The sequence below is a fragment of the Streptomyces sp. NPDC005566 genome, assembly GCF_040605575.1.
GTDB lineage: Bacteria > Actinomycetota > Actinomycetes > Streptomycetales > Streptomycetaceae > Streptomyces.
Window position 1 is genome coordinate 110,981 of the sequence record NZ_JBEXDB010000007.1, and the last position, 57,671, is coordinate 168,651.

The 57,671-nt window shown below is 69.1% G+C and carries 48 protein-coding genes and 1 pseudogene (1 of these 49 cut by a window edge); 29 read left to right on the plus strand and 20 right to left on the minus strand.

Features of this window, described 5'->3' with window-relative positions; genetic code table 11:
- Positions 1-202: 202 nt before the first annotated feature.
- Both ABZS61_RS13110 and ABZS61_RS13115 read left to right on the plus strand, forming a co-directional pair.
- Positions 203-874 carry a DUF1707 domain-containing protein gene (locus ABZS61_RS13110; protein ID WP_356419392.1) on the plus strand — a complete coding sequence of 224 codons (672 nt, stop codon included), beginning with the start codon at positions 203-205 and terminating at the stop codon, positions 872-874.
- Between the two features lie 158 nt (positions 875-1,032).
- Complete coding sequence (locus ABZS61_RS13115; protein WP_356418777.1) at positions 1,033-1,401, plus strand: WhiB family transcriptional regulator; 369 nt, start codon at positions 1,033-1,035, stop codon at positions 1,399-1,401.
- A 59-nt stretch (positions 1,402-1,460) separates the two neighbouring features.
- Here the strand turns inward: ABZS61_RS13115 and glpX are convergent, their stop codons facing one another.
- On the minus strand, positions 1,461-2,492 hold the full coding sequence (gene glpX, locus ABZS61_RS13120; protein ID WP_329207811.1) for a class II fructose-bisphosphatase: 1,032 nt from the start codon (positions 2,490-2,492) through the stop codon (positions 1,461-1,463).
- 144 nt (positions 2,493-2,636) lie between these two features.
- On the opposite strand from glpX, the gene ABZS61_RS13125 reads away from it, so the two are divergent.
- Entirely contained in the window at positions 2,637-3,158 is a 522-nt protein-coding gene (locus ABZS61_RS13125; RefSeq protein WP_356418781.1) for a DUF4245 domain-containing protein, read from the plus strand.
- A gap of 87 nt (positions 3,159-3,245) precedes the next feature.
- On the opposite strand, the gene ABZS61_RS13130 is transcribed toward ABZS61_RS13125, so the two are convergent.
- From ABZS61_RS13130 to ABZS61_RS13145, 4 genes are all read right to left on the minus strand, one after another.
- A complete protein-coding gene (locus ABZS61_RS13130; protein WP_356418784.1) occupies positions 3,246-3,836 on the minus strand; it encodes a malonic semialdehyde reductase in 591 nt (196 codons plus the stop codon).
- A 224-nt stretch (positions 3,837-4,060) separates the two neighbouring features.
- Positions 4,061-4,315 (minus strand): exodeoxyribonuclease VII small subunit, encoded by a 255-nt coding sequence (locus tag ABZS61_RS13135; RefSeq protein ID WP_356418786.1) that lies wholly within the window; start codon positions 4,313-4,315, stop codon positions 4,061-4,063.
- Positions 4,316-4,438: 123 nt separating this feature from the next.
- Positions 4,439-5,650, minus strand: a complete 1,212-nt coding sequence (gene xseA, locus ABZS61_RS13140) for an exodeoxyribonuclease VII large subunit (protein ID WP_356418789.1) — start codon at positions 5,648-5,650, stop codon at positions 4,439-4,441.
- A gap of 87 nt (positions 5,651-5,737) precedes the next feature.
- A complete protein-coding gene (locus ABZS61_RS13145; RefSeq protein WP_356418792.1) occupies positions 5,738-7,081 on the minus strand; it encodes an APC family permease in 1,344 nt (447 codons plus the stop codon).
- A gap of 86 nt (positions 7,082-7,167) precedes the next feature.
- Here ABZS61_RS13145 and ABZS61_RS13150 point away from each other — a divergent pair, with 86 nt between their 5' ends.
- Complete coding sequence (locus ABZS61_RS13150) at positions 7,168-8,157, plus strand: 4-hydroxy-3-methylbut-2-enyl diphosphate reductase (protein WP_356418795.1); 990 nt, start codon at positions 7,168-7,170, stop codon at positions 8,155-8,157.
- Positions 8,158-8,232: 75 nt separating this feature from the next.
- Positions 8,233-8,970, plus strand: a complete 738-nt coding sequence (gene ppgK / locus ABZS61_RS13155) for a polyphosphate--glucose phosphotransferase (RefSeq protein ID WP_356418798.1) — start codon at positions 8,233-8,235, stop codon at positions 8,968-8,970.
- Positions 8,971-8,976: 6 nt separating this feature from the next.
- Here ppgK and ABZS61_RS13160 read toward each other — a convergent pair whose 3' ends face one another.
- Positions 8,977-9,576: a DUF6542 domain-containing protein gene (locus tag ABZS61_RS13160; RefSeq protein WP_356418801.1), complete on the minus strand. Its 600-nt coding sequence runs from the start codon at positions 9,574-9,576 to the stop codon at positions 8,977-8,979.
- Between the two features lie 240 nt (positions 9,577-9,816).
- On the opposite strand from ABZS61_RS13160, the gene ychF reads away from it, so the two are divergent.
- From ychF to ABZS61_RS13180, 4 genes are all read left to right on the plus strand, one after another.
- A complete protein-coding gene (gene ychF, locus ABZS61_RS13165) occupies positions 9,817-10,905 on the plus strand; it encodes a redox-regulated ATPase YchF (protein WP_356418803.1) in 1,089 nt (362 codons plus the stop codon).
- Positions 10,906-11,139: 234 nt separating this feature from the next.
- Complete coding sequence (locus ABZS61_RS13170; protein ID WP_356418807.1) at positions 11,140-12,822, plus strand: LuxR C-terminal-related transcriptional regulator; 1,683 nt, start codon at positions 11,140-11,142, stop codon at positions 12,820-12,822.
- A 128-nt stretch (positions 12,823-12,950) separates the two neighbouring features.
- On the plus strand, positions 12,951-14,345 hold the full coding sequence (locus ABZS61_RS13175) for an FAD-binding oxidoreductase (protein WP_356418810.1): 1,395 nt from the start codon (positions 12,951-12,953) through the stop codon (positions 14,343-14,345).
- Positions 14,346-14,974: 629 nt separating this feature from the next.
- Positions 14,975-15,457, plus strand: a complete 483-nt coding sequence (locus ABZS61_RS13180; RefSeq protein ID WP_356418813.1) for a cupin domain-containing protein — start codon at positions 14,975-14,977, stop codon at positions 15,455-15,457.
- Between the two features lie 77 nt (positions 15,458-15,534).
- On the opposite strand, the gene ABZS61_RS13185 is transcribed toward ABZS61_RS13180, so the two are convergent.
- Positions 15,535-16,635 carry a threonine synthase gene (locus ABZS61_RS13185; RefSeq protein ID WP_356418816.1) on the minus strand — a complete coding sequence of 367 codons (1,101 nt, stop codon included), beginning with the start codon at positions 16,633-16,635 and terminating at the stop codon, positions 15,535-15,537.
- Positions 16,636-16,904: 269 nt separating this feature from the next.
- Here ABZS61_RS13185 and ABZS61_RS13190 point away from each other — a divergent pair, with 269 nt between their 5' ends.
- Positions 16,905-18,488, plus strand: a complete 1,584-nt coding sequence (locus ABZS61_RS13190) for a S8 family serine peptidase (RefSeq protein ID WP_356418819.1) — start codon at positions 16,905-16,907, stop codon at positions 18,486-18,488.
- A 106-nt stretch (positions 18,489-18,594) separates the two neighbouring features.
- Here ABZS61_RS13190 and ABZS61_RS13195 read toward each other — a convergent pair whose 3' ends face one another.
- Complete coding sequence (locus ABZS61_RS13195) at positions 18,595-19,971, minus strand: glycoside hydrolase family 18 protein (RefSeq protein ID WP_356418822.1); 1,377 nt, start codon at positions 19,969-19,971, stop codon at positions 18,595-18,597.
- Between the two features lie 230 nt (positions 19,972-20,201).
- Here ABZS61_RS13195 and ABZS61_RS13200 point away from each other — a divergent pair, with 230 nt between their 5' ends.
- From ABZS61_RS13200 to ABZS61_RS13225, 6 genes and pseudogenes are all read left to right on the plus strand, one after another.
- Positions 20,202-20,954, plus strand: coding sequence for a GntR family transcriptional regulator (locus tag ABZS61_RS13200; protein ID WP_356418823.1), 753 nt, complete (start codon positions 20,202-20,204; stop codon positions 20,952-20,954).
- 191 nt (positions 20,955-21,145) lie between these two features.
- A pseudogene (locus tag ABZS61_RS13205) lies at positions 21,146-21,397 on the plus strand (hypothetical protein); the annotation flags it as partial.
- Between the two features lie 182 nt (positions 21,398-21,579).
- Positions 21,580-21,780 (plus strand): SPOR domain-containing protein, encoded by a 201-nt coding sequence (locus tag ABZS61_RS13210; RefSeq protein WP_356418825.1) that lies wholly within the window; start codon positions 21,580-21,582, stop codon positions 21,778-21,780.
- A 383-nt stretch (positions 21,781-22,163) separates the two neighbouring features.
- A complete protein-coding gene (locus tag ABZS61_RS13215) occupies positions 22,164-22,565 on the plus strand; it encodes an NUDIX domain-containing protein (RefSeq protein ID WP_356418828.1) in 402 nt (133 codons plus the stop codon).
- A 122-nt stretch (positions 22,566-22,687) separates the two neighbouring features.
- On the plus strand, positions 22,688-23,125 hold the full coding sequence (locus ABZS61_RS13220; RefSeq protein ID WP_356418831.1) for an ATP-binding protein: 438 nt from the start codon (positions 22,688-22,690) through the stop codon (positions 23,123-23,125).
- Positions 23,126-23,318: 193 nt separating this feature from the next.
- The gene (locus ABZS61_RS13225) at positions 23,319-25,907 is read left to right on the plus strand and encodes a SpoIIE family protein phosphatase (protein WP_356419395.1); all 2,589 of its coding nucleotides are present in this window, start codon (positions 23,319-23,321) and stop codon (positions 25,905-25,907) included.
- Between the two features lie 45 nt (positions 25,908-25,952).
- Here ABZS61_RS13225 and ABZS61_RS13230 read toward each other — a convergent pair whose 3' ends face one another.
- Positions 25,953-26,666 carry a PspA/IM30 family protein gene (locus ABZS61_RS13230; protein WP_356418834.1) on the minus strand — a complete coding sequence of 238 codons (714 nt, stop codon included), beginning with the start codon at positions 26,664-26,666 and terminating at the stop codon, positions 25,953-25,955.
- A gap of 80 nt (positions 26,667-26,746) precedes the next feature.
- Complete coding sequence (locus ABZS61_RS13235; RefSeq protein WP_356419398.1) at positions 26,747-28,870, minus strand: TPM domain-containing protein; 2,124 nt, start codon at positions 28,868-28,870, stop codon at positions 26,747-26,749.
- A gap of 316 nt (positions 28,871-29,186) precedes the next feature.
- Between ABZS61_RS13235 and ABZS61_RS13240 the strand changes: the two genes are divergently transcribed.
- Positions 29,187-30,236 carry a hypothetical protein gene (locus ABZS61_RS13240; protein WP_356418837.1) on the plus strand — a complete coding sequence of 350 codons (1,050 nt, stop codon included), beginning with the start codon at positions 29,187-29,189 and terminating at the stop codon, positions 30,234-30,236.
- A 21-nt stretch (positions 30,237-30,257) separates the two neighbouring features.
- On the opposite strand, the gene ABZS61_RS13245 is transcribed toward ABZS61_RS13240, so the two are convergent.
- From ABZS61_RS13245 to ABZS61_RS13265, 5 genes are all read right to left on the minus strand, one after another.
- A complete protein-coding gene (locus ABZS61_RS13245) occupies positions 30,258-31,772 on the minus strand; it encodes a glucoamylase family protein (protein WP_356418839.1) in 1,515 nt (504 codons plus the stop codon).
- A 168-nt stretch (positions 31,773-31,940) separates the two neighbouring features.
- Positions 31,941-33,143 carry a family 1 glycosylhydrolase gene (locus tag ABZS61_RS13250; RefSeq protein ID WP_356418842.1) on the minus strand — a complete coding sequence of 401 codons (1,203 nt, stop codon included), beginning with the start codon at positions 33,141-33,143 and terminating at the stop codon, positions 31,941-31,943.
- A gap of 87 nt (positions 33,144-33,230) precedes the next feature.
- Positions 33,231-34,106 (minus strand): carbohydrate ABC transporter permease, encoded by an 876-nt coding sequence (locus tag ABZS61_RS13255; protein ID WP_356418845.1) that lies wholly within the window; start codon positions 34,104-34,106, stop codon positions 33,231-33,233.
- Positions 34,103-35,110 carry a sugar ABC transporter permease gene (locus ABZS61_RS13260; protein WP_356418848.1) on the minus strand — a complete coding sequence of 336 codons (1,008 nt, stop codon included), beginning with the start codon at positions 35,108-35,110 and terminating at the stop codon, positions 34,103-34,105. The genes ABZS61_RS13255 and ABZS61_RS13260 overlap by 4 nt, the downstream gene beginning before the upstream one ends.
- Before the next feature lie 5 nt (positions 35,111-35,115).
- Positions 35,116-36,357, minus strand: coding sequence for a sugar ABC transporter substrate-binding protein (locus ABZS61_RS13265; RefSeq protein ID WP_356418851.1), 1,242 nt, complete (start codon positions 36,355-36,357; stop codon positions 35,116-35,118).
- A gap of 276 nt (positions 36,358-36,633) precedes the next feature.
- Between ABZS61_RS13265 and ABZS61_RS13270 the strand changes: the two genes are divergently transcribed.
- Positions 36,634-37,614, plus strand: a complete 981-nt coding sequence (locus tag ABZS61_RS13270) for an acetylxylan esterase (protein ID WP_356418854.1) — start codon at positions 36,634-36,636, stop codon at positions 37,612-37,614.
- Between the two features lie 219 nt (positions 37,615-37,833).
- On the opposite strand, the gene ABZS61_RS13275 is transcribed toward ABZS61_RS13270, so the two are convergent.
- Positions 37,834-38,889, minus strand: coding sequence for a LacI family DNA-binding transcriptional regulator (locus tag ABZS61_RS13275; RefSeq protein ID WP_356418857.1), 1,056 nt, complete (start codon positions 38,887-38,889; stop codon positions 37,834-37,836).
- Between the two features lie 256 nt (positions 38,890-39,145).
- Between ABZS61_RS13275 and ABZS61_RS13280 the strand changes: the two genes are divergently transcribed.
- Positions 39,146-39,616, plus strand: a complete 471-nt coding sequence (locus ABZS61_RS13280; RefSeq protein ID WP_356418860.1) for a MarR family transcriptional regulator — start codon at positions 39,146-39,148, stop codon at positions 39,614-39,616.
- A 234-nt stretch (positions 39,617-39,850) separates the two neighbouring features.
- Positions 39,851-40,402, plus strand: a complete 552-nt coding sequence (locus ABZS61_RS13285; protein WP_356418863.1) for an isochorismatase family protein — start codon at positions 39,851-39,853, stop codon at positions 40,400-40,402.
- A 147-nt stretch (positions 40,403-40,549) separates the two neighbouring features.
- Here the strand turns inward: ABZS61_RS13285 and ABZS61_RS13290 are convergent, their stop codons facing one another.
- The 4 genes from ABZS61_RS13290 to ABZS61_RS13305 form a co-directional block, all read right to left on the minus strand.
- Positions 40,550-41,323, minus strand: a complete 774-nt coding sequence (locus ABZS61_RS13290; protein ID WP_356418865.1) for a succinate dehydrogenase/fumarate reductase iron-sulfur subunit — start codon at positions 41,321-41,323, stop codon at positions 40,550-40,552.
- Positions 41,320-43,233, minus strand: a complete 1,914-nt coding sequence (locus tag ABZS61_RS13295) for a fumarate reductase/succinate dehydrogenase flavoprotein subunit (RefSeq protein ID WP_356418868.1) — start codon at positions 43,231-43,233, stop codon at positions 41,320-41,322. The genes ABZS61_RS13290 and ABZS61_RS13295 overlap by 4 nt, the downstream gene beginning before the upstream one ends.
- Positions 43,234-44,016: a hypothetical protein gene (locus ABZS61_RS13300; RefSeq protein WP_356419400.1), complete on the minus strand. Its 783-nt coding sequence runs from the start codon at positions 44,014-44,016 to the stop codon at positions 43,234-43,236.
- A 90-nt stretch (positions 44,017-44,106) separates the two neighbouring features.
- Positions 44,107-44,358: a hypothetical protein gene (locus ABZS61_RS13305; RefSeq protein WP_356418870.1), complete on the minus strand. Its 252-nt coding sequence runs from the start codon at positions 44,356-44,358 to the stop codon at positions 44,107-44,109.
- Positions 44,359-44,644: 286 nt separating this feature from the next.
- Between ABZS61_RS13305 and ABZS61_RS13310 the strand changes: the two genes are divergently transcribed.
- The 9 genes from ABZS61_RS13310 to ABZS61_RS13350 all read left to right on the plus strand — a co-directional run.
- On the plus strand, positions 44,645-47,044 hold the full coding sequence (locus ABZS61_RS13310) for an ABC transporter family substrate-binding protein (RefSeq protein ID WP_356418873.1): 2,400 nt from the start codon (positions 44,645-44,647) through the stop codon (positions 47,042-47,044).
- A 323-nt stretch (positions 47,045-47,367) separates the two neighbouring features.
- On the plus strand, positions 47,368-49,242 hold the full coding sequence (gene typA / locus ABZS61_RS13315; RefSeq protein WP_356418876.1) for a translational GTPase TypA: 1,875 nt from the start codon (positions 47,368-47,370) through the stop codon (positions 49,240-49,242).
- 443 nt (positions 49,243-49,685) lie between these two features.
- Positions 49,686-51,314 carry an ABC transporter substrate-binding protein gene (locus tag ABZS61_RS13320; protein ID WP_356418879.1) on the plus strand — a complete coding sequence of 543 codons (1,629 nt, stop codon included), beginning with the start codon at positions 49,686-49,688 and terminating at the stop codon, positions 51,312-51,314.
- A 119-nt stretch (positions 51,315-51,433) separates the two neighbouring features.
- Positions 51,434-52,363, plus strand: a complete 930-nt coding sequence (locus ABZS61_RS13325) for an ABC transporter permease (RefSeq protein ID WP_356418882.1) — start codon at positions 51,434-51,436, stop codon at positions 52,361-52,363.
- The gene (locus ABZS61_RS13330) at positions 52,356-53,297 is read left to right on the plus strand and encodes an ABC transporter permease (protein ID WP_356418885.1); all 942 of its coding nucleotides are present in this window, start codon (positions 52,356-52,358) and stop codon (positions 53,295-53,297) included. Before ABZS61_RS13325 ends, ABZS61_RS13330 begins: the two co-directional genes overlap by 8 nt.
- Positions 53,298-53,308: 11 nt before the next feature.
- On the plus strand, positions 53,309-54,367 hold the full coding sequence (locus ABZS61_RS13335; RefSeq protein WP_356418888.1) for an ABC transporter ATP-binding protein: 1,059 nt from the start codon (positions 53,309-53,311) through the stop codon (positions 54,365-54,367).
- Entirely contained in the window at positions 54,360-55,502 is a 1,143-nt protein-coding gene (locus ABZS61_RS13340; protein WP_356418891.1) for a dipeptide ABC transporter ATP-binding protein, read from the plus strand. The genes ABZS61_RS13335 and ABZS61_RS13340 overlap by 8 nt, the downstream gene beginning before the upstream one ends.
- A 162-nt stretch (positions 55,503-55,664) precedes the next feature.
- Positions 55,665-57,299 carry an ABC transporter substrate-binding protein gene (locus ABZS61_RS13345; protein ID WP_356418894.1) on the plus strand — a complete coding sequence of 545 codons (1,635 nt, stop codon included), beginning with the start codon at positions 55,665-55,667 and terminating at the stop codon, positions 57,297-57,299.
- Between the two features lie 88 nt (positions 57,300-57,387).
- Positions 57,388-57,671, plus strand: partial view of an ABC transporter permease gene (locus ABZS61_RS13350; RefSeq protein WP_356418897.1) — the 5' end (the start) only. It continues 640 nt past the right edge of the window; 284 of the gene's 924 nt are visible here — the first part of the coding sequence; its start codon is at positions 57,388-57,390; its stop codon lies off the right edge, out of view.

Below are 57,671 nucleotides of genomic sequence, written 5' to 3' on the forward strand. Positions count from 1 at the left end.
GCGCATCAACCAGGGTATGACCCCGCGCGGGCGGCAAGCCTGTGAGGTAGGGCTCACCCGGATCCGGGCCGTGCCTTTCGTCCGGATCGCGACCGGCCGGTGGCTCGATCCGTCGCCGGACCGGGGCCGAACGGGGCCGGATCCCATGGAACTGCCGCAGGAGTACTGGTCGCGATCTATCGCGTTTGGGTACGCTGGGCCGGTGGACCTCGAAAAGCAGCCCCAGCAGCCCGTCGCTCCGGCCGGTCCCGCGCCCGCCGGTATCCGCGCATCCGATGCGGACCGCGACCGGATCGCGGACATCCTGCGGGAGGCCATGGCCGAGGGCCGGCTGACCGCCGAGGAGCACGCCGAGCGGGTCGACCTGGTCTACCGCGCCAAGACCGAGGGCGAACTCGAACCACTGGTCCAGGACTTGCCCGCGAGCGGGGCCACCGGCCGGCCGGCCGCCTCTCCGTACGGGTACGGCCCGGAGGGGCCGACCGGGCCCGCCGAGAACCTGGTGGCGGTCTTCAGCAGCTCCACCCGGAAGGGCCGTTGGCGCGTCGGCGGCCGCACGAACGCCTTCTCGCTCTTCGGCAGTGTCGAGATCGATCTGACCGAGGCCCTTTTCGGCCAGCGTCTGACCGTGATCAATGCGACGTCCATCTTCGGCAGCGTCGAGATCAGGGTGCCCGAGAACATCTCGCTGCGCGGCAGCGGTACGGGCATTTTCGGCAATTTCGAAGTCGACACACTGGAATCGACAGACCCGGAAGCCCCGGTGGTCGTAGTCAACGGCTATTCCGTCTTCGGGAGCGTCGAGGCAAAGCCCAAGCGTGGCAAGCTTATTGCCAACCTCCACGACCAGCTGCGCAAACACCTCGGCCACTGAGACCGGGTGGCCGGTACGGCTCGAATTCCGGCCAAAAGGCGGGTGAGCGGAATTGGGTGGGCCCGAAGGCGGTGCCACTCAGTGCATAGGCGTGCGCACAGCGGGTAGGGCTTGCTGCATCGTCTCTCGCTCGCGAAGCCCGTCGTCAGGAGTGGACCGTGCTGCAACTGCCGCATCAGCCCCTGCAGGTCGCCGCCGTGCCGTCCCAGCGCAGTCCTGCGCGGGAGGACCAGGCAGGCCCCTGGCATGCGGAGGCGGTGTGCCGCCGGGATGAAGCCGGGCTGTTCTTCGCCCCGTCGAAGGAGCCGACTGCTGCCCGGCTGTCACGCGAGGAGGCCGCGAAGCAGGTCTGCGCGCGGTGCCCGGTGATGGTGGCCTGCCGCGAACACGCGCTGATACAGCCCGAGCCCTACGGGGTGTGGGGCGGCCTCACGGCCGCCGAACGCCGCGTGGTGCTCGCCCGTCGGCGCAGGCGCGACATCGAGCTGAAGACGGCGGCCCCCACGGAGCACCTCGCAGCCGGCTGAGACGTACGCACCGGGGGAGGGGCTGCCCACCGGCAGCCCCTCCCCTTGTCCGCACGGTCCTACTTGGCGCGGTCGAAGTCGATCGCGCTGTAGGCGCGCAGCTTCGAGAGCCGGTGCGTCGAGTCGATCTTCCGGATCGTGCCCGACTTGGAGCGCATCACGAGAGATTCCGTGGTCGCCGTCTCCGCGCGGTACCGCACACCGCGCAGCAGCTCACCGTCGGTGATCCCGGTGGCGACGAAGAACACGTTGTCCCCGCTGACGAGGTCGTCCGTCGACAGCACCCGGTCCAGGTCGTGCCCGGCGTCCAGCGCACGCTGACGCTCGGCCTCGTCCTTGGGCCAGAGCTTGCCCTGGATGACACCGCCGAGGCACTTTATGGCGCAGGCCGAGATGATGCCCTCGGGGGTTCCGCCGATGCCCATGAGCAGGTCGACGCCGGTTCCCTCGCGGGCGGCCATGATGGAGCCGGCCACATCGCCGTCGGAGATGAACTTGATCCGGGCGCCCGTCTCCCGGATCTCCTTGACGATGCCCTCGTGCCGGGGGCGGTCCAGGATGACGACGGTGACGTCCTCGGGAGTGGAGTTCTTGGCCTTCGCGACGCGTCGGATGTTCACCGACACGGGCGCGTTGATGTCCACGAAGTCGGCCGCCTCGGGGCCGGTCACCAGCTTGTCCATGTAGAAGACGGCGGACGGGTCGAACATCGCGCCGCGGTCGGCGGCCGCCAGCACGGCGATGGCGTTCGGCATGCCCTTGGCGTTGAGCGTGGTGCCGTCGATCGGGTCGACGGCGATGTCGACCTCGGCGCCGGTACCGTCGCCGACCCGCTCGCCGTTGAACAGCATGGGGGCCTCGTCCTTCTCGCCCTCACCGATGACGACGATGCCGTTCATCGACACGGTGGAGACGAGGGTTCGCATGGCCTTCACAGCGGCGCCGTCGGCGCCGATCTTGTCGCCGCGGCCGACCCAGCGCCCGGCGGCCATGGCGGCGGCCTCGGTGACCCGGACCAGCTCCAGGGCCAGGTTGCGGTCGGGGGCCTCCGGAGAGACCTCGAGCTGGGACGGCAGATGATGCTCGGACATCGGAGCGCACCTTTCTGTACGACGACGACCGGAAAAGAGGGTGCTGTGACTCTATCGGTAGGTCGATAAAATGAGCAGAGGGGGTCACGTATGAGCGGAAGCCCCATGGCCGGGCGTCCGGGAGGCCATGCCACCATTGAGTCCGTGGCAAGCAAGCGAGGCAAGCAGACCGTCCGGGACATGTTCCTGTCGATGATGGTCATCACCGCACTGGCGGGCGTCATCTACATCTTCGTCCCGCACGACGACAAGGCCGATCCGGTCCGCGCCGTGGACTACCGGGTCGAGCTCGCGACGGCGAGGCGCGCGGCACCGTACCCGGTGGCCGCCCCGGCCGGGCTGTCGAAGGAGTGGAAGCCGACCTCCGTCTCGTACGAGGGGCAGGAGGGCGCCGGCTGGCACCTGGGCTTCCTCGACCCGGACGGAAAGTACGTCGCGGTGGAGCAGTCCACCTCCCCGGCGAAGAAGTACGTCCCCGAGGTCAGCCAGGACGCCAAGAACACCGGGCGTACGCGCGAGGTGGCCGGTGCGGCGTGGCAGCACTGGGAGGGCCCGAAGTACGACGCCCTCGTGCTGCACGCCGAGGGCGTGACGACCGTGGTCACGGGCTCGGCCTCGACGGAACGGCTGACGGAGATGGCGGCGGCGCTGAAGACGGCTCCCTGACCCACGTTCGCCCATACGTCGTTCCCGCATACGTCGAAGACCCCCGCGGCGCCGAGCGCTGCGGGGGTCTTCGGTGTTTCCGGAGCCTCAGACGGTCGTGACGACCTCGTCGTAGGACAGGCGCGGCAGCCGCGGGAGCGGGGCGTCCCCGCCCGGCTTGCCGATGTTGACGACCATGAGCACCTGGTGGTCGCCGTCGAGGAACTCCTTCTCGATGCCCGCGGCGTCGTAGCCGGTCATCGGGCCGGCGGCCAGCCCGGCGGCACGGACGCCGATGATGAAGTAGGCGGCCTGCAGGGCGGAGTTGAGCGCGGCGGACTTCTCGCGGACCGGACGCTCGGAGAAGAACATCTCCTTGGCCTGCGGGAAGTGCGGCAGGAGTGCCGGGAGCTCCTCGTGGAACTCGTTGTCCGCGACGAGGATCGCGACCAGCGGCGCGGCGGCGGTCTTCGGCCGGTTGCCCTCTGCCATGTGCTGGACGAGCCGCTCGCGGCCCTCTGCCGAGCGGACCAGGATGACGCGCAGCGGCGACTGGTTGAAGGCGGTGGGGCCGTACTTGACCAGGTCGTAGATCGCCTGGACCTGCTCCTCGGTCACCGGCTCGTCGGTGAACGCGTTGGCGGTGCGGGCCTCGCGGAAGAGGAGGTCCTGGGCGGCGGGGTCAAGGACGAGGGACATCTGGGGGGTTACCTTCCGGACGGCTACGGGGTCACGCGGTCATGGGGATCGCGTGGGCACGCGGATTGCGCGGGCGTTCGGCTCACGCATGTCGCGTGGGTCGCGCAAAGCGATGTGATCACCGTAACCGAGATATTGATTAACATTCAACTAAATCGGTCCCAGGGTGATCGACCGCACAGCGCACCGCCCCGCTCAGGCACATCCGGCGCCGCCGCCGGGACTCAGTCCGTGCGCTCGCCCTCCGCAGATGCCTCCGGGGCGGCCAGCGCCGCGTCCAGCCGGGCCCGCGCGCCCTCCAGCCAGCGCCGGCACACCTTCGCCAGCTCCTCGCCGCGCTCCCACAGGGCCAGCGACTCCTCCAGCGTCGTGCCGCCCGCCTCCAGGCGGCGCACGACCTCGATGAGCTCGTCCCGCGCCTGTTCGTACCCGAGCGTGCCGGTCGCCGCAGCGGCCGTCGTCGTCCCGTCGTCCGTCATGCGTTCACCCTATGCGGGAGCTGTGACATCAAGGGCCCGGCCACCGGCCCGTCACCCGGCCACCGGCCCGTCACCCGGCCACCGCCCGTCACCCGGAGGCCGCCCGTCACTCGCCTCCGGCCGTCACTCGGCCACCCGCACCGTGAACTCGCCCTCCGACACCCGTGCCCGCAGCTCCTCGCCCGGCGCCCCGGCGTCCGACGGGGAGCGCACCACATGTCCGTCCGGCCGCTGCAGCACCGCGTACCCCCGCTCCAGCGTCGCCGCGGGTGACAGCGCGACCACCCGCGCCCGGGTGTGCGCGAGCTCCGAGTCGGCCCGGTCCAGCAGATGGCCCAGCACCCGGCGGCTCCTCCCGGCCAGCGCGTCGATCTCCGCCGCCCGCTCGTCCACCATCCGCTGCGGGCGCTCCATGGCGGACCGGCCCAGCGCGTGCGCCAGCCCCCGCTCCTCCCGGTCGAGCAACCCCCGTACGGTCCGCAGCGCCCGGTCCCGGAGCTGCTGCACCCGGTCGAGCTCCTCGCCCACGTCGGGGACGACCTTCTTGGCAGCGTCGGTCGGTGTCGACGCCCGCAGATCCGCGACCAGGTCGAGCAGGGGCGAATCCGGCTCGTGCCCGATGGCCGACACCACCGGCGTACGGCATGCGGCCACCGCGCGGATGAGCTGCTCGTCGGAGAACGGCAGGAGGTCCTCCACGCTGCCGCCGCCGCGCGCGACGACGATCACGTCGACCTCGGCCAGCTCGTCGAGCTCCTTCACGGCCTGGACGACCTGGTTCACCGCGTGCACCCCCTGGACGGCGGTGTTGCGCACCTCGAAGCGCACCGCGGGCCAGCGGCGCCGCGCGTTCTCCAGGACATCGCGCTCGGCAGCCGACGCCCTCCCGCAGACGAGGCCGATCAGCTGCGGAAGGAACGGCAGGGGCTTCTTGCGGTCCAGTGCGAAGAGGCCCTCGGCGGCCAGCGACTTCTTCAGCTGCTCCAGCCGGACCAGCAGCTCGCCGATGCCCACCGGTCGTATCTCCGTGGCCCGCAGGGACAGCTGGCCCCGGGGCGCGTACCACTCGGGCTTGGCGAGGACGACGACCCGCGCGCCCTCCGTCACCACATCGGCGATCCGGTCGAACACCTGGCGGAAGCACGTCACACTCACCGAGATGTCGTGCGACGGGTCACGCAGTGTCAGAAAGACGACACCGGCGCCCGGACGCCGCGACAGCTGCGTGATCTGCCCCTCGACCCAGACCGCACCGAGCCGGTCGATCCACCCCCCGATGAGCCGTGACACGTCGCCGACGGGCAGCGGAGCTTCCGGGGACGTAGTGAGAGCCATGCGGCGAGCGTATCGGCAGGGACGGACATCGACGGGTGAACCGGCCCGCCCCGGCCCTCAGGGCGCCGCCCTCCCCACCGCGCCCCCTCAGACCGCCCGCCGCCCCCACTGGGCCCCGAGCACCACCAGACCGATGCCCAGCCAGCACAGCCCCACCAGCTGGGCGCTCGTCGTCGCCTCAAGGATGACCGCGACCAGCGCACCGGCGCCCACCACCGGCAGCAGCACATGGCGCCACCAGTTCGGCGGGCCCTCCATCCGGCGTACGGCGAACCAGCCCACCACCGACGCGTGCAGCAGCACGAACGCCGTGAGGGCGCCCACGTTCACGACCGACACCAGATGGTCGAGCCCGTCGTCGCGCCGGGCCGCCCACACCGCCGCCACCAGCGTCACGACCGCGGCGCCGGTGATCGCGACGCGCGGTACCCCGGACCCGCCGTCGACCCGGGCGAGGAACGACGGCAGGCGGTGCTCCCGGGCCATGGCGAACACCAGCCGCCCGGCCGCGGCCTGCCCGGCCAGCGCCGCGAACGCCGCCCCGACGGCCTTGCTCACGGCCACCAGGTCGTGCAGCCACGTCCCGACCGAGGCGTCCACCGCGTCGTAGAACGCCGACCCCTGCATCACCGGGTTCGCCGCCAGTTCCGCCGAGCTCACGGGCTCCAGCAGCGCCGCCAGGTACGACTGGACCACGAACAGCACCCCGGCGAGGACGAGACAGAACAGCACGGCCCGCGCCACCTTCGCCGAACCCCCCGTCACCTCCTCGGCGAACGAGGCGATCGCGTCGAAGCCCAGATACGACAGCACCGCGACGGACACCGCCCCCAGTACCGCCGTCATCGAGAAGCCGGAGTCCCCGGTGAACGGCGTCAGCCAGCCTCGCTGTGCCCCGTCCCTGGCCAGCACCACCACCGCGGACACCACGAACACCAGCAGCACCACGATTTCCATGGCGAGCACCGCGAAGCCCACCCGGGCGGCCGCCCGTACGCCCCACAGGTTGAGCAGCGTGGTGACGGCCACCGCGATCGCCGTCCACACCCACCGCGACACCTCCGGCACCAGCGCGTTCATCGCGATCCCGGAGAAGAGGTAGGCGACCGCCGGAATGAGCAGGTAGTCGAGCATCGCCATCCAGCCCGCGATGAAACCCGGCCCTTCCCCGAGCCCCTTGCGGGCGTACGCGAAGACCGAACCCGCCAGCGGGGCCACGCGCACCATCTGGGCGTAACTGAAGGCGGTGAAGGCCATCACGACGGTCGCCACGACATAGACCAGCGCGACAGCGCCGTCGGACCTCGCGTCGAGCGTGCCGAACACGCCGACCGGGGCCATGGGGGCGATGAACAGCAGCCCGTAAACCACCAGGTCCCGGAAGCCGAGCGTGCGTCGCAGCCTTCCGCCGTCCGCGCTGCTGCCCGCCATGAGTCCTCCGTCGTTCGCCTGCCCGCCGCACAGGGCTTCAGTCTCCCGACCCTGCCGAGCCCGCGCCTGTTCGGTACGGCCTTACGATGGGACGCATGACTGCTACTCCTGCCCGCCGTGTCCTTCTCGCCGCGCCCCGTGGCTACTGCGCGGGCGTGGACCGTGCCGTGATCGCCGTCGAGAAGGCCCTGGAGCAGTACGGGGCCCCGATCTACGTCCGGCACGAGATCGTGCACAACAAGTACGTCGTGCAGACCCTGGAGAAGAAGGGTGCGATCTTCGTCGACGTTACCGCGGAGGTCCCCGAGGGCTCCATCGTGATGTTCTCCGCCCACGGTGTCGCGCCGACCGTCCACGCGGAGGCCGCCGAGCGCAAGCTCGCCACCATCGACGCGACGTGCCCGCTCGTGACCAAGGTCCACAAGGAAGCCGTCCGCTTCGCCAAGGAGGACTACGACATCCTCCTGATCGGCCACGAGGGCCACGAGGAAGTCATCGGCACGAGCGGTGAGGCCCCCGACCACATCACGCTGGTCGACGGCCCCGAGGACGTCGCGGGCGTCTCCGTACGCGACGAGTCGAAGGTCGTCTGGCTCTCCCAGACCACACTCTCCGTCGACGAGACGATGGAGACGGTGGACGCACTCAAGGAGAAGTTCCCGAAGCTGATCTCCCCGCCCAGCGACGACATCTGCTACGCCACGCAGAACCGTCAGATCGCGGTGAAGAAGCTGGCGGAGGACGCCGAGCTGGTCATCGTCGTCGGCTCCAAGAACTCGTCGAACTCGATCCGCATGGTCGAGGTCGCCCTGGACGCCGGCGCGCCCGCCGCACACCTGGTGGACTTCGCCGACGAGATCGACGAGAGCTGGCTCGAAGGCGTCAGCACGGTCGGCCTCACCTCGGGTGCCTCGGTCCCCGACGTCCTGGTCGACGGGGTGCTGGAGTGGCTGGCCGAGCGGGGATACGGCGACGTGGAGACGGTGAAGACCGCGGACGAGTCGATCACCTTCTCGCTGCCCAAGGAGCTCCGCAGGGACCTGCGCGCCGAGGCGGCGGCACTTTCCGCCGAATAACGAGAACGCACCCCGCGTGGCACGGACCCCCTCCCCGGGAAGTGATCCGTGCCACCTGCCCGTACCGTGGATTCCATGGAGATCTTCGGTGTGGACATCGGCGGGTCAGGGATCAAGGGTGCTCCCGTGGACCTGGACCGCGGAGAGCTGGCGCAGGAGCGCCACAAAGTACTGACACCGCATCCGGCCACGCCCGCGAGCGTGGCCGACGGTGTGGCCGAGGTCGTCGGCCACTTCGACTGGCAGGGCCCGGTCGGCATCACGTTCCCCGGGGTGGTCACGGGCGGCATCACCCGGACCGCGGCCAACGTGGACAAGGGCTGGATCGACACGGACGCCCGTGCGCTGCTCAGCGGCCGCATCGGGCAGCCGGTCACGATCCTCAACGACGCCGACGCGGCCGGAATCGCCGAGATGACCTTCGGCGCGGGTCGCGGCCGCAAGGGCACGGTGATCATGCTGACCCTGGGTACGGGAATCGGCAGCGCCCTCTTCACCGGCGGACAACTGGTCCCCAACACCGAGCTCGGCCACCTGGAGCTGCACGGGCACGAGGCGGAGAAGCGCGCCTCCACCAAGGCCAAGGAGGACGAGGACCTGAGCTGGCCCCACTGGGCACACCGGGTGCAGAAGTACCTGGTCCACGTGGAGATGCTGTTCTCGCCCGAGCTCTTCATCATCGGCGGGGGAGTCAGCCGCAAGGCGGAGAAGTTCCTCCCCCTCATCGAACACGTACGGGCCGAGGTGGTTCCGGCCGAGCTGCAGAACAACGCGGGCATCGTGGGCGCGGCCATGGCGGCCGCAGGGAACTGACCAGGGCTACGAACGGGGGCGGCGCGCACCCTGGCCGGACCTGGCCAGGTGCCGCTGCCGCTCCCGCATGTGCCGGATCTTCCGAACGGTTGCGATGATCCCGGCGACGAGCGTGCCGCCGTACAGCCAGCCCGCATGGACGGCGAGCGCGGTGACGACGGCCATCGTTTGCCCGCCGAAGCCGCCCGTGCCCCCGGCGACCGGGATCACGCCGACGGCGAAGGCGATCGGCACACTGATCGGCGCAGTGACCAGGTCGGCGGGCCGCACCCAGAGCGCCGTCAGTGCGCTGACGGGCAGGAACAGCACCCCGTACACGACCTCCGAGCCGCCGAACAGCAACCGGTCCAGGCAGGCCAGCAGGAACATGACCAGGGCCGCGAAGAGCCCGGCGCCGATGCCGGTCAGCCGGGGGTTGGGGAACCTGCGCAGCGCGAGCACCACGGGTGCGACGGTCCGGGACCTGGGCGCCGGCCCCGGTACGACCGCCACTCCCACGCCGGCCGGTACCGGATAGGCCGCGGCCTCGCCGAGGCCGCCCGGCGGGGACAGCGGGGCCTGCGAGGGCTGCCTGCGCTGCGGGGTACGTGTCCTGTGCTGCTCCACCTGGACAACCTAGGTCGCGATGCGGGTCCTTACGGGCGTTGGACACGCGCTTTGGCCGACCTTGGCTCTGCGTTCGATCCCACACGGCCGAAACCGGCCCGTCCGGCCGTACACCCGCCCCTGCCCCGACCCGTGACCGGCCGCCGCGCGCCGCCCGTAAACTGGAGAATCGGTCCACACCGGGCCCGCCCTCCACAGCCCTCAGCTCTTTCATCGTCCTCACCTCAGGAAGTCGCCAAAGTGTCGCTCACGATCGGAATCGTCGGCCTGCCGAATGTCGGCAAGTCGACCCTGTTCAACGCCCTGACCAAGAACGACGTGCTGGCGGCCAACTACCCGTTCGCCACCATCGAGCCGAACGTCGGAGTCGTGGGCGTCCCCGACCCGCGCCTGCACACGCTCGCCGAGATCTTCAGTTCGCAGAAGCTGCTCCCCGCCACCGTCGACTTCGTCGACATCGCGGGCATCGTGCGCGGCGCGAGCGAGGGTGAGGGCTTGGGCAACAAGTTCCTCGCGAACATCCGCGAGTCCGATGCGATCTGCCAGGTCATCCGTGCCTTCAAGGACGAGAACGTCGTCCACGTCGACGGCAAGGTCTCGCCCAAGGACGACATCGAGACGATCAACACCGAGCTGATCCTGGCCGACCTCCAGTCCGTCGAGAAGGCCGTCCCGCGCCTGACGAAGGAGGCCCGCCTCCAGAAGGAGAAGGTCGCCGTCCTCGCCGCCGTCGAGGAGGCCCAGAAGATCCTCGAGGCGGGCGACACGCTCTTCTCCGTCGGCATCACCGCGGCCACGGAGAAGGGGCAGCTCCTGCACGAGCTGCACCTGCTCACGACGAAGCCGTTCCTGTACGTCTTCAACGTCGACGAGGACGAGCTGGTCGACGAGGACTTCAAGAACGAGCAGCGTGCCCTCGTCGCCCCGGCCGAGGCCATCTTCCTCAACGCCAAGATCGAGTCCGAGCTGATCGAGCTCGACGACGACGAGGCCCTCGAGCTCCTCCAGTCCATGGGACAGGAAGAGCCCGGCCTGGCGACCCTCGGCCGCGTCGGCTTCGACACGCTCGGCCTGCAGACCTACCTCACGGCAGGCCCGAAGGAGACCCGCGCCTGGACGATCAAGAAGGGCGCCACGGCCCCCGAGGCGGCCGGTGTGATCCACACCGACTTCCAGAAGGGCTTCATCAAGGCGGAGATCATCTCCTTCGACGACCTGGTCGAGACGGGCTCGGTCGCCGAGGCCCGCGCCAAGGGCAAGGCCCGCATGGAGGGCAAGGACTACGTCATGCAGGACGGCGACGTGGTGGAGTTCCGCTTCAACGTCTGATTCGTTCGGCGGAAGGCCGTCCGACCTGCGGTGGAGCGGGTGGGACGGCCTTCGTGGTCCGCACGGAGTCCGCAGCGTGCTGGATGAGTCATCACCTGTTCGTGATCGGCGAGGTCGTTGATGATCTCTTCGGAATCGCACCAGGGCAGAGGCGCCGTCCGGCACGACCCGGCCCTTCGCTTCTATCCTGGGGGAGGGCAGACGCACTCGCGGCGAGCGCGAAGGGAGCTGCCCATGACCGAGCGGATCAGCGGCACCCGGCAGACCCCGGCCGGGCCGGAGAGCCGGCAGGCTCTCGATCGGGCCAGGGAGGCCGTCTCCCGCGAGGCGTGGGGCGATGCCTACCGCGCGCTGCACGGCATCGACCCGGACCTCCTCGACGCCGACCTTCTCGTTGCTCTCGCCGACGCCGCATGGTGGACCGGCCGCGTCGACGAGTCCGTGGCGGTGCGGACGAAGGCGTACTCCGGCTACGCGGACAAGGACGAGTCCCGGCAGGCCGGGCGCTGTGCGTGGATGCTCTTCTACGAGCACCAGCAGGCCGGACGGAATGCCGCAGCCGCCGGCTGGCTGCACCGTGCGCGGCAGCAGCTCGGGGGTGAACCCGAGTGCGTCGAGCAGTGCTATCCGGCCTGGGCCGATGCCGAGGAGGCGCAGAACCGCGGTGCCTTCGGCGAAGCCATGGACCATGCCTCCCGGATGGCCGCCATCGCGCGGCGCTGCGGCAGTGCGGACCTCCTGGCCCTGAGTACCGAGGCCGAAGCGGGTGTGCTGCTGGCCGAGGGGAGGGTCGCCGAGGGGATCGATCGGCTCGACGACGTGATGTGCGCGGTCGCAGCGGGCGAGCTCAGTGCCTTCTTCACCGGTTGGATCTTCTGTCTCGGCCTCCAGCAGTGCATGGCCTGCGCCGAACTCGACCGGGCCGCCGAGTGGACCGACGTGGCCATGGCCTGGTGCGCCGCGATGCCCGAGGAGAACAACTTCCGAGGTCTGTGCCGGGTACACCGGGTGGAGGTGCTCGAACTGCGCGGCTCCTGGTCGCAGGCCGTGACCGAGGCGGCCCTGACCTGTGAGGAGCTGTTGCCGTACGAGGCTCTGTCGGCCGCCGAGGCGGTGTACCTGGAGGGGGAGATCCAGCGCAGGCGCGGTGACACGGCTGCCGCCGGGCGCTCGTACTCCCGTGCACACGAACTCGGCCGTGATCCGCAGCCGGGCCTCGCTCTGCTCCTCCTCGCGCAGGGCAGGACCGACGCCTCGGAAGCCGCTCTGCGGGTCGCGATCGCCGCCGACGGAGGCCGGCACCGCGGGCGGCTGTACGCGGCCCAGGTCGAGATCTTCCTCGCCCTCGGCCGGCTCGGCGAGGCCCGCGCGGTGGCGGACGAGCTGGAGGCCGTCGCGCGCGAGTGGCAGCGGCGGCGGGAGTCCGATCGCACGCCGCCGCACGCGACCGCGGCGTGGGCGGGCGGCGCCGTCGCCTTCGCCGAGCACGACCTGAGGCGCGCGTTTCCCCTGCTGCACCGGGCGCTGGCGCTCTGGCTCGGCCTGGGTGTCCCGTACGAAGCCGCACAGACCCGGATGACCCTGGCGGCAGCCGACCGGGAAGCGGGGGACGACGAGAGCGCGCGTCTCGAACTGCGCGCCGCGCACGCGGCCTTCGAGGCGCTGGGGGCGGTACCCGACGCACGGAGGGCGGCGGCCCTGCTCCGGCTCCCGGGCGAGCTCACCGGGCGGGAGGTCGAGGTGCTCCGGCTGGTCGCCGACGGCCGGACCAACCGGGCCGTCGCCGCCGAGCTCACCATCAGCGAGCACACCGTCGCCCGGCACCTCAACAACATCTTCGCCAAGATCGACGTGTCCTCGCGGTCCGCAGCCACCGCCTACGCGTACACACACGGCCTGGTGGCACCCCGCGCATAGGCCGTTCCGCCCATGGCGCACTCCGACGGAATGGGCAGTTCCGACGATGAACGCGACGCGGTTCCAGAACTACAACGGAGGTACGGAGCTGTACCCGTAGATCCGAGGACAGGAGAGCGGTGGCGATCATGACCACCTCTGCACGAGCTCTGGACGGCGCAGCCGCAGAGCGGCTGCGGGAGGCTGTGCACGGCGACATCGTCCAGCCCGGCGATACCGGCTACGACGAGGCCCGCACGGTCTACAACGCGATGATCGACAAGAGACCCGCGGCCGTCGTCCGGGCCGCCGACGCCGGCGACGTCATCGCGACGGTGAACCTCGCCCGGGAGCAGGACCTGGCCCTGGCGGTACGGGGCGGCGCCCACAGCGTCTCCGGCTACGGAACCTGCGACGACGGGGTCGTCCTGGACCTTTCGAGGATGCGCGGAATCCGGGTCGACCCCACGACCCGCACCGCCTGGGCCGAGGGTGGCTGCACATGGGCGGACCTCAACCACGCCACGCACGCCTTCGGCCTGGCCACCACCGGGGGAGTGGTCTCCAGCACCGGCATCGGCGGGCTCACCACCGGCGGAGGCATGGGCCATCTCGCCAGGAGCTGCGGGCTGGTCTGCGACAACCTCGTCTCGGCCGATGTGGTCGTGGCCGACGGATCCTTCCTGACCTGTACGGGGGAGCCGGACGACGAGAACACGGACCTGTTCTGGGCCCTGCGGGGAGGCGGTGGCAACTTCGGCGTCGTCACGTCCTTCGCCTACCGGCTGCACCCCGTGGCCGACATCCTGGGCGGCCCGACGTTCTATCCGCTCGACGGCGACGTACTGCGGCGGTACCGGGAACTGGTCGCCGGGTCCGACGAACGGCTCGGAGCACTGCTGGTCGTCGGGCTCGGCCCGCCGCTCCCGTTCCTGCCCGAGCGCTGGCACGGGCGGCCGCTGTGCGGTGTCCTCGCCTGCTGGGCCGGGCCCGAGACGCAGGACGACGAGATACGTGCCCGCCTCGCCGACCTGGGCCCGGTCGTCGGACAGCACGTCGGGCGCATGCCGTACCCGGTGATCAACACCCTCTTCGACGAGCTGCTCCCCGCAGGGCTCTTCCACTACTGGAAGGGCACGTTCAGCAAGGGGCTGCCGGACGGGGCCATCGACGCGTACGTGGAATACGGCGCCGAAACCCCTTCCGTCCAGAGCTCGACCGTCGTGTTTCCCATCGACGGCGCCTGCCACCGGGTCGCACCCGAGGCGACCGCGTTCGCCTACCGCGACGCGGACTTCTCGACCGCGCTGAGCCCCACCCTCCCCACGCGCGACGCGTGCGTGGCCACCATGGACTGGGTGCGCCGTTTCGCCGCGGCGCTGCGACCCCACTCGATGGAGGGCGCGTACGTCAACTTCATGGGAGAGGACGACCAGGACCGGGTCCGGGCCAACTACCGGCAGAACTACGACCGGCTGACGACGGTCAAGCGGCGGTACGACCCCGCCAACCTGTTCCGTCTGAATCACAACATCGCCCCATGACCCGGACCGGCCGGACGGGCAAGGTCGGGCTCCGGGGCCCGTCCGGGGTCGAACCGTCTGCCGGTACCGCGAGACGCGGCCCGCGGGTGTGCCGGTGCCAAGTCTCCGTACCGACGCGCACGTCGTGGGTGGTCCAGCTCGGCAGGGCGGCGATCACCTCGCGGCTCTCGGCGAGCCCTTGTCGCGGGCGCAGAGCCCGGAGAGGAAGGCTCCGTCGTACCGTGGTGTGTAGAAGGCCAGCCCGCCGCCGTGTATCCGGTGCCCGTGGCGGGGACCCGGTGGCGCAGACAGCCGTTGCCGACGTCGGGGTGGTACCCGACGCCTCGCCGAAGGCGGTGGACGTCGGCGTCCAGGAGGCGTCCTCGGAGACGGCGGACGTGCCGGGTGGCGCGAGGCCCGTCCGCGCGCACGAGGCGGGCGGTGGCGCCGCCACGGGGCGGCGGCCCTCGCGCCGGTCGCGTACGAGTGCGGCGGCAGGGGAACGATCAGTGCGCGCCGCCACCAAGGACGTGAGAACAGAGATGCGCGTGAGGCTCACTTACGAAGGTAGGCAGGGCTGCGGCGCGGGGGTGAACGGCTGATCGCACGGCACATCGGAGCGGACCGCTCCAGGGCAGAGGGAGAACGGCATGTCGTATCCGGAACCCGTTTACGCGGACGGCGAGGGCGAGATCAGCGCGCAGTACCGCCCGGCGGACACCGCGCCGAGTCTGCTGACGCGCAGCGGCGGCACCACGCACTACCTGGCGACGACGGAGTCGACGCACGGCGAGTTCGGTCTCTACCGGATCAACATGGCGCCCAGGGCCGGTGGCCCTGCCACGCACTTCCACCGCTCGATCTCGGAGTCGTTCTTCATCCTCGGCGGGACGGTGCGGATCTACAACGGTGAGCGCTGGGTCGACACGACCGAGGGCGACTTCCTGTATGTGCCGCAGGGCGGCCTGCACGCCTTCCGCAACGACTCGGACGCACCCGCTTCGATGCTGCTGCTGTTCACGCCGGGGGCGCCGCGCGAGGAATACTTCGAGAAGGTGTCGCAGGTCTCCGACTGGCCGGAGAAGGAGCGCGCCGAGTTCTTCATCAGGCACGACACGTACTGGACGGACTGACGGTTCCGGTCACGGCGCCGGGCGGCTCCGGTCACGGTGAGCGCGGGGGTTCCTGTCACGGCGCGGGACGATTCCGGTCACGGCGCGGGCGCCAGGCCCGTCTTGAGGCCTGCGCCGCACAGGGGTACGACGACGCTGCGGTCCGTCCAGTCACCCACGGCCGCCCAGCAGGCGACCCCGGTCGTCTCGACGAAGAAGCCGCGGGCCGCCAGATCCTGCTGTGCGGCGCGGATCCGGTCCTCGGTGACCGTGAGGAAGGTGCCGCCCGACTCCCTGACGGCCGCAAGGATCTGCCGGGCGCGCGGGGGGCGGGGGATGGCGATGCCCTCCGCGAGGGTGGGAGTCGCATGGCCGGGGGAGCCGAGCAGGTCACCGGCGCCCGCACGGAACGCCTCCGCGAGCGGGGACACGGCCTCGGCCTGTACGGCGATCAGTGCGGGACGGCGGTCGATCAGGCCCTGGGCGAGGAGTTCCGCCGTGGCCAGGGCCGCGCCGAGGAGCAGGGTGCCGTTGCCGACCGGCACGGCGATCGCGTCCGGCAGACTGCCGCCCAGGTCTTCCCACATCTCGTAGACGTAGGTCTTCGTGCCGTGCAGGAAGTACGGGTTGAAGACGTGGGAGGCGTAGAAGGTTCCGGGCGCGTCGGCGGCGGCTCGGGCGGCCCGTGCGGTGGCCTCGCGGTCGCCGGGCACGATCTCCAGCCGGGCGCCGTGCGCACGGATCTGCTCGGTCTTCTTCGGGGACGTGCCCTCGGGGACGTACACCGTGCAGGGCAGGCCGGCCCGGGCGCAGTACGCGGCGACGGCCGTGCCCGCGTTGCCGCTGCTGTCCGCGACGACCTGCTCCGGGGCGAGCCGGCGGGCCAGTTCGGCCAGCATGACCGCGCCCCGGTCCTTGAAGGAGAGCGTCGGCATCAGGTAGTCGAGCTTGGCCGAGACATTCGGGGTGAGGGGGACGAGCGGCGTCCTGCCCTCGCCGAGGCTGACCGCCGGATCGCCGAGAGGCAGCGCCTCTTCGTAACGCCACAGTGAACTGACGCGTCCGGTCAGCGAGTCGAGAGACATCGGTGACCGGACGTCGAAGTCGAGGTCCCAGGGGCCCCGGCAGAGCGGACAACACCAGGTCAGGTCGTTTGTGTCTGCGCGGGTCCCGTCCTGGGGGCAGTGATAGGTGGCCATGCCCGCCAGCATGTCAGCCGTGTGGCGAATGTATTGCTCATGCCAAGACAGTCTTGTGCGATTCCTATGGATGGGCCAATCTTTCGCTGGCAGCAGGGCACGTCGGCTCACGAGGAACCCGGATGGGGTTCTGTCGCGACTGGCTTGTCATGCCCATGCTGTTGTTTGCCGCATGCACCCCGCTCGACCGAATGCACCCCCCATGCACCGGATCAATGCACCCCCAGGCATCCCCCACCAGTGCACCGCAAACGAGGAGGACCCCTCACATGGCAGTGAAGCGTCACGCACGCTACGCGCGAAGACTGGCCGCGACGAGCGTCATAGCCGGCGCGGCCCTCGCCCTCTCGACCGCGGCGGCCTTCCCGGCCCTCGCGTCCCCGAGCGCGCCGGAAGGCCGGATCGAGAACGCGGGCGCCCCGGGCGCCATCAGCGGCAGCTACATCGTCACCCTCGACGAATCCGCCGCCGACGCCGGCTCCGCCGACGGCAAGGCGCTCGCCGCGGAGTACGGCGCGAAGATCAAGAAGACCTACAGCGCGGCCCTCAACGGCTACGCCGTCGAACTCCCTGCCGAGCAGGCGAAGAAGTTCGCCGCGGACCCGGCAGTCGAGTCCGTCGTGCAGAACCGGACCTTCACGATCTCGGGCACCCAGCCCTCCCCGCCCTCGTGGGGACTGGACCGGATCGACCAGACGGCCCTGCCGCTGAACCAGAGCTACACCTACCCGGACAAGGCCGGAGAAGGTGTCACCGCGTACATCATCGACACCGGTGTACGCATCAGCCACAGTGACTTCGGCGGCCGCGCGTCGAGCGGCTACGACGCCATCGACAACGACAACACCGCGCAGGACGGCAACGGCCACGGCACCCACGTGGCCGGCACCGTCGCCGGAAACTCGTACGGCGTCGCCAAGAAGGCGAAGATCGTCGGTGTCCGCGTCCTCGACAACAGCGGCTCCGGCACCACGGCGCAGGTCGTCGCGGGCATCGACTGGGTGACGGCCAACGCCGTCAAGCCGGCCGTCGCCAACATGAGCCTGGGCGGTGGCGCGGACACCGCGCTCGACACCGCCGTGCGCAACTCGATCGCCTCCGGCGTCACCTACGCCGTCGCGGCAGGCAACGAGTCGACGAACGCCTCCACCAAGTCCCCCGCGCGCGTCGCCGAGGCCATCACGGTCGGCTCCACCACCAGCACCGACGCCCGTTCGAGCTTCTCGAACTACGGCACCGTCCTGGACATCTTCGCACCGGGCTCCTCGATCACCTCGTCGTGGAACACCGGTGACAGCGCGAGCAACACCATCTCGGGCACCTCGATGGCAAGCCCGCACGTCGCCGGTGCCGCCGCCCTGTATCTCGCCGACCACCCGGGCCAGACCCCGGCGCAGGTCTCGGCGGGACTGGTCGCCGCAGCCACCAGCGGCGTGGTGACGAGCCCGGGCACCGGGTCGCCGAACAAGCTGCTGAACGTCGGCACCGGCACCACCCCGCCGCCCACCGGCACCAAGTTCGAGAGCACGACCGGCTACACGATCGCCGACAACGCCACGGTCGAGTCGCCGATCACCGTCTCCGGTATCAGTGGTAACGCGCCGTCAGCACTCAGCGTTCCCGTCAACATCACGCACACCTACTCCGGCGACCTCAGGATCGACCTGGTCGCGCCCGACGGTTCGGTCTACAACCTGAAGGCGTACGGGACCGGCGGCAGCGCCGACAACGTGATCACCACCTACACGGTGAACGCTTCGTCGGAGGTCGCCAACGGCGCCTGGAAGCTCAGGGTCAGCGACAACGCCACGTACGACACCGGGAGGATCAACTCCTGGGCACTGCAGTTCTGATGCCGGACCGCTTCTGAGCCGGACATGAACGCACGCGGGGCGGCTGCCGTCGGCAGCCGCCCCGCACACCTCCTCCGTGAGCCCGGCCTGGTCCGGACGGGAGGAGCTAGCGGCGGTTGAGCCCGCGGTCGACCGCGGACATCAGCTCGCCGTCGTCCGTGTCGCCGTCCAGCGACCAGAACATCGCACCGCCGAGACCGCGGTCACGGATGTACGAGGTCTTGGCGCGCAGCACCTGCGGGTCGTCGTACGTCCACAGGGTCGTCCCGTCGAACAGCCAGGCGTGGCCGTTGCGGGTGTCGCGGTGCACCGTGTACTGCCCGGAGTCGGCCAGCTTCTTGAGGGCCTTGTAGTCCTCGTAGCCCGCCGCGTACGTGGCCGGGGCGGGTGCCGTCGCCGGCTGCCCGAGACCGTCGCCGCCACCGGTCACTCCGGTCCAGCCCTGCCCGTAGAACGGCATGCCCACCACCAGCTTGCGGGCGGGGGCGCCGCGCCTGATCCAGTCACGGACCGTCTGGTCGACGCTGAAGTCGCCCTTCGCGTACAGGGCGGACTGCTGGGCGGTCGTCGTCTCACCGGAGACGTGGAAGTCGTAGCCCTGGAGGTTGACGAAGTCGAAGTCCCGCATGATGCGCCGGACATCGAAACCCGCGTCGATCTTGGCGGGAGCGGTGGGCACGAACGCCGAGAGCTCGTAGTGCTTCTTGTGCGTCTTCCGGTTCGCCGGGGACTTCTGCGCCTTCGCGTAGGAGTCGAGCTGGGTGCGGAACTCGTGCACCAGCGCGGTGAAGTTCTTCTTGTCCTCGGGGCGGTAGACCGTGTCGGTGTCACCGGCGGAACCGGGCCACTCCCAGTCGATGTCGATGCCGTCGAAGAGGCCGGCAGCAGCCCCGTCGCCCCCGCGTACGCCGTCGACGGGCAGGTTGCCCTTGATGTACAGGTCGATGCAGGACGAGACGAGGGCCTTGCGGGAGGCGGCCGTGCGGGCCGCGTCGGAGAAGTGGGTGGACCAGCTCCAACCGCCCAGCGAGATCATCACCTTGAGGCCGGGGTGCTTGGCCTTGAGCTCGCGCAGCTGGTTGAAGTTGCCCGCGAGGGCCTGGGTGTCGGTGTCGGCGACGCCGTCCACCGAACCCGCGGCATCCAGCGGACGGGCGTAGTCCGCCCACGCGTCCGCCTCGCCGGGCACATTGCCGGTGAAGCACTTGCCTTCGGGGCTGACGTTGCCGAAGGCGTAGTTGATGTGGGTGAGCCTGGCGGCCGCACCGCTCGTGTCCAGGTCCTTGACCTGGAAGTCGCGTCCGTAGACGCCCCACTGGGTGAAGTAACCGATGCTCTTGTACGCGCGGTTGTGGCCCGCGCCGCGGTCATCGTGACTGCCGCCGTCGTGGGCGCCGTCGGCCGTGGCCGCGGGGGCGATGCCGGCCAGCAGCGCGAAGGCGCAGGCGGCAGTTGTCAGTCTGGACAGGGTTCTTCGACGCATGGGACTCGTTCCTGTGCGTGTGCCGGAGCTGGAGAGCCAGCGAGAGCCGTGCTGTGCAGAGGAAGGTATTGGTCTGGACCAAAAACGGTCAAGAGCCTGGGAGATGCCGCGCGAGGTATGCGCTGGTCGGCAAGGAATCATCACATCGAGTGAAACTTTGGCCTGTGCTTGCGGTGTACAACCCACGGTTGCCAGGCTGTTGCAGTCTGTCAACCTGTTGGGAGTGGCCTGTGACTTTCGGTGAGCAGCCCGCCTATCTGCGCGTGGCGAGCGATCTCAGAGAGAAGATCGTCAACGGCGCGCTGCCGCCTCATACCCGCCTGCCGTCGCAGGCGCGTATCCGCGAGGAGTACGGAGTCTCGGACACCGTCGCGCTGGAGGCGCGGAAGGTGCTGATGGCCGAGGGGCTGGTCGAGGGGCGGTCGGGCTCCGGGACGTATGTGCGTGAGCGTCCGGTCCCGCGCCGGATCGCCCGCTCCGGCTACCGGCCGGGCGCCGGCGCCAGTCCGTTCCGCCAGGAACAGACGGCGGAAGGCGTGCGCGGGACATGGGAGTCCCGCAGTGAGCAGGAGGGGGCCAGTCCCGAGATCGCCGAGCGCCTCGGCATCGAGCCGGGCGACCGGGTGATGCGGACGAGGTACGTCTTCCGGGACGCCGGCGAGCCGATGATGCTCTCGACGTCCTGGGAACCTCTCGCCGTCACGGGCCGTACACCGGTGATGCTTCCGGAGGAGGGCCCGCTGGGCGGCTGCGGCGTGGTCGACAGGATGGCCGCGATCGACGTCGTCGTGGACAACGTGGCGGAGGAGGTCGGCGCGCGCCCGGGGCTGGCGGAGGAGCTCCTGGCGCTCGGTGGTGTGCCGGGGCATGTGGTGATGGTGATCGGGCGCACGTACTACGCGTCGGGGCGGGCCGTGGAGACCGCGGATGTGGTCGTGCCCGCCGACCGCTACCGGATCGCCTACCATCTGCCGGTCAAGTGACCTGCCGTGCGGGCCGCGCAGGCGAAGGTGACAGCCAGGGGGCTGGTGTGTCCGCCGTCCGTGACGAGCAATCAGCCCACCTTCGGCGTCCTTGACCCGCGGCAATCACCGGCAGTGGAGCCTTGTCATGTCCGGCTCGTGACGTCCCGTCCGTCACCCGCGTACGGACCGGCGAACGAGGATCCGCCGAGGTGAACGGCCCGGGCGTCGAGATCGCCGACGTCACCGCCACGCACACCTGCGGGGTGTGTGAAACCGTGGGCGAGTTGCCCGACATCGCCGACCGCACGGTCCGGTCGGGGCCGATCTGCTTGCTGTGCTGCCCATCGGGCTGCTCGCTGTGCTGCTTGTTGGACGCGGAGTGCGGCGATGTCCGCAGAAAGGAACAGGGGGCGGGTCCGGTACTGCTGCCGGTGTCCACACCGTGGACGACCGCCGACTGACGCGCACAGTGTGCGAGGGGGCGCATCCGGACGGGTGCGCCCCCTCACGCATGACCGGATGTGTATCTCTTTGTGTAAACACGCATCCGCTGAGTGAAGGTCAGGCGTACGCTCGGGCATATGCGTACTGCGGTTTCCTGGGGATCCTTAGAGACGTGCACGCCAGTGGGGAGAGGGGCGAAATGCTTGGGAGGGACACGATGACCGACAGCGGTGCCGTGCTCCCTTGGCTGGTGATTCGGCAGGACGACAACGGCAACAGATACCGCGTCGGTCGCTACGCGACACAGGACGAGGCGCAGAAGACCGCGGACGGCCTCGAGCGCCACGGGCACAAACAGCTCTACTGGGTGGAGCGCGTGGGCCAGAGCGCTCGCCCCTGACGGCTGCGGCCTCCGGGGCCGCGCCGGCCGCCCCCGTATGCCGCCCGTACGGACCCCAGCGGTCCGAGTGACTCCGAGCTGCCGCCGGGGCCGTCCATAGTCGAGGACGGCCCCGGCTGCCGTCCGCCGCGGGCGTGACAGCCCGGCATGCCGGACGGCGCCGTATATTCGCGTCCCGGAAGCCCTTTTCCGCACGCTCTCGGACAGTGCGTCAGGCGTGGGGTCGGCCCGGGTGTTGTCGGTTGCGCCGACCGCAGGCGAGGCGTCGAAAAGTCCAGAGCCGTCGGACGCGCTGAGCCGTCGAACGTCCTGAGCTGTCGAACGTCCCGAGCCGCACGCCGCGGCATCCGAAGCGGCGGCAGACCGATGGTGAGGACGGAACGATGCCGGTGCTGATCGACACGGTGGCCTGGGTGCGGATGGAGAACGGCAGGATCCTCTGCGCGCGACCGAAGGGGAAGGACATCTTCTACATCCCCGGAGGCAAGCGGGAGAACGGGGAGACGGACCTGCAGACCTTGCTGCGTGAGGTCGAGGAGGAACTGACGGTGACCGTCGTCCCGTCGACCGTCATCCATGCGGGTACGTACGAGGCGCAGGCGCACGGCCATCCGGACGGTGTGGTGGTACGCATGAGCTGCTACTACGGCGACTACCGGGGCACGCTGGCAGCCAGCAGTGAGATCGACGAGATGGCCTGGTTCTCCTACGGGGACCGCTCTCTGGTCCCCCCGGTCGACCAGCTCCTCTTCGACGATCTCCACGCCATGGGTGAGCTGATCTGAGCCCCTGGCGGATGCACCCGTACGCCCCACCTGTCGGGTCCTGCGATAGGCTGCACCAAATTTCGGGTATGTGCTGATTATCCCCTCTGAATGGGGTGCACCCCCGTTTTTGGTCTTGGGAAGTGATCGGCGTGACCGATACCGAAGGCGACTGCGCAGAGTGGAGCTTTCCGGCGGTGCCGGGCTCCGTGCGCAGCGCCCGGCATGCGGTACGCGATGCGCTGCACGTCTGGGGGCTCGACGCGGCGGTGGGAGATATCGCCGTGCTGCTCGTGAGCGAACTGGTGACCAATTCCCTGCGCTATGCGGCGGGCCCCATCGGAGTGCGGCTCGTGCGCCCGCACCCGGACGGTGTGGAGCCCGGTTTGCGGGCTGACGGGCAGGCCCTGCTCGTGGAAGTCTCCGATCCGCTTCCGGATGCGCCCACCGAACGCATGGCCGGACCGGAGGACGAAGGGGGGCGCGGACTGCAGCTCGTGGCTTGTTCGGCGCGCCGCTGGGGGACCCGGCGCGGAAAGAGTGGCAAGACGGTGTGGTTCGAGCTCGCTCTCCCTGGTTAGGAGTGGGAGGGGACGCACAGCGATCACCGGCGGTCAGGCAGGACCTGGCTGAAAGGTACTGAGACCGTGCTGTGATCGTGAACGCCGTGCCGGTAAGCCCCGTAGTGCTGAATACTGCGGGCAGGACCGGTCCGGTGTGTGAGCTGGAGGGGACGGTCGCGTGAGCGAAATACCTGGGTCGGCGGGCGACGTCGTGTGGCAGAGCAGCCCGCCTGGCTCGATCTATGACTACATCAGGGTCGCCTCCTTCTCGATCGGGCCTGACGGGCTGATCGAGCAGTGGAGCCGGCGGGCCGCCGGTCTGTTCGGCATGGCCTCCCACGAGGCGGTGGGTAGGGATCCGGTCGAGGCGTTCATGCCTGCCGAGCTGCGCTCGGACGCCCATCGGCGGGTTGGCGAGATCCTCGACGGCAAGGAGTGGACGGGCCTCGTCCCGTTCCGGATCCCAGGTGAGAGCGGTGCCGAGGGTCTTGCCGAGATCTACGTCATGCCGAGCGAGACGGGGAGCGGCGAGCGTGCCGCGCTCTGCATCGTCGTCGATGTCCGGGCGCTCCGGCGCATCGAGACTGATCTTGCCGCATCACAGGCGATTTTCGGTCAATCTCCCTTCGGCTTCGTGCTCTTCGGCGCGGACTTCACGGTCGTACGGGCCAACCAGCGGTTCGCCACGGTCTTCGGCGGCGAGGCGGACGACCACCGCGGACGCACGGTGGACGACTACCTGGCCGGCCAGGAGGCCGACCGGCTCTCCAGCACCCTGAAGCGTGTCCTGGAAACCGGTGACGCCGTCACCGACCTCCAACTGGTCGGCACCGTCCCCGGCTCCAGCGACCGGCGCCACTGGTCCATGAACCTCTACCGGGTACACAGCGGCGCCGGACGTCCCATCGGCATCGCGGGACTCGCCACCGATGTCACGGGCCGGCACATCGCCGCCCGCGAGGCAGCCAGTGCCCGTCGTAACCTCGCACTTCTCAACGAGGCCAGTGCGCGCATCGGGAACTCCCTCGATCTGGAGACCACGGCCCGGGAACTGCTCGACGTCGCCGTGCCCGGTTTCTGCGACCTGGCATCCGTGGACCTCTACCAGGGACTGCTCACCGGCGACGAGGCGTCACCCGGAAGCTGGGGCCGACTCCGGCAGGAGTCCGGCGGCGGTTCGGCGGAACTCCGCAGGGTGGCCCAGGCCAGCGCCGTCTCCGACGCGCTCCCCGACGGCCTGCCGGGTCCGAGACTGAGCGGTGGTGCCGGTCCCGAAGGGAACACGGCCCCGAAACCTCCCGCGCTCGGCGCGGTCCACCGCTATCCGTTCAACTCGCCCTGTGCCGTCGCCCTGCGCAGCGGCCACGTCGAGGACGTGCCCGGTGACGAACGCGGCTTCGTGCACTCCACGCTCGCCGTGCCGATGGTCGCGCACGACATCGTCATCGGTCTCGTCCAGTTCTCCCGCGCCAAGGGCAGCGAACCCTTCGGCGAGCGCGACCGGGCCCTGGCCACCGAACTTGCCGCACGTGCGGCCGTCTGCATCGACAACGCCCGCCTCTACCGGCGCGAACACGAACGAGCGCTGATACTCCAGCGCAGCCTGCTGCCCCCGGGCGACCCGGAGGCAGCAGGTCTCGACATCGCCTGCCGCTACCTCCCCGGCAACACGGCCACCGAGGTCGGCGGTGACTGGTTCGACGTGATCGAACTCCCCGGCCACCGCACGGCCCTCGTCGTCGGCGATGTCATGGGCCGTGGGCTGCGGGCCGCTGTCGCCATGGGAGAGCTGCGCACCGCCGTACGCACCCTGGCGCTCCTGGACCTGGAGCCGGCCGAGGTGCTCTCCGCCCTCGACGAGGTCGCCCGCGGCCTCGGAACCCCGGGCGGCGGCGACCGGAACGACGCCTTCGGCGGAGGCGGCGGCGCCCAATGGCCCTCACGCGTCGCCCACAAGTCACGCGAGGCGGACCTCTCCGAGGTCTATCTGGCGACGTGTGTGTACGCGGTGTACGACTCCGTCACCCGACGGTGCACCTTCGCCAATGCCGGTCACCTCCCTCCCGTGGTGGTCGAACCGGGCGAACCGGCCCTGCTGCTGGACGTTCCTCCCGGCATGCCGCTCGGAGTCGGTGGCGAGCCCTTCGAGGAGGTCGAGGTGGAGCTCAAGGAGGGCGCCCTCCTCGCCCTCTACACCGACGGCCTCGTCGAGTCACGCGACCATCCCCTCGACGAGGGCCTCCAGGCCTTCCGGGACGCCCTCACGGAGCCGTCCCAGCCGCTCGAGGAGGTCTGTGACCATGTACTGGCCACCCTCGACACCCGCCACGGCGAGGACGACATCGCCCTGCTGATGGCGCGCATCCAAGGGCTTCCGGTGGATGCCGTGGGCGACTGGCGGCTTCCCCGCGAGCTCCGTTCCGTCGGCCGGGCCCGCGAGCTGGCCCGTGCCCAGCTGTCCTCGTGGGACCTCGACGACCTGGTGGACACCACCGAACTGCTGGTCAGCGAGCTCGTCACCAATGCGCTGCGTTACGGCGAGGGCGAGATCAGGCTCAGGCTGCTGCGCGACCGCACCCTCGTGTGCGAGGTATGGGACGCGGGCCTGGTCCAGCCACGGCGCAGGCGGGCACGCGACACCGACGAGGGCGGTCGTGGACTGCAGTTGGTCGGACTGCTGAGCGCGGCCTGGGGGTCACGACGGACACCGCGAGGCAAAACGGTGTGGTTCGAGCTGGCGCTGCCCGACGGCGAGCCGGCTGCCGAACTCTCGGTCGAGCAGCTGCTGAGCATGTACTGACGGGGCGGGTGCGTACGGGCAGGCGGAGCCGACGCACCGGTCGTTTCATGACCCGGATTTCAGGGCGGCGAGCCGGGCCTCGACCTCCGCGCTCTCACCGAGGCTGTCCAGCTGCTCGAACTGTGCGTCCAGGGACGACGCGGCAAGCTCCTGCTTGCCCACCGCCTTCGCCTCCTCGCGCCGCACCTTGTCCTCGAAGCGGCTGAGCTCACTCGTCGGATCCATGACGTCGATGCTCTTCACCGCGTCCATCATCTGGTTCTGCGCCTGGGCGGACTTGGAGCGCGCAACCAGCTCGTCGCGTTTGGACTTCAGCTGGGTCAGCTTGGTCTTCATCTGGTCCAGGCCCGCCTTCAGCTTGTCCACCACCACCGTCTGCGAGGCGATGGTGGGCTCGGCGGTCCTGGCTTCCTGCTCCGCCTGGAGCTGGCGGCCCAGTGCGACCTTCGCCAGGTTGTCGAACTTGTCGGCGTCGGCGGCCGATCCCGCAGCGCGCAACTCGTCCGCCTTCTTGCTGGCCGCGAGGGCCTTCTGCCCCCACTCCCGCGCCGCATCGACGTCCTCCCGGTGATCCTGCTCCATCAGCCGGAGGTTGCCGATGGTCGCGGCCACGGCCTGCTCGGCCTCCGAGATGTTGCCCGTGTACTCGCGGATCAGCTGGTCCAGCATCTTCTGAGGGTCTTCCGCCTGGTCGATCAGGGCGTTGATGTTGGCCCGCGCCAGCTGCGTGACGCGGCCGAGGATGGTCTGCTTGGTCATGGCCTCTCTCCTTGTGTGAATGACAGTGACTGACGCATCGTGAATCCGCGGCTGAGGCACCGCGCCGCCCGTTGAGAACCTCAGAACCGGCCTCCGCCGCCCCTTCGGCCACGGGTACCCCCGCCGCCGAAGCTGCCCGGCCCGCCTGAGAATCCTCCTCCTCCGAAACCTCCCGGGAACCCCCCTCCGAAACCCCCGCCCCGGCCGCCCCCGCCGAGGAGTCCGCCGAGGAGGATGCCGCCCAGAACCGCCCCGCCCATCCCGCTTGCCCCTCCATGTACACCGCCCGGACCGTTCTGGTTCCGGTAGGCCCGCACGTCCTGTTCCGCCAGGCTCTGTGCCATCCCCGCCAGCGCGTCCGCCTGCTGGGCCTCGGCCAGGGCGCCCTGCGGATCGTTCGACTCGCTCAGTTCGCGAGCCCGTTCCCACCGCCGCTGGGCCTCGGCCAGCCGGGTGCGGGCCTGGCTGCCCACCGCTCCCCTGTTGGTGGTGATGTAGTCCGCGGCCGCCCCGATAGCCGAACGTGCCGTGAGCATCGCCTGGTCGAGGAGCGAGCGGGCGCGCAGGTTTCCGTGCTCCTGCTCGCGGGCCCCGGCAAGGGCTTCGTCCAGCGCCGCGTCCGCCTCCTCCACCCTGCGCAGGGCGTCGATGGGATCGTAGGGTCCGGCTTCCGTCTCGCTCCGTACGTCGCTCAGCACCGACGCTGCGCGCGCGATCCTGCCCTGCAGATCCGCGGTGGAGACTCCTTCGGCCGTCCCCTTCAGCAGACCTCCGGCATCGGCCAGATCCGTTTCCGTCTCGGTGAGGGCACCTGGCAGCCTGCCCGCCGCCTCGGCCAGTTCCACAGCACGCCGGTCCACGGCATCGACGAGTGCGGACGCCTGCCCGATCGCGCCCTCGGCGGCCCGGACGTACACCGCGGCCTTGGCGTTGTCGCCGCCGGCCACGGCCTGGCGCGCCTCATCAAGACCGGACGTGGCGAACAGCAACCGGTCCTTGGCCTGTCCGACGGAGTCGGCCACGGGCGCGGCGGCCGACTCCGTGTACCGGCTGCGCATTCCGGTGAGGGTGGACTCCGCCGTGGAGATCCGTCCGGAGAGGTCGTCGAAGGTTGCCTCCGCAGCCGCCAAGGCCTGGGGCGCGGTGCGTTCGAGGGCGCGCAGCCGGTCGAAGTCCTCGGCCACGGCGTCCAGACGTCCGTTCGCCTCCGCGCAGCGGCTGACGATCTCGTCGAGCATGCGGCGCCGTGTCGCGTCGTCCTCCGGGAAGGCGTCGTCGAGCTGCTGCCGCAAGCGGAAGGCCGCCGTCAGCTCCGACTTGGCGTGGTCGACGGCCTGGGTGAACGGAGCAGCCGCCTCCTCACCGAACTGCGCGGTGGCGAATCCGAGCTCTTCCTCGCTGGTGCGCACGGCGTCGTCCGTGTCCACCAGATCGGCCTTGGCCTGTGCGTCGAGTTCCGGCAACGGCGTCGGCGGCTCCGCAGATTCCTGGGCTCCGCCGCTGCCCCAGCCGGCCGCGGCAGGGGTGGTCCGGCCCGATGCACGCTTCCTGCGGCGGGTGTACGCGTAGGCGGCGACCGCGCCTGCGGCGCCGACGACGGCGATCGGGACGATCAGGTTCCCCGCACTGCCGCTGTCGGAGTCACTGCCTGTTCCGGGATCCGCGGTCCCCGGCGTGATCGCGGGGGCCGGAACGGGCCGGCCGGCGAGCACCGCGGCGTAGCCGTTCGCGGCGCCGATCGCGGCCCCGGCCCAGTCGTTCTCCCTCAGAGCCGGTTCGATCGCGTTGCTCGCCACGTCCTGGAGCTGTCCGTCGGTGAGCCGCGACCCCTGGTCGACGGAGTAGGCGTACTGCCGGTCGTGCGTGGCCACGGCCAGCAGCACGTCGTCCTGTCCGAGCCCGTTGCGGTTCGCGGTCTCGTCGGCCCAGGTCTGCGCGTCGCGGCCGGAGAAGTCGCGTACGTAGACGACGAAGAGCTGGATCCGACTGCTGTCGAACAACTCGTCGAGCGCGGACTCGACCTGCTGGTCACGGTCGCCGAGAGCCCCCACCTTGTCGGTGATCTGCCCGTCACGGGACAGCGCGACGGGGTCGTCGGCACGGGCGACCGGCACAGAGGGCGGAGCGATCCAGCACATCGCTGCCAGCACGGCGAGGAAGACCCTGGCGGGTATGGAGATCCGGGTACGGCTCGCGGGCTGCATCACATTTGGGAGGCTATGTCCGCCCAGTTCCCCTCGCGACCCGGCGCCTCCAGTCCGTGGACGGGCCGGCTCCCCGCCGTACAGCCGCGCCCACCACCCCGCGTCGCAACGTGATGGACGGCGGCACGGACGAGGGGCGGGGGAGTGCCGTGCCGCGGCTTCGCGTCCGATCGGGCGACCCCGACCTGCCGAAGAAGGAACGGAAGGGGCTGAGGATTGCGTCTGTGACACCAGGGACGAAAGCGGTGCGGGCCGCTCGGCAGGGGCGTCCTGTCGGCAGTAAAGCGGCGCCACAGCGAAACTCGGGGGTACGGACATGGGCACAGGGAAGACGGCCGGAACGGTGCGGAGCAGATGGGTCCGCCTCCGGTGGACCTGGCCGAGGCGTATCGCTCTGGCGCTGGTCCTGCTGCTCGTCCTGCCGGTCCTGACGGCGGGCATCGCGCTGCGGCTGAACTACACCGGGGATCCGGGCGAGGACACCCGCACCCGCGGCCGTGATGCCATCTGGCTCGGCCATGCGTGGGTCGACGGGCGCAAGGGCGACGGAGACCTGGCTGCCTTCGCCGCACAGATAGAGGGGACCGGCATCAAGGACCTCTACGTGCACGCCGGACCGCTGGAGCACGACGGCACCCTGCCGGGGAGGCGGTATCCCAAGGCGCGGTGGCTGATCGACGCGGTGCACCGCACCCTGCCCGGCATCCGGGTGCAGGCCTGGCTCGGCGATGTTCTGGCGAGCGAGGGGCCCGACGGTCTGCGCCTCGAAAGCACCGCGTCCCGCGCGGCCGTCGTCACCTCCGCACGGCAGATGCTCGACGCGGGGTTCGACGGAGTCCACTTCGACCTGGAGCCCCTGCACTCCGGGGACCGCCACTACCTGTCCCTCCTCGACGACCTGGGCGAACTCACCGGTGCCCGCACAGCGCAGCTCTCCGTTGCCGCCCACCAGATCGATCCGGTACCCGCAGCGCACAGCATCCTCGGCGCGCTCATCGGCAGGGAGAAATGGTGGTCGCAGGAGTTCTTCGGTGAAGTCGCCGGGCGGGTCGACCAGATCGCCGTGATGTCGTACGACAGCTGGATGCCGTTCGAGGGGACGTACGGCGGATTCGTCGCTCAGCAGACCGCGCTCGCCCTCGAGGTGACGCCCGAGGACACCGACCTGCTGATGGGGCTGCCGTTCTTCCACGAGAACGATCTCGGACACCGGGACGCCGCGGAAACGGTCGAGGCCGCGGTCCGCGGTACCAGGCTCGGCCTGGCACGGACGGACCGCGACCGGACGCGTTTCGGCGTTGCGCTCTACGTCGACTTCGCCGCTCGCGAGAGCGACTGGAAGGCTTACCGCGAAGGCTGGCATTGAGTCCGCCCCGCGGCGGGGCGGTCAGATACCGAACCGCTCCCTGGCGAGCAGGGGGCGCACCCGCGACCCGAAGCCACCCGTCCTGAACGGTCGCTGCAGCAGCCCGGGCCGGATGGCCTGCGCCAGCGCCGCGGCGATCATGCCCTGGTCGAGCGCGAGCATGAAGTCGCTGACCCGTCCGGTGTGGACATTGACCGAGTCACGGAAGCCGTATCCGTCGTGGTACGCGCCGAAATCGGCCTCCAGCGCCAGGAGGTTGGCCACCGCCTCGTGCGGTGCGTACGGGAGGGCGAGAAATGAGGCGTGCGGCGTCACCACGCCGTTGGTGAAGGCGGACGGGGCCGGAAGCGGCGAGCCGTCCGTGGTGTACGTGCGGTCGGTGTTGGAGGCGTAACCGTCGACCTGCATGCCGAGCGCGTCGACGCCGTACTCCTGGTAGCCGCCCTCGGGGACGTTGGAGGGGGAGAATCCCCAGTATCCGTACTCCGCCTCGTCGAGACCGTGCTCGATCTGGCTGCGGACGTAGCGCCGGTGCGTGAGGCCCCAGGACCGCGGTGACCACTCCGGCTCCGGCACGAACAGCGGCACCATGAGGGCCTCGAACATCGAACCGCCCCAGGTGGGGATGATCTTTCGCCCGCCGTGCGTGTAGTGCCCCTGCCACACACGGACACCGTCGACGACCGCGTACGCGCCCTGCGGGCGCTGCTCCTGCTCGTGTTCGGGAAGCATCGTGCGCAGCAGGTGCCAGTAGTGCTCGGCAGGCAGGGAGGCGTCCGCGATGCCAAGATAACTGGCCATGCGGGGCTCGGTGTTGAGGGCGCCGTAGTGGTGGGCGGTCGGCTCCTCGGTATCGGTCCAGAATCCACCGCGCAGCTGGCCGGGTCCGGCGACCGGGTCGGCGGGGTCGTACGGCGTGTAGTAGTAGGACCAGTCGGCGGTCGCGAGGATCCGTCCGATGCGGGGGCGCAGGGACGGCGCGGCGTCGGCGGCGATCCGCAGGCCGGTGACCAGCCAGGCGTTGTCGACGGAGGAGAGGAACGGGCGGACCGGAGCACCCGTGCCGGGCCACTCCGTCAGCACCGAACCGTCGTGGGCGTCGTACCAGTTGAGCCAGAAGCCGTGGTGGCGCTCCAGTTTCTCGACGGCGGACACCGTGCGGTCCAGCGTGCGGAGCATCGCGTCCTCGCCGATCACACCGAGCCCCGCGGCAGCCACGGCGGCCCACAGGCCGCAGCCGATGTTGGTGGGGGAGGTCTGGCGGGACGGGACGGGGCCGGACCCGCTGAGCTCGATCTTGTCGGCGGCCAGACCGAGGTCCGTCGTCATCGCCTCGATCGAGCGGTACGTATCGCGGAACCAATGCAGCAGCAACGGTGTATCAAAGGCATGAAGGGGACGAGCGGTGCGCGTGGACGGAAGCGGCCCGGCCGTGGGAGCGGCCGGGGCGGCGGATACGGAGGGAGCGGAGACGGCTCCGAGGGAGAGGGCGGCGGCCCCGGTCCCAGCAGCGGTGAGAAATGTTCGACGGTCCATCAGAACCTCTCGAAGAAGAGTCATCGTCTGTCGCGGATGTTCACATTCGGGTGCCGACCGGACGAGGTCCGGCCGCAGAAATGCAGTGGGGGAGCCGCCGGCCGTCAGGTGCCGACGACTCCCCCACTGGAGAGAGCCATCACATGGCTCCCCGTCCTCGGGCCGGTCTCAGCCGGCGGTGCGGGGCAGCTCGCGGGAGCGGCCGAGGGAGCCCAGCCAGACGGCCGACGGCCGCGCGGTCCGCTCGAAGGTCTCCAGGTCGACGGCGATCAGGCCGAACGTCGGCTTGAAGGAGCCCCATTCATAGTTGTCCAGTGCGCTCCAGGCCAGGTAGCCCTGGATGTTGAGGCCGTCCTCCAGTGCGGAGGCCACCTCATTCAGGGCGCCGGCGTAGTAGTCGGCGCGGCGGGTGTCGTCAGAGGTCGCGATGCCGTTCTCCGTGACGATCAGAGGCACGTCATTGCCGACCACCTCGGCGGTGTGGCGAAGGGCGTACCCGACGGCGGCCGGGTAGTACTCCCATTGCGTCAGCGTCCGCTCGACCGTCTCGGACGCGGGAATCGGGCCGTCGTGACCGATCCGGGTGCGGGTATAGGACTGGACACCGATCCAGTCGTCGCCGCGGGATGCCTCGATGAAGATGTCCTCGCGCGGGTGGCGGTAGGCGGCGGTGACGCCCTCGGCGCCAGGGACTGCCTGGTAGACCTGGTTGGCGATGGTCCAGCCGACCTGGATGCCGGCATCCAGGTCCCTGATCTCCTTCACGGCCGCGTGGTGGGCGGCGATGACGGCCTGCGTGGTCTCGTCGTCCGGGGTGGGCAGACCGGCGGGCGGGAAGCCGATGTCACCCCGCTTGGCCTGCCCCGCCATCACAGCGATCATGTTCGGTTCGTTGATCGTGCAGACGTGGCTGACACCGGTGGAGATCACCGGCGCGCAGGCCGCGGCATAGCGGGCGAAGAGCTCCGTGGCACCGTCGGCCGTCCAGCCGCCGCGCGCCTCGAACCACTGCGGCACGGTGAAGTGGTGCAGGGTGACCATCGGGCGCAGGCCGCGCTCGATCGCCCCTTCGACCATGCGCCGGTAGTGGGCGAGCTCGGCCCGGGAGAACTGCCCCTCGGCCGGCTCGATGCGCGCCCATTCGATCGAGAAGCGGTAGTCCGTGAAGCCCAGTCCGGCCAGCAGGTCCATGTCCTCACGCCAGCGGTGGTAGCTGTCGCAGGCATCCAGGCTGGGCTCCTGGATGTGGGTGCCGGTGGAGTGCTCCTTGACCCACCAGTCGCTGTTGGTGTTGTTGCCCTCGATCTGGTGGGCGGCCGTGGAGGCACCCCACAGGAAGCCTTCGGGGAACGGGACCGGGGTGTGCGTCATCGCGGAATGTCTCTCTTGTGCGTGAAGGGGCGTGGCCGGGAGGGTGGGGCACGGCCTCGTGGGTGTGCGTGGGGCTGCGCGGGCGGGTTACTTCAAGCCCGCCGTGGCGATGCCCTGGGTGAAATGCCGCTGCAGGGCGATGAAGAGGATCAGCACCGGCAGTACGACAAGGAACGCTCCGGCCATCAGCATCCCGTTGGAGCCGCCGGCCTTGTTGGGGTCCGTCGCGAACGTGGCGAGGGCGACGGGGAGGGTGTACTTGTCCGGATCGTTGGTCGCGATCAGGGGCCAGACGAAGTTGTTCCAGGATCCGAGGAAGGTGAAGATCGAGAGCGTCGCGAGGGCGGGCTTCACCAGCGGCATCACGATCCGCCAGAAGATGTACCACTCGCCCGCACCGTCCATCCTGGCGGCCTCCAGCAGCTCGTCCGGGATCGACTGCATGAACTGCCGCATCAGGAAGACCCCGAAGGCCCCGGCGGCGAAGGGCAGCACCAGACCTGCGTACGAGTCGATCAACTGGAGCTTGCTCATCAGCACGAACAGCGGCAGCAGCATCAGGTTTCCGGGGACCATCAGAGCGCCGAGGACGACTCCGAAGATCTTGTTGCGGCCGACGAAGTTCAGCTTGGCCAGCGCGTACCCGAGCATCGAGCAGAACACCAGATTCGAGACGGTGACCAGCACCGCCACGATCACGGAGTTCATGAAGTAGAGCGGCAGATTCAGCTTGTCGAGCAGCTCACGGAAGTTGTCCAGGGTCCACTCGGTGGGAATCCACACGGGGGGACTGGCCGACAGCTCGGAGGTCGTCTTGAGCGACGAGAGGGCCATCCACAGGAACGGCGCAGACATGATCAGCAGACCCAGCGAGAGCAGGGTGTAGACCAGGGGACGCCTCAGGTTCCGGGGCTTCCTCGCCGGCGCCGTCCGTACGGCACCGGGTGCATTGCCGACGGTCATTTCGTGTTGTCCTTCAGCAGTCGGAGCTGCAGCACCGTGATGCCCATGATCACTACGAAGAGGACATACGCCATGGCGCTCGCATAGCCCATGTGGAAGAAATTGAAGCCCTCGCGGTACATGTTCAGCGACACGGTGAGCGTGGAGTCGGACGGACCGCCCTGCGTCATCACGAACGGTTCCTCGAACACATTGAGGTACCCGATGGTCGTGATGACCGTGGCGTAGAGGACCGTGGGCCGCAGCAGGGGCACGGTGATCCCGCGGAACTCCTGCCACACTCCGGCGCCGTCGAGCTTGGCGGCTTCCCGGACCTCGGTGGGGATGGCCTGCAGACCTGCGATGAAGAGCACCATGACCGTACCGACGTTGCGCCAGACCGCCATCACGATCATCGACGGCATGGCCAGCGTCTCCGAGCCGAGGAAATCCGGAGCCGTCAGCCCCACTTCGGAGAAGAGACCGGCGATGAGGCCGTCGCTCGGATCCAGCACGAAGCGCCACACCACGGCGACCGCCACGATCGTGGTGACCACCGGTGCGTAGAAACCGACGCGGAAGAAGGTCCTTGCCCGGTCGATGCCGTTGTTCAGCAGTACGGCGACGACCAGTCCGAGGGCGATGGTCAGGGGGACGCCGATCACCACGAAATACGCCGTATTGAAGAGCGACTTCAGGAACTTCTCGTCGCTGAAGAGATTGACGTAGTTCTCGAAGCCGATGAAGTTCGCATCCAGCGGGCGCGTGACATTACGCAGCCCGAAGTCCGTGAAACTCATCAGCAGAGTGGCGAGGATCGGGAACGCCATGAAGACGGTGAAGAGGACGAGGAAGGGGGTGGAGAACAGCCAGCCGGCCGCGTTCTGCACACCCATCGACGCCTTGTGCCCCTGACGGCCCGGCCGGCCCCGCTGGTCATGGGGCAGGACGCCCGGAGACGGAGAAGTCCCGGGTCCGCCCCGCACCTCGGCCGCCCGCGCGGCCTTTCCGGTCGTAGTGCTCATGGCTCCTACTTCACGAGGCCTTCGATCTCGGACTGCGCGGTCTTCAGCGCGTCCTCGGGGGAAGCCTTGCCCTGTGTCACCTTCGCGATGGCCTGGTCGACCTTGTCGGTGATCTCCGTCCACGTGGCCGTGGACGGCGAGGACTTGGCGGTGTCCATCTGCGTCTTGAAGATCTGGAGGTTCGTGTCGTCGGCGAGCTTGCCGGAGGTCCAGGCCGCGGTGTTCGCGGGAAGGTCCTTGGTGCGCTCGTACCAGTCCGCCTGGCCCTCGGCGCCCGTGAGGTACTTGATGAGCTCCGTGGCGGCGGCCTTGTGCTCGCTGTCCTTGGAGACCACCAGGGAAGACCCGCCCGCCATGGAGACCGAGGACTTGTCCGCGGGCACGGCCGCCACCGCCCACTTGCCCTTGAGCTGCGGCTGGCCCTCGTTCAGCAGGGTGACGTGCCAAGGGCCGCCGAAGAACATGGGGACCCGGCCGTTGCCGAAGTCCTTCACCACGTCGTAGCCGGGCTGAACGGACTTGTTGGAGAGTCCCTTGTCGAAGTACGAGCCGTACTCCTTGAGTGCCCTGACAGCCTCGGGGCTGTCGATGACCGCCTCGCCCTTGTCGTTGACGATCTCGCCGCCGGCGGAGTACAGGAAGGAGTAGAAGTTCTGCACCGTGTCCAGGCCGCTGGGCTGGATGGACAGGCCCCACTTGGTGCCCGCCTTCTTCTGGTACGCGGTGGCGAGGTCCTGCATCTCCTGCCAGTCGGACGGCGCCTCGTCGACACCGGCCTTCTCGGCCAGGTCGGTGCGGTAGTAGAGGACGCGCGTGTCGACGTACCACGGCACGCCGTACGCGGTGCCGTCGACCTCGCCCTGGTTCCAGCCCGCGGGGAAGAAGTCCTTCTTGTCGAAGGTCTTGGTGTCGACCGGCTCCAGGACGCCGAGCTCGGCGAACTCGCCCATGTAGCTCCCGCCCATCTGCGCCACATCCGGCAGGGTGCCGGCCGCGGCGGCGGAGACCAGCTTCTGGTGGGCGACGTCCCAGCCGACCGGGGTCACCTTGACGGTGATGTGGGGGTTGGCCTTCTCGTAGACCTTGGCCACATCCGCGAGCTTCTCGCCCTCGGCGCCCATGGCCCAGACGGTGAGCGTCTGCTGCTTGTCCGCGGCGACGTCGGCGCCGGAGCTCCCGCAGGCAGTGATGCCGAAGGCGAGCGCGACTGCGATACCGGCGGAGACGGTTCTGGCGGTGCGGGACATGGAGGGCTCCTCCTTGAGCAATCCGAATGTATGCGCTGCCTGTAAGCGCATACATCACTCTGCGACAGTCCTTCGTGAATCCGCAAGGGGGTGCCGGGTCACACTCGTGCAACGTGCTCGACGTCTCGGGGCGCGACTGTGGAACGGTAAGCGTGCCGTTTGCGAATTAGAAGTGGATGTGACTGATTCCGCTTGATTGGGAGGGGTTCGGCAAGGGTTCGGCGGAGATCCAAAAAGGGTTCGAGATGCGAAAACGAGCGCGCTATCGTCCCGGCCATGGCTTCGTTCGCGCATGGCTTTCCCTTCGATCCGACCCATGGGCACACGCTCGACGAGCTGCTGCGCATACCGGCACCGGCCGCGCCCGAGGATTTCGAGGCGTTCTGGAAGGAGCGGTACAGCGAGGCCCGTGCTGTCTCCACCGCTCCCGAGATCGGCCCGGCGGAAGGCGAGCGCGACGGCGTCCGGCTGCACGAGGTGTCCTTCACCTCCGTGGGCGGGCTGCGTCTCGGCGGCTGGCTGGCGCTGCCCGTCGAGGGGCCCGCGGAGCACGGCTTCGTCATCGGACACGGCTACGGCGGCCGGCAGGACCCGGGGGCGGAGGTGCCGCTGCCGCTGCCCCGGTCCGCCGCGATCCTGCCCTGCGTGCGCGGGATGGGAAGCCGAGGTCTGTGGCCCGGCATGCCCAGCGAGGCCGCCGGGCATGTTCTGCACGGCATCGGGTCGCGCGACACCTATGTCATCGGCGACTGCGTGGCCGACCTGTGGTGCGCGGCCTCGGCCCTGGAGGAACTGCTGCCGGAGCTGCGCGGTCCCGGTGCCCTCGGCTATGTCGGCGAGAGCTTCGGAGGCGGCCTCGGCGCGCTCGCGCTGCCCTGGGACGAGCGGTTCGGCGCCGCGCAGCTCACCGTTCCGACCTTCGGCAACCATCCGCTGCGGCTCACCCTGCCCTGCAGCGGCAGCGGGGAGTCGGTACGGGCGCACCACCGTGACCACCCCGGCGTCACGGAGGTTCTGCGCTACTTCGACGCAGCCACGGCCGCCGCACGGCTGGAACTGCCGACGTTCGTCGCCGCAGCGCTGTTCGATCCTGCGGTGCCGCCGCCGGGCCAGTTCGCCGTACACAACGCGCTGCCCGGACCGCGGGAGTTGCTGGTGCTGGGCGCCGGGCACTTCGAGTACGAGGGGCGCGCTGCCGAACTGGCCGAGCTCAGCACCCGTCGGCAGCGGTTCTTCGAAGCGTGGCTCGGGCGGTGATCCGGACCGTGTGGCTCGGACGGTGATCCGGACCGTGTGGCTCGGAAGGTGACCCCGACCGCGTGGCTCAGACGGTGACCGGACCGCGTGGCTCAGGCGGTGACCGGACCGCGTGACCCGGACGGTGGCCGGACCGTGTGGCTCAAGCGGTGACCCCGGAGCGGCGCAGTCCGCCTGAGTGCCCGGATGACCGGGTGCCTGGCTGCCCGCGTGCCCGGGTCAGCCGCAGCCGCAGCTCGCCCGCCGGGCCGGCGAGACGGGAAGCTCCAGCGACACGGGCTCACGGTCCCGGTCGGCCAGCCGTTGCACCAGCAACTCCACGGCCTGTTCGCCCAGCTGCCGAATCGGCTGCCGCACGGTCGTCAGTGACGGCCGCACGATCCGGCTCAGCGGGATGCCGTCGAATCCGGTCACAGCGATGTCGTCGGGTACCCGGACCCCGCGCCTCTCCAGCGCGCGCAGCGCGCCCACCGCCATCTGGTCATTGGCGAAGAGCACCGCCTGCGGCCGCTCGAGGTCCCGATCGAGCAGCGTCTCCGCGGCTCGGGCGCCCTCGGCCTGCGTCATCATCCGCGTCCGGAGATCCGGTGCGTCCGGCACCGGCAGCCCGGCCTCACGGCATGCCTCGCGGAAACCACGGAACCGGGCTTCGGCATCGGGTGACGCGGAGTCGCCCCCGACGAAGGCGAGCCGGCGCAGGCCGTGGTCCTCGATCAGATGGCGGGCCAGCTCGCGCTCCCCGTCGGCGTTCGCGACGACGATGTGGTCGAGGTGGTCGATCTCGCGCGGCCCGGCGAGCATGACCACCGGCAGTCGGCGCGATATCACCTCGAGGTCCTCGGTCGGTACGGTCTGCGCCAGTACGGCGAAGCCGTCCACCCGCCCCGCGACCTTCGCGACGAGGCTCTCCGGCCCGCCTTCCAGCGACGCGGCGATCAGCAGGGCGTAACCGTGCCGGCGCGCCGCCCGTTCCATGCCGCGGATGATCTGGTCGGAGTACAGCATCACCGCGTCGTCGGCGTCGCTGTCCGCCTCGGCGTCCGCCTCGGCATCCGGGTCGGCGTAGTCCGGGAAGCAGAGGCCCAGCACACCGGTGGTGCGGCTGGCCAGGCCACGGGCGTTCCCGCTCGGTACGTAACCGAGTTCGCGGGCCGCTTCCAGGACCCGCTCGCGTGTCTGGGCCCGCACGGAATCCGGGTTCCGGTAGACCCGGGAGACCGTGGCAATGGAGACGCCCGACCGCTCGGCGACGTCGTACACCGTGGGGGCGCTCACTCGACCGACCGTCCGCTTCTTCTTCCGTAGCGACGCGCCTGATGCGTGTGCTGGTACGTGTGCTCCCGGGTGGCCGACTCGGTGCCGACCGGTCCTTTGAAAGCGCATTCACCCTAGATCGCGGGCCGGCGGGCGAGCAAGGCCGAACGGTGTGGCGCGCGACGCGTTCACGCTCCTGAGACCCCTTTACCGAATCCTGGTCAGAATATAGACAGGCAGCCTTGCAAGGTGCCCTGTGCATCTTTACGGTCGAACCATGTCCAGTACTTCTTCCCCAGCTCCCCGGGACCGGAATGTCGCCGACCCGAGCGCGGAACGCGTGGCGACCGACCTCGCGGCCGTGGTGGGCCGGCTGCTCCGGCGGCTGCGCACCAGCTCGGCGGACAGTCTGCTCACGCCCTCCCAGCGGTCGGTGCTGGCCAGACTGGACGAGGGCGGGCCTGCCACCACCGCGGCGCTGGCCCGCGCGGAGCTCGTGCGGCCCCAGTCGATGCGGCTGACCCTCGGGGCGCTGGGGGACCTGGGTCTCGTCTGCCGCGCCCCCGACCCGTCGGACGGGCGGAAATCGGTCGTGTCCGTCTCGGACGCGGGGCGCACCACGCTGGCCGAGGTCCGGGCCGCCAAGCGGAGCTGGCTCGCCGAGGCGATCACCGCCGAACTTGACGGGGAAGAACGCCGAACGGTCGCTGAGGCCGTCGCGCTCATCGGCCGCCTGGTCGAGAGGTGACCATCGAGAAGTGACCGGACACAGGACAGCGCGCGACCCGGCGCACCCCTTGAATCACCCCTGAGCGCAACGGCCCCGGGGCTTAGGCAGCCCCGGAGGCGCGTGCGCATCAGGTCCCGGCGCGAGCGCCTGACCGACCGCGCTCCTGCTGATCATCCCGACCGTCAGCGTCCGCGCCCCGCACCCTGCGCGCACGCGAAGGATCACCCCCCCCGCACCACAAGGAGTACGCGCATGACCGCCACCACCCTGGACCCGAAGACCGCGCTCGTCGTCGTCGATCTCCAGAAGGGCATCGTCGGCCGCCCCACCGTTCACCCCGCCGCGGACATCGTCGCGAACTCCGCGACCCTCGCGGAGGCCTTCCGCGCCAAGGGTCTCCCGGTCGTCCTGGTCCGTGTCACCGGCGGGGCCCCCGGCCGCACGGAGGGCTCCGCGCCGGCCGGCCGGCCCGCTGCGGACTGGGCCGACCTCGTTCCCGAACTCGGGCCCCGCGAGGGCGACATCGTCGTCACCAAGCAGCAGTGGGGAGCCTTCTACGGCACCGACCTGGACCTCCGGCTCCGCCGCCGCGGCATCACCCAGATCGTGGTGACGGGCATCGCGACCAGCATCGGGGTCGAGTCCACCGCCCGTTCCGCCCACGAGCACGGATACCACGTCACCGTCGCCACGGACGCGGTCACCGACATGGACGCCGAAGCCCACCGCAACAGTGTCGAGAAGATCTTCCCGAGGCTCGGCGAGACCGACACCACCGCCGCGATCGTCAAGCTCCTCGGCTGAGAGGGCAGGGCGCCAAGAGGACAGGACGCCAAGAGGGACGAGAGCGCCAAGAGGGCAAGACGCCAAGAGGGACGAGAGCGCCAAGAGGACGAGTCAGACGCCAGGACGCCCAGGGCCCAAGGGCTGCCGGGTGTCCTCACAGGCCGGTCAGGCCCCCTCCCGCCGCCGGATCTTGTTGCCCAGCCACACCAGCGGGTCGTACTTGCGGTCCACGGCCCGCTCCTTCAGCGGGATCAGCGCATTGTCCGTGATCTTGATGTGCTCGGGGCACACTTCCGTACAGCACTTGGTGATGTTGCAGTAGCCCAGGCCGTTTTCCTCCTGCGCCGTCGCCTTCCGGTCCAGTCCCGACTCGGCGGCGGCGTCCAGGGGGTGCATGTCCAGCTCGGCCACCCTCATCAGGAAGCGTGGTCCGGCGAACGCCGTCTTGTTCTCCTCGTGGTCGCGCACCACGTGGCAGGTGTCCTGGCACAGGAAGCACTCGATGCACTTCCGGAACTCCTGGGAGCGGTCCACGTCGACCTGCTGCATCCGGTAGTCGCCCGCCTTCACCCCCTGCGGTGGTACGAAGGCGGGCACTTCGCGTGCCTTGGCGTAGTTGAAGGTCACATCCGTCACCAGATCGCGCACGACCGGGAAGGCCCGCAGCGGAGTGACCGTGATCGTCTCCTCCCGGCGGAACACCGACATGCGTGTCATGCACAGGAGCCGGGGCCGTCCGTTGATCTCCGCGCTGCACGAACCGCACTTGCCCGCCTTGCAGTTCCAGCGCACCGCCAGATCGCCCGCCTGGGTGGCCTGGATCCGGTGGATGATGTCGAGGACGACCTCCCCGTCGTTCACCTCGACCGCGAAGTCCTTCAGCTCACCGCCGTCGGTGTCCCCGCGCCACACCCTGAACCTGGCTTCGTAGCTGCTCACTCGTACAGCTCCTCTTCGGCGAGGTACTTGACCAGCTCCTCCTTCTCGAAGAGGGAGAGCAGGTCGGGACGGATGGGTTCGGTCGTCGTACGTACCAGTTCGATCAGGCCCTGGGCGGGGTCGTCGTTCTCGGCGAGCCGTGCGAGCAGATTGACGGGGCGCCAGGAGCGTTCCATCGAGGGGCAGTCCTCGCGGGTGTGCCCGCCCCGGCTCTCCGTGCGTTCCAGCGCGGCCCGGGCGATGCACTCGCTGACCAGCAGCATGTTCCGCAGGTCCAGTGCGAGGTGCCAGCCGGGGTTGAACTGCCGGTGCCCCTCGACGACGGCGTGCTTCGCCCGTTCCCGGAGCGCCGCCAGTCTCTCCAGCGCCTGCTCCATCTCGTGCTGCCGCCGGATGATGCCGACCAGGTCGTTCATCGTCTGCTGGAGTTCCTGGTGCAGGGTGTACGGATTCTCCGCGGGCGTCCCGCCGGTACCGGCCGCATCGGTGCCGAACGGCCGCAGGGCCTCGGCCGCCGCCGTGTCGATCCGGTCCTGGTCCACCACGGGCCGTGTGCCGAGCGAGCTCGCGTACTCGGCGGCGTGCGCTCCGGCCCGCCTGCCGAAGACCAGCAGGTCGGAGAGGGAGTTCCCGCCGAGCCGGTTGGAGCCGTGCATGCCGCCGGCCACCTCGCCGGCCGCGTACAGCCCGGGGACGGCGAGGGCGCTGGCGGTGTCGGAGTCGACGGCGATCCCGCCCATCACGTAGTGACAGGTCGGTCCGACCTCCATCGCCTCCGCCGTGATGTCGACGTCCGCCAGCTCCTTGAACTGGTGGTACATCGAGGGCAGCCGCCGCCGGATCCTCTCCGCGGGCATCCGGGTCGACACGTCGAGGAACACCCCGCCGTGAGGTGAGCCGCGGCCCGCCTTCACCTCGGAGTTGATCGCGCGGGCCACCTCGTCGCGCGGCAGCAGTTCGGGCGGACGCCGGTTGTTGTCGGGGTCCTCGTACCAGCGGTCGCCCTCCGCCTCCGACTGCGCGTACTTCTCCTTGAACACATCGGGGACGTAGTCGAACATGAACCGCTTGCCCTCGGAGTTCCGCAGTACCCCGCCGTCGCCGCGCACCGACTCGGTGACGAGGATGCCCTTCACCGACGGTGGCCAGACCATGCCGGTCGGGTGGAACTGCACGAACTCCATGTTCAGCAGCGGCGCTCCCGCGAGCAGGGCCAGCGCATGGCCGTCGCCGGTGTACTCCCAGGAGTTCGACGTCACCTTGAAGGACTTGCCGATGCCTCCTGTGGCGAGGACCACGGCGGGGGCTTCGAGCACGAAGAAGCGGCCGGACTCCCGCTCGTAGCAGAAGGTGCCCGCGACCCGGTCCCCGTCCTTGAGGACGTCGGTGACCGTGCACTCCTGGAAGACCTTCAACCGGGCCTCGTAGTCGCCGAAATCGCGGTGGTCCTCCTGCTGGAGGGCGACGATCTTCTGCTGGAGCGTACGGATCAGTTCGAGTCCGGTGCGGTCCCCGACGTGTGCGAGTCGCGGATACTCATGGCCGCCGAAGTTGCGCTGGGATATCTTCCCGTCCGGCGTTCGGTCGAAGAGCGCGCCCCAGGTCTCCAGCTCCCAGACCCGGTCGGGCGCCTCCTTGGCGTGCAGCTCGGCCATCCGCCACTGGTTGAGGAACTTCCCGCCGCGCATCGTGTCGCGGAAGTGGACCTGCCAGTTGTCGCCCGAGTTCACATTGCCCATGGAGGCCGCGATGCCTCCCTCCGCCATGACGGTGTGCGCCTTGCCGAAGAGCGACTTGCAGATGACCGCGGTACGCGCTCCGCGCTCCCTGGCCTCGATCGCGGCGCGCAGCCCGGCACCCCCGGCACCGACCACGACGACGTCCCACTGCTGCCGTTCGAGCTGTGTCATTCAGAAAAACCTCGGATCGTCGAAGGCGCCGGAAGCGACGAGGTACACATAGAAGTCCGAGAGCGCCACGCTGATCAGCGAGGCCCAGGCGAGCAGCATGTGACGGGCATTCAGCCTGCCGACCCAGCCCCACAGCCGGTAGCGCACCGGGTGCTCGGAGAAGTGCCGCAGCCGGCCGCCGATGATGTGGCGGCAGGAGTGGCAGGACAGGGTGTACGCCCAGATCAGCACGATGTTGACCAGGAAGATCAGCGAGCCGAGCCCTATGTGTCCCCAGGCGTAGTGCTCGTCGCGGAAGGAGAGCACGGTGTCGTACGTGAGGATTCCGGCGACCGGGACCGCGGCGTAGAAGAAGTAGCGGTGCATGTTCTGCATGACCAGCGGGAAGCGGGTCTCGCCGGTGTACGTCGTGTGGGGCTCGGCGACCGCGCAGGCCGGGGGCGAGGCCCAGAAGCCCCGGTAGTACGCCTTGCGGTAGTAGTAGCACGTCAGCCGGAAGCCCAGCGGGAAGATCAGGATGATCAGCGCGGGGGAGAGGCCCCACCAGGTGCCGAGTACGTCCCAGTTCGGGCCGCCCCGCATGGGGACGCAGTTCTCCGCCAGACAGGGGGAGTAGAACGGCGACACGTAGGGGGCCGCGTAGTAGTCGGCGTTCGAGAACGCCCGCCAGGTCGAGTAGACGATGAAGGCGAAGAGACCGGCGGCGGTCGCGGCGGGCGCCAGCCACCACCGGTCGGTGCGCAGATGGCGGGCGGCGATGGCGGCGCGCGTCGCTCCGCGCACCCCTGCCCCGGCGCTCGTGGTGCCCGTCGGCGGCGCGGCGGGCCTCGGTGGTTCCGTTCCTGGTTCCGTACCGGTGGCCAAGGAGCTCTCCTAGAAGGCGTGCCTGCCGCGGACGCCCAGACCCTCGTCGTCCGAGTCCGTCCACAAGGCGGCGTCGTACGGCGTCTCGGTGATGGTGATGACCCCGGGGCCGGGACCGCCGGGAGTGTCGGGGCCGGGGGTCTCCGTCGTGGCGGAGTCCTGGGCGCGCAGCTGCGCGATGGTCCGCTCCAACCGGCCGACTGTGCGGACCAGGTCGTCGAGGCAGTGCTGAACGGCTGTCAACTCATCGTGCAGAGACATGATTTGACCAACCTCCCGCGATGGCGGTGCGCAGTTGTGTGCCTGAGAGTGTTACGCGTCACACCGCCGCTCCACAAGGGCCCGGCAGGCCTCCGTGGCCGGGGCGCGGGGTGGGGCCGCTCGGGTGAGGTTTGCCGCCGTACGGGCCGTGCCTGCAGTCCGACCCGCGTGCAGGTGGGTTCAGTGGGTCAACGAATCAGTGTGATCAACTGCAAATGCCACCAGAACAAATAATCCGGTCCATTCCGGTACGGGGTGGGCCGGGCCGGCCCCGGAGGTATCAGCCATGGCCCACGTCGGCATCCCACAGGGGACGGCCCGAAAGCGCCGCTCGGTCGCGCTCCTGGCGACAGGTGTCCTCACGATCCCGGTGCTGGCCGGCTGCAGCTCGGGCGGCGAGGGCGCCGCCTCGGTGGCCGTCCCGCAGGACATCGCCCCGGCATCGCGCGACCGGGTCACCGAGGGATCCACGCTCAACTGGGCGATCGACGCGGTGCCCGCCACCCTCAACACCTTCCAGTCCGACGCGGACAGCGCGACCACCCGGATCACGGGGGCCCTGCTGCCCTCCCTCTTCCCGATGGACGCGCGGGGTGAGCCCAGGCTCAACCCCGACTATCTGGAGTCGGCGAAGGTCATCGAGCAGGAGCCGAAGCAGGTCGTGCTGTACAAGCTCAACCAACAGGCCGTGTGGAGCGACGGCCGGGAGATCGGTGCCCCCGACTTCGTCGCGCAGTGGCGCGCGCTGAGCGGCAAGGACTCGGCGTACTGGACGGCGCGCAACGCCGGCTACGAGCGGATCGAGAAGATCGAACGTGGGAAGGACGACCTGCAGGTCAGAGTCACCTTCTCCAAGCCGTACGCGGACTGGCGCGCACTGTTCTCCCCGCTGTACCCGAAGGAGGTGACCGGATCCCCGGGCACCTTCAACGACGGTGCGAGGACGACCCTCAAGAACACCGCAGGACCGTTTCGGCTGCGCGCCGTGGACAAGACCAAGGGGACCGTCACCCTCGACCGGAACCCGCGCTGGTGGGGCGCCGAGGCCAAGCTCGAATCCCTGGTCTTCCGGACCGTCGAACCCCAGAAGCGCGACAAGGCGCTCACCGCGGGCACCGTGGACGTCGCGGACGTCGACCCGGCGACCGCGAACCGCATCGCCCTCGCGGCCCGCTACCGGGGAGGGAACGGGCAGCCGCCCGCCCACGGCCCCGGAGCCGACATCACCCCCGCGGCCGCCCTGCGCTCCTGGGCCCTGGCCCACGGATCGGACGAGGAGGCCGCCGAGACCGCACAGGCGGCCCGCGCCGAGAACCGCGCGGCCGTCGCGGCGTACGCGGCCGAGCAGAAGTCGCTGGGCAGTTTCGCCGTACGCAAGTCCCTGGAGCCCGCCTACACGCAGCTCGCCCTGAACGGGGAATCGGGCCCCCTCTCCGACGACCGGGTCCGTCGCGCCGTTGCCCGGGCCCTGGACCGCCAGGAGCTGGCCGACCTCGTCCTGAAGCCGCTGGGCCTGCCCGCGAAGCCGCCCGGCAGCCACCTGGCCCTGGCCGGGCAGCCCGCCTACAAGGACGGCAGCGGTGCGCTGGGAGAGCAGGACACCAAGGAGGCGCAGGCGCTGCTGGCCGACGCCGGCTGGACGAAGGCCGGAGCGGCCGTGACGCCGAAGGAGGCGGGCAGCGAGGCCGACAAGAAGAAGGCCGCGGAAAAGGCGGAGGAGAAGGGAGCGACGCCCGGGGCCGAGAAGTCCGGGAAGGCCGAGAAGCCGGCGGAGAAGGCGGACGAGTCCGAGAAGTCCGCAAAACCCGCGAAGGCCGACGAAGCCGGGTCGGACGCGGCAGGGTCGGACGACGCGGGCAAGGACGACGAGGCTTCCCGCAAGGAAGGCATGTACATCGTCGGTGACGACAAGCCGGGCGGCCGGCCCGGCCGGGCCCTCGCCACCGCCTCGGCCGCCGCAGCGCACAGTGCCGCCCTGCGGCGCCAGGCCGGCGCGCTCGCCCGCACCGCAGCCGGGGACGGCGCCAAGGTCTCCGCCCAGGACAGGCAGCCCGGCGCCGCCGGCGCCTACGCCCCCGTGGGCACAGCGGCACCGGCCCCCGCCTCGGTCCGCGGCCGGCTCGGCAAGGACGGCAAGCCCCTGACGCTGCGATTCGTCCTGCCGTCCGGCCCCGGCTCGCAGTCGCTGCGCAGCGTCGGCGAAAGGATCGTCGAGATGCTGGACACCATCGGCATCGGAACGCAGATCACCAAGGTCTCGGACGACAGCTACTTCAAGGACCACATCGCCTCCGGCGACTACGACCTGGCGCTGTACTCGTGGCCGGCCACCGCCTACCCGGCGACCGACGGCCGGCCGATCTTCTCCAAGCCCGAGCCCGCGACCGACGGGTCGCTGCTCGTCGAGCAGAACTACACGCGAGTCGGTTCGGACCACATCGACCAGCTCTTCGACCAGGCCGTCTCCGAGCTCGACGCCGAGGCGTCCAGGGATCTGCTGAAGCAGGCGGACGCACGGATCTGGGCCGCCGCCGGATCGATTCCGCTGTATCAGCGGCCACAGCTGGTCGCCGTGAACAAGAAGCTCGCGAACGTCGGTGCCTTCGGCTTCGCCGCACCTCGGTACGAAGACATCGGGTTCACCGGGCGACAAGCGGCAGGTTCCCCCGCGAATCGTAAGAAGTAGCAGGTCAAGGCCGTACTGGAAGCTCAGAACCAGCTCAATTCCCTTGCCCGCCGGGACCCCCGGCGGGCAAGGTTGTCTCTGCCCAGACCCGGGCCTCTCACCCCCCACACCCCCCTCCGTCCGGCCGGTCGTAGGCCGAATGATGTCTTGATACCAGCTGAATACCGCGTGGAGTCCGGTCCTGCGGATCGGGCCGGGAAGCCCAGGACGCGTCGGGCCCGTACCATTGGACTAGCCGTGGCGTGTCCGCCCGGCGGGCGTACGAGGACTCGAGACCGACTGAGACGCCTGATCCCACGATCCGAGAGAAGCGCAAGCCACCCATGCCCACGCGCCACGACATCCGTAACGTAGCCATCGTCGCCCACGTCGACCACGGCAAGACCACGCTGGTCGACGCCATGCTCAAGCAGGCGGGCGCCTTCGCGGCCCACGCCGCGGAGAACCTCGACGAACGCATGATGGACTCGAACGACCTGGAGCGTGAGAAGGGCATCACGATCCTGGCCAAGAACACGGCCGTGAAGTACCACCCGAAAGATGGCGGCGACGTCATCACCATCAACATCATCGACACCCCCGGCCACGCCGACTTCGGTGGTGAGGTCGAGCGAGGCCTGTCGATGGTGGACGCGGTCGTCCTGCTCGTGGACGCGTCCGAGGGGCCGCTCCCGCAGACCCGCTTCGTGCTCCGCAAGGCGCTGACGGCCCGGCTGCCGGTCATCCTGTGCATCAACAAGACGGACCGCCCGGACTCCCGCATCGCCGAGGTCATCGACGAGACGTACGACCTCTTCCTGGACCTGGACGCCGACGAGGACCAGATCGAGTTCCCGATCGTCTACGCGTGCGCCCGTGACGGCGTCGCCTCGCTGACCAAGCCCGAGGACGGCACGGTTCCGCCGGACAGCGACAGCCTGGAGCCGTTCTTCAGCACGATCCTCTCCGCGGTCCCGGCCCCGGAGTACGACGCCGACGCACCCCTCCAGGCGCACGTCACCAACCTGGACGCCGACAACTTCCTCGGCCGTATCGCGCTGTGCCGCGTCGAGCAGGGCGAGCTGCGCAAGGGCCAGACCGTCGCGTGGATCAAGCGGGACGGCACGATCTCCAACGTCCGCATCACCGAGCTGATGATGACCGAGGCGCTCACCCGCAAGCCCGCCGAGAAGGCCGGCCCGGGAGACATCTGCGCCATCGCCGGTATCCCGGACATCATGATCGGCGAGACCCTGGCCGACACCGAGAACCCGATCGCGCTGCCGCTGATCACGGTCGACGAGCCGGCGATCTCGATGACCATCGGTGCGAACACCTCGCCGCTCGTCGGCAAGGGCGGCAAGGGTCACAAGGTCACCGCACGGCAGATCAAGGACCGTTTGGACCGCGAGCTGGTCGGTAACGTCTCGCTCCGCGTCCTGGAGACCGAGCGCCCCGACGCCTGGGAGGTCCAGGGCCGCGGTGAGCTCGCGCTGGCGATCCTCATCGAGACGATGCGCCGCGAGGGCTTCGAACTCACCGTCGGCAAGCCGCAGGTGGTCACCAAGCAGGTCGACGGCAAGACTCACGAGCCGATCGAGCGCATGACCATCGACTCGCCCGAGGAGCACCTCGGCGCCATCACGCAGCTCATGGCGACCCGTAAGGGCCGCATGGAGACGATGACGAACCACGGTTCGGGCTGGGTCCGCATGGAGTGGATCGTCCCGTCGCGCGGCCTCATCGGCTTCCGTACGGAGTTCCTGACCCAGACCCGCGGCACCGGCATCGCGCACTCCCTCTTCGAGGGCCACGAGCCGTGGTTCGGCGAGCTGCGTACCCGTCACAACGGCTCGCTCGTGGCGGACCGTGCGGGCGTCGTGACGCCGTTCGCGATGGTCAACCTCCAGGAGCGCGGTGTCATCTTCACGGAGGCGACCACCGAGGTCTACGAGGGCATGATCATCGGTGAGAACTCGCGCGCCGACGACATGGACGTGAACATCACCAAGGAGAAGAAGCTCACCAACATGCGTGCGGCTTCCGCGGACACCACGGAGAACGTGGTGCCCGCGCGCAAGCTCTCCCTGGAGCAGTCGCTCGAGTTCTGCCGCGACGACGAGTGCATCGAGGTGACCCCGGAGACGGTCCGTATCCGCAAGGTCGTCCTGGACCAGAAGCAGCGCGGCCGTACGGCCTCGCGTGCGAAGAACGGCTGACGGCTGATCCGGAGCGCCCGCTTCGGCCGGCAAACCGCCTGCACCAGCCATTGACATGAGGCCCGGCCCCCCGCAGAGACTGTGGGGGGCCGGGCCTTTCGTCAATCGGTTTTTCTGCCCGAGGTGTCCGGATATCGGGCGTCGCTCTCCGGAACATGTGTTAACGGTCCGTTTCGCGGGTGTCTGTCTGGGATCCCTTTGTCCGGATTTCGGTCAACCACGGCTTCCTGATGTTGTCAAACCGAGACCCTTTAAGTGTGGTTTACAGCTCGGTGTTCCTTAATAGTTGGCTCCATTGAGCTCGGGTCAATGGGTCGACGCACTGTGGGGAGTGCGGACTCACGAGCACACTCGGGGCACTGAAACGATCGCCGTCAGGGGTGTCGGTAGATCTCTCCAGTGCCCCTCTTGTAGTCAAAAGTGGACTCATGAGGAGGAAACCCATGCGCGGTGCCAAGAGCGCCAAGTGGGTCGCGGGAGCGGCAATCATCGCCCTGGCCGCGACCGCCTGTGGCGGCGGCGACAGTGACGACAACGGCAAGGCTGCCTCGACGGAGAAGGGCAAGCCTGCGGGCTACGTGTCCATCGACGTCGGTGAGCCGCAGAAGCCGCTGATTCCGGCTGACACCAACGAGTCGCTCGGCAGCTACGTCATCCAGTCGCTGTTCACGCAGCTGCTGGACTTCGACGCCGACGGCAACATCGTCTACACGAACGCCGAGTCCGTTAAGACGACCGACTCGAAGACGTGGACGGTCAAGCTCAAGGCCGGCTGGAAGTTCCACGACGGCACCCCCGTCACCGCCGACTCGTACATCAAGGCGTGGAACTGGTACGCCAACAGCAAGAACAACCAGCAGAACGCCTTCTGGTTCGAGGACATCAAGGGTTACGCGGACGTCCACCCCGAGAAGGGTGACCCCAAGTCCGACGTGATGTCCGGTCTGAAGCTGGTCGACGACACCACCTTCACGATCGAGCTCAACACCGCCGTGCCGTACTACGAGTACAAGCTCGGGTACACCACCTTCGCCCCCCTGCCGGAGGTGTTCTACAAGGACACCAAGGCGTTCGGCCAGGCGCCGGTCGGCAACGGTCCCTACATCTTCGAGAAGTGGGACCACAAGAAGCTCATCCGCGTCAAGGCCAACCCTGACTACCAGGGCCCGAACAAGGCCAAGAACAAGGGTGTCCTCTTCAAGAACTACGCGACCGTCGAGGCCGCGTACCAGGACCTCCTCTCCGGCAACCTGGACATGATCCGCCAGGTCGGCCCGAAGGACCTGCCGAAGTACAAGCAGGACCTCGGCGACCGCGCGATCGACCAGGCGTACGCCGCGATCCAGTCGCTCGTCCCGACCTTCTACTCGAAGACCTTCAAGGACATCGACCCGAAGGTCCTGCAGGGTCTGTCGATGGCCATCGACCGTGACACGATCACCAAGACCGTGCTCAACGGCACCCGCAAGCCCGCCACCAGCTTCACGCCCCCGGGCGTGGCCGGTAACCAGGACCTGGGCACCGACGTGTTCAAGTTCGACGCGGCCAAGGCGAAGCAGCTCGTCACCGAGGGCGGCGGCGTTCCGGACAACAAGATCTGGATCCAGTACAACGCCGACGGTGGCCACAAGGAGTGGGTGACCGCGGTCTGCGAGTCCATCCGCAACTCCACCGGTGTGGACTGCATCCCGGACGCCAAGCCGGACTTCCAGACCGACCTGGAAGCGCGTGACAACGACCAGGTCAAGTCGATGTACCGCGGTGGCTGGGTGGCCGACTACCCGATGAACGTCAACTTCCTGCGGGAGCTGTACGGCACCACCGCCGAGGCGAACAACGGCCGGTTCTCCGACAAGGAGGTCGACGCGGCCTTCAAGAAGGGCGACAACGCCAAGACCCTGGACGAGTCGATCAAGGCTTACCAGGAGGCCGAGAAGCTCGTCCTGACGAAGATGCCGGCGATCCCGCTCTGGGAGTACAAGACCAACGGTGGCTACTCGAAGTCGGTCGACAACGTGACGGTCGACTTCCACGGTGACTACAACATCACCGAAGTCACCGTCACCAAGTAACACGCCTGAGGGCCCCCACCAGGCCATCAGCCGCCCACACAGGCAGTAGGTCCCGGGGGCCGCTCTCCGAATCCGGAGAGCGGCCCTTGGGCTGCATTATCCCTAAATCGGAGGCGAACATGGGGCGTTATGTCGCGCGGCGACTGCTCCAGATGATCCCGGTCTTCCTCGGGTCGACGTTGCTGGTCTTCTCCATGATGTACGCGCTGCCCGGCGATCCCGTGCGCGCGCTCGCAGGTGAGCAGACCGTCGACCCGACGCAGATCGCGAACATGAAGAAGGAGCTGGGTCTCGACCTACCGCTCTGGCACCAGTACTGGAACTACCTCGTGAACCTGTTCCAGGGTGATTTCGGCACACAGATCGCCAGTGGGCGACCCGTGGCCGACATCATTTCGGAAGCGTTCCCGATCACCATCCGGCTGGCCCTGTTTGCCTTCATCTTCACGGTCGTCGTCGGTATCTCCATGGGCATCTTCGCGGGGCTGAAGGCCGACACCCTTCGCGACCGCGGTCTGCTCGTCCTGACGCTCCTGCTCATCTCGGTCCCCTCGTTCGTGCTGGGCTTCCTCGGCCAGTACTTCTTCGCCTTCCAGCTCGGCTGGGTCGAACCCAACGTGAGCCTCGAGGCGAACGCGAGTGAGCTGATCCTGCCCGCGGTGGTCCTCGGGTCCCTGTCGCTCGCTTACGTGGCGCGACTGACCCGCACCTCGGTCGCGGAGAACCTGCGCTCCGACTACATGCGCACCGCCGTGGCCAAGGGGCTGCCGCGCCGTCGCATCATCGGCGTCCACCTGATGCGCAACTCGCTGATCCCCGTGGTCACCTTCCTCGGCACCGACCTCGGTGCCCTGCTGGGCGGAGCCGTCGTCACCGAGGGCATCTTCAACATCAAGGGTGTCGGTTACAACGTCTTCGACGCGCTCCGGCACCGCGAAGGCGCCACCGTCGTCGGCATCGTGACGCTGATCGTCATCGTCTATCTCGTTGCCAGCCTGGTCGTCGACCTGCTCTACGCGGTCCTGGACCCGAGGATCCGTTATGCCTGAGACGCTCAAGGAAACCACCGCGGACAAGCCCGAGGCCGTGGCCGCGCCCGCTGCCGCCGCTCCCGTGGGCAAGCCCCGCAGCCTGTGGTCGGACGCCTGGCACGACCTGCGGCGCAGCCCGCTGTTCGTCGTCTCGGCCGTCCTGATCTTCTTCCTGCTGGTGATGGCGGCATTCCCCGGCCTGTTCACCGGCGCAGACCCGCGCTACGCGGACCTGGCCCACCACTACCTGCAGAAGCCCAAGTGGGGGAACGTCTTCCAGGAGGACTGGTTCGGGTACGACATCCAGGGGCGCTCGATCTACGCGCGTGTCGTCTACGGCGCCCGCGCCTCGATCACCGTCGCCGTCGTCGTCACCGCCCTCGTCACCATCCTGGGCACCGTGGTCGGCATGCTCGCCGGCTACTTCGGCGGCTGGATCGACACGATCCTCTCCCGGGTCACCGACATCTTCTTCGGCGTCCCCTTCATCCTCGGCGCGATGGTCGTCCTGACCTCGTTCGAGGAGCGCAAGATCTGGGTCGTCATCCTGGCGCTGGCCTTCCTCGGCTGGACCTCGATCGCCCGTGTCGCACGCGGCTCCGTCCTGACGATCAAGCAGGCCGACTACGTGATGGCGGCCAAGGCGCTCGGCGCCTCGACCACCCGCATCCTGCTCCGGCACATCCTGCCCAACGCGATCGCCCCGGTGATCGTCGTCGCGACCATCGCGCTCGGCGGCTACATCTCGGCCGAGGCCACCCTGTCCTTCCTGGGTATCGGTCTCGCCGAACCGACCGTGTCGTGGGGTGTGGACATCTCCTCCGGCCAGGAGCAGCTGCGTAACGCCGCGTTCGTGCTGATCATCCCGTCGGTCATGGTGTCGATCACCGTTCTGGCGTTCATCATGCTCGGCGATGCGGTACGCAACGCCCTCGACCCCAAGCTGCGCTGAGGGAGGCGTACATGACCATCATCGACAAGACAGCGGATGTTCCTGCTCCGCGTGGTTCCAACGACGAGAGCGGCCCGCTGCTCGAAGTCCGCGATCTGCACGTGGAATTCCATACCCGTGACGGCGTGGCCAAGGCCGTCAACGGCGTCAACTACAGCGTCAGCGCGGGCGAGACCCTCGCCGTGCTCGGCGAGTCCGGCTCCGGCAAGTCCGTGACCGCTCAGGCGATCATGGGCATCCTGGACATGCCCCCGGGCAGCATCCCCAAGGGCGAGATCCTCTTCCGCGGCCAGGACATGCTCAAGATGTCCAACGAGGAGCGCCGGCAGATCCGCGGCCGGAAGATCGCCATGATCTTCCAGGACGCGCTGTCCTCGCTGAACCCTGTGCTCTCCGTGGGCTACCAGCTCGGCGAGATGTTCCGTGTGCACCAGGGTCTCTCCAAGAAGGACGCCAAGGCCAAGGCCATCGCGCTGATGGACCGGGTGCGCATTCCGGCGGCCAAGGAGCGGGTCAACGACTACCCGCACCAGTTCTCCGGCGGTATGCGCCAGCGCATCATGATCGCCATGGCGCTGGCCCTGGAGCCCGACCTGATCATCGCGGACGAGCCCACCACGGCGCTCGACGTGACCGTCCAGGCGCAGGTCATGGACCTGCTCGCGGAGCTCCAGCGCGACTTCAACATGGGTCTGATCCTGATCACGCACGACCTCGGTGTCGTCGCCGACGTCGCCGACAAGATCGCCGTGATGTACGCGGGCCGGATCGTCGAGACCGCCCCGGTCCACGAGATCTACAAGCGCCCCGCGCACCCGTACACCAAGGGTCTGCTGGAGTCGATCCCGCGCCTGGACCAGAAGGGCCAGGAGCTCTACGCGATCAAGGGCCTGCCGCCCAACCTGCTGCACGTGCCGTCCGGCTGTGCCTTCAACCCGCGCTGCACGATGGCGCAGGACATCTGCCGTACGGAGATCCCGGCACTGCGCCCGGTCACCGAGCAGGACGGTACCGAGCTGGTCGGCCGCGGCAGCGCCTGCCACTTCTGGAAGGAGACGATCCATGGCTGACCTCGAGAAGGAGTCCGTGGACGCCACCCCGAACGTCACCGAAGTGGCGACGGTCAACGCGGCCACCGAGTCGGAGGCCGTGGCGGCGATCGAGGCCCCGGTGTCTCAGGGGGAGCCGATCCTCCAGGTGCGCAACCTGGTCAAGCACTTCCCGCTGACCCAGGGCATCCTGTTCAAGAAGCAGGTCGGCGCGGTCAAGGCCGTGGACGGGATCTCGTTCGATCTCTACCAGGGCGAGACGCTCGGCATCGTGGGCGAGTCCGGCTGTGGCAAGTCCACGGTCGCCAAGCTCCTGATGACGCTGGAGCGGGCCACCGCCGGTGAGGTCTTCTACAAGGGCCAGGACATCACCCAGCTGTCGGGCCGTGCGCTGAAGGCCGTGCGCCGCAACATCCAGATGGTGTTCCAGGACCCGTACACCTCGCTGAACCCGCGCATGACGGTCGGCGACATCATCGGGGAGCCCTTCGACATCCACCCCGAGGTGGCCCCGAAGGGCGACCGGCGCCGCAAGGTGCAGGAGCTCCTCGACGTCGTCGGTCTGAACCCGGAGTACATCAACCGGTACCCGCACCAGTTCTCCGGCGGTCAGCGCCAGCGCATCGGCATCGCCCGCGGCCTCGCGCTCAACCCGGAGATCATCATCTGCGACGAGCCGGTCTCCGCGCTCGACGTGTCGGTGCAGGCGCAGGTCATCAACCTGATGGAGAAGCTCCAGGACGAGTTCAACCTGTCCTACCTCTTCATCGCGCACGACCTGTCGATCGTCCGGCACATCTCGGACCGGGTCGGTGTCATGTACCTCGGCAAGATGGCCGAGATCGGTACGGACACGCAGATCTACGACCACCCGACGCACCCCTACACCCAGGCGCTGCTGTCGGCGGTCCCGGTCCCGGACCCGAGTGCCCGTGACGGACGCGAGCGGATCATCCTCTCCGGCGACGTCCCCTCGCCGGCCAACCCGCCGTCGGGCTGCCGCTTCCGTACGCGGTGCTGGAAGGCCCAGGACAAGTGCGCCACCGAGGTGCCGCTCCTGGCGATCCCCGAGCGCTTCAAGGCCTCGGACACTCCGGCCGCGCACGAGAGTGCGTGCCACTTCGCCGAGGAGAAGGACGTCGTGCACGCGGCGTAGCTCATCGGTCAGCTGAACGGAAGACGCCCGGCCCCCTGTGGGGCCGGGCGTCTTCCGTGTGTTCGGGCCGGTCCCCGTACGGCGGACATGAACATGCGACGCGGTGTCATATGAGGTGATATGAGGCATTGAGCTACTCACGGGAACCCTAGGAGGCACTCCATGCGCGGAGCCACACACGCCAGGTGGGCCGCATGCGCGGTCGCCGTCGCCCTGGCGGCTACCGCCTGCGGCGGCGGGGACGACAGCGGTGGTGGCAGTGGTGGCGCGGACGGGATCGTGAGCTCCTCCTGGGGCGACCCCCAGAACCCGCTGGAGCCCGCCAACACCAACGAGGTGCAGGGCGGCAAGGTCCTCTCCATGCTCTTCCGCGGGCTCGTGCGGTACAACCCCGAGACGGGGGAGGCCGAGAACGAGATCGCCGAGAAGATCGAGTCCACCGACTCGCAGAACTTCACCATCACCATCAAGGACAACTGGACCTTCAGCAACGGCGAGAAGGTCACCGCGCAGTCGTTCGTGGACGCCTGGAACTACGGCTCGGCGCTGAAGAACAACCAGAAGAACGCGTACTTCTTCGCCTACATCGACGGCTACGACAAGGCCCACCCCGAGTCGGGCAAGGCCAGCACCGACACCCTGTCCGGCCTCAAGGTGGTCAACCCGACGACCTTCACGGTCAAGCTGTCCCAGAAGTTCTCCCTCTGGCCCGACACCCTCGGCTACGCGGCCTTCGTACCGCTGCCCAAGGCCTTCTACTCGGACCACGACGCCTGGCTCTCCAAGCCGGTCGGCAACGGCCCGTACACCGTCGACTCGTACGCCAAGGGCTCCTCGATGAACCTGCGCCGGTGGGACGACTACCCCGGCACGGACAAGGCGCAGAACGGCGGCATCGACCTCAAGGTCTACACCGACAACAACACCGCCTACACCGACCTGACGGCCGGCAACCTCGACCTGGTCGACGACGTGCCCGCCTCGCAGCTCAAGAACGTGGAGTCGGACCTGGGGGACCGGTACATCAACACCCCGGCCGGCATCATCCAGACACTCTCCTTCCCGTTCTACGTGGACGCGTGGAACACCCCGGACGCCGTCAAGGTCCGGCAGGGCCTGTCGATGGCCATCAACCGTGAGCAGATCACCGACCAGATCTTCCAGAAGACCCGCACCCCCGCCTCCGACTGGACCTCCCCCGTCCTCGGCGAGGAGGGCGGCTTCAAGGAAGGCCTGTGCGGCTCGCCGTGCGAGTACGACAAGGCCGAGGCCAAGAAGCTGATCGAGGACGGCGGCGGCATCCCCGGCGGCCAGCTCAAGATCTCGTACAACGCGGACACGGGCTCCCACAAGGAATGGGTCGACGCGGTCTGCAACAGCATCAACAACGCCATGGGCAACAACAAGGCCTGCGTCGGCAGCCCGGTCGGCACGTTCGCCGACTTCCGCAGCCAGGTGTCCACCCAGAAGCTGACCGGTGCCTGGCGCGCGGGCTGGCAGATGGACTACCCGCTCATCCAGAACTTCCTCCAGCCGCTCTACTACACCAACGCCCCGTCCAACGACGGCAAGTGGAGCAACAAGGAGTTCGACGGCCTGGTCAACAAGGCGAACGCCGAAGCCGACAAGGCCACGGCCGTCAGCACCTTCCAGGACGCGGAGAAGATTCTCGCCGAGCAGATGCCCGTGATCCCGCTCTGGTACCAGAACGGCAGCGCCGGCTACTCGGACCGGGTCGAGAACGTCGCCCTGAACGTCTTCAGCGTCCCGGTGTACGACCAGATCAAGGTCAAGTGACCCGAGCCGGGCGGCCGGTGCGGACCACCGCGCCGCCCGCCCGGCTTCCCGGTCCCTCCGCTGTTCGCCCCGACCCCCGGAGCCCCTCATGGGACGTTATGTGATCCGGCGGCTGCTGCAGATGATCCCCGTCTTCTTCGGCACCACGCTGTTGATCTTCCTCATGGTGAACGTGATGGGCGACCCCATCGCGGGCCTCTGCGGTGACCGCCAGTGCGACCCCGCGACCGCCGCCCAGCTGCGCACCGAATTCGGCCTCGACAAGCCGGTCTGGCAGCAGTACCTGACCTACATGGGCAACATCTTCACCGGGGACTTCGGCACCGCGTTCAACGGGCAGGAGGTCACGGAGCTGATGGCCACCGCCTTCCC

Bases quoted from the DNA above. Each gene is read 5' to 3' on its own strand.
- glpX (WP_329207811.1), bottom strand. From the start codon at position 2,492: ATGTCCGAGCATCATCTGCCGTCCCAGCTCGAGGTCTCTCCGGAGGCC.
- ABZS61_RS13130 (WP_356418784.1), bottom strand. From the start codon at position 3,836: ATGTCCCTCGTCCTTGACCCCGCCGCCCAGGACCTCCTCTTCCGCGAG.
- ABZS61_RS13135 (WP_356418786.1), bottom strand. From the start codon at position 4,315: ATGACGGACGACGGGACGACGACGGCCGCTGCGGCGACCGGCACGCTC.
- xseA (WP_356418789.1), bottom strand. From the start codon at position 5,650: ATGGCTCTCACTACGTCCCCGGAAGCTCCGCTGCCCGTCGGCGACGTG.
- ABZS61_RS13145 (WP_356418792.1), bottom strand. From the start codon at position 7,081: ATGGCGGGCAGCAGCGCGGACGGCGGAAGGCTGCGACGCACGCTCGGC.
- ABZS61_RS13150 (WP_356418795.1), top strand. From the start codon at position 7,168: ATGGGACGCATGACTGCTACTCCTGCCCGCCGTGTCCTTCTCGCCGCG.
- ppgK (WP_356418798.1), top strand. From the start codon at position 8,233: ATGGAGATCTTCGGTGTGGACATCGGCGGGTCAGGGATCAAGGGTGCT.
- ABZS61_RS13170 (WP_356418807.1), top strand. From the start codon at position 11,140: ATGACCGAGCGGATCAGCGGCACCCGGCAGACCCCGGCCGGGCCGGAG.
- ABZS61_RS13175 (WP_356418810.1), top strand. From the start codon at position 12,951: ATGACCACCTCTGCACGAGCTCTGGACGGCGCAGCCGCAGAGCGGCTG.
- ABZS61_RS13180 (WP_356418813.1), top strand. From the start codon at position 14,975: ATGTCGTATCCGGAACCCGTTTACGCGGACGGCGAGGGCGAGATCAGC.
- ABZS61_RS13185 (WP_356418816.1), bottom strand. From the start codon at position 16,635: ATGGCCACCTATCACTGCCCCCAGGACGGGACCCGCGCAGACACAAAC.
- ABZS61_RS13190 (WP_356418819.1), top strand. From the start codon at position 16,905: ATGGCAGTGAAGCGTCACGCACGCTACGCGCGAAGACTGGCCGCGACG.
- ABZS61_RS13195 (WP_356418822.1), bottom strand. From the start codon at position 19,971: ATGCGTCGAAGAACCCTGTCCAGACTGACAACTGCCGCCTGCGCCTTC.
- ABZS61_RS13210 (WP_356418825.1), top strand. From the start codon at position 21,580: ATGCTTGGGAGGGACACGATGACCGACAGCGGTGCCGTGCTCCCTTGG.
- ABZS61_RS13215 (WP_356418828.1), top strand. From the start codon at position 22,164: ATGCCGGTGCTGATCGACACGGTGGCCTGGGTGCGGATGGAGAACGGC.
- ABZS61_RS13230 (WP_356418834.1), bottom strand. From the start codon at position 26,666: ATGACCAAGCAGACCATCCTCGGCCGCGTCACGCAGCTGGCGCGGGCC.
- ABZS61_RS13235 (WP_356419398.1), bottom strand. From the start codon at position 28,870: ATGCAGCCCGCGAGCCGTACCCGGATCTCCATACCCGCCAGGGTCTTC.
- ABZS61_RS13240 (WP_356418837.1), top strand. From the start codon at position 29,187: ATGGGCACAGGGAAGACGGCCGGAACGGTGCGGAGCAGATGGGTCCGC.
- ABZS61_RS13245 (WP_356418839.1), bottom strand. From the start codon at position 31,772: ATGGACCGTCGAACATTTCTCACCGCTGCTGGGACCGGGGCCGCCGCC.
- ABZS61_RS13250 (WP_356418842.1), bottom strand. From the start codon at position 33,143: ATGACGCACACCCCGGTCCCGTTCCCCGAAGGCTTCCTGTGGGGTGCC.
- ABZS61_RS13255 (WP_356418845.1), bottom strand. From the start codon at position 34,106: ATGACCGTCGGCAATGCACCCGGTGCCGTACGGACGGCGCCGGCGAGG.
- ABZS61_RS13260 (WP_356418848.1), bottom strand. From the start codon at position 35,110: ATGAGCACTACGACCGGAAAGGCCGCGCGGGCGGCCGAGGTGCGGGGC.
- ABZS61_RS13265 (WP_356418851.1), bottom strand. From the start codon at position 36,357: ATGTCCCGCACCGCCAGAACCGTCTCCGCCGGTATCGCAGTCGCGCTC.
- ABZS61_RS13270 (WP_356418854.1), top strand. From the start codon at position 36,634: ATGGCTTCGTTCGCGCATGGCTTTCCCTTCGATCCGACCCATGGGCAC.
- ABZS61_RS13280 (WP_356418860.1), top strand. From the start codon at position 39,146: ATGTCCAGTACTTCTTCCCCAGCTCCCCGGGACCGGAATGTCGCCGAC.
- ABZS61_RS13285 (WP_356418863.1), top strand. From the start codon at position 39,851: ATGACCGCCACCACCCTGGACCCGAAGACCGCGCTCGTCGTCGTCGAT.
- ABZS61_RS13295 (WP_356418868.1), bottom strand. From the start codon at position 43,233: ATGACACAGCTCGAACGGCAGCAGTGGGACGTCGTCGTGGTCGGTGCC.
- ABZS61_RS13305 (WP_356418870.1), bottom strand. From the start codon at position 44,358: ATGTCTCTGCACGATGAGTTGACAGCCGTTCAGCACTGCCTCGACGAC.
- ABZS61_RS13310 (WP_356418873.1), top strand. From the start codon at position 44,645: ATGGCCCACGTCGGCATCCCACAGGGGACGGCCCGAAAGCGCCGCTCG.
- typA (WP_356418876.1), top strand. From the start codon at position 47,368: ATGCCCACGCGCCACGACATCCGTAACGTAGCCATCGTCGCCCACGTC.
- ABZS61_RS13320 (WP_356418879.1), top strand. From the start codon at position 49,686: ATGCGCGGTGCCAAGAGCGCCAAGTGGGTCGCGGGAGCGGCAATCATC.
- ABZS61_RS13325 (WP_356418882.1), top strand. From the start codon at position 51,434: ATGGGGCGTTATGTCGCGCGGCGACTGCTCCAGATGATCCCGGTCTTC.
- ABZS61_RS13330 (WP_356418885.1), top strand. From the start codon at position 52,356: ATGCCTGAGACGCTCAAGGAAACCACCGCGGACAAGCCCGAGGCCGTG.
- ABZS61_RS13335 (WP_356418888.1), top strand. From the start codon at position 53,309: ATGACCATCATCGACAAGACAGCGGATGTTCCTGCTCCGCGTGGTTCC.
- ABZS61_RS13340 (WP_356418891.1), top strand. From the start codon at position 54,360: ATGGCTGACCTCGAGAAGGAGTCCGTGGACGCCACCCCGAACGTCACC.
- ABZS61_RS13345 (WP_356418894.1), top strand. From the start codon at position 55,665: ATGCGCGGAGCCACACACGCCAGGTGGGCCGCATGCGCGGTCGCCGTC.